Annotated in this window: 49 protein-coding genes and 3 tRNA genes (2 of these 52 only partly in view); 34 read left to right on the top strand and 18 right to left on the bottom strand. The window is 36.1% G+C overall.

The genetic code is table 11. The features are described 5' to 3' along the window. Together bshA and J7604_RS15550 are read left to right on the top strand one after the other, a co-directional pair. Positions 1-1,006 carry the 3' portion of an N-acetyl-alpha-D-glucosaminyl L-malate synthase BshA gene (gene bshA / locus J7604_RS15545; RefSeq protein ID WP_293897300.1) on the top strand. It extends 137 nt beyond the left edge of the window, so only the last 1,006 of its 1,143 coding nucleotides appear in the window; its start codon lies beyond the left edge, outside the window; the stop codon is at positions 1,004-1,006. A gap of 52 nt (positions 1,007-1,058) precedes the next feature. Beyond that, a complete protein-coding gene (locus J7604_RS15550; protein ID WP_293897302.1) occupies positions 1,059-1,697 on the top strand; it encodes a sterol desaturase family protein in 639 nt (212 codons plus the stop codon). Between the two features lie 6 nt (positions 1,698-1,703). Here J7604_RS15550 and J7604_RS15555 read toward each other — a convergent pair whose 3' ends face one another. From J7604_RS15555 to J7604_RS15575, 5 genes are all read right to left on the bottom strand, one after another. Continuing rightward, the gene (locus J7604_RS15555; protein WP_293897304.1) at positions 1,704-2,453 is read right to left on the bottom strand and encodes a response regulator; all 750 of its coding nucleotides are present in this window, start codon (positions 2,451-2,453) and stop codon (positions 1,704-1,706) included. 4 nt (positions 2,454-2,457) lie between these two features. Beyond that, positions 2,458-2,955 (bottom strand): response regulator, encoded by a 498-nt coding sequence (locus J7604_RS15560; protein WP_045459400.1) that lies wholly within the window; start codon positions 2,953-2,955, stop codon positions 2,458-2,460. A 334-nt stretch (positions 2,956-3,289) separates the two neighbouring features. Continuing rightward, positions 3,290-5,920 (bottom strand): cation-translocating P-type ATPase, encoded by a 2,631-nt coding sequence (locus J7604_RS15565; RefSeq protein WP_293897309.1) that lies wholly within the window; start codon positions 5,918-5,920, stop codon positions 3,290-3,292. 224 nt (positions 5,921-6,144) lie between these two features. Continuing rightward, positions 6,145-6,221, bottom strand: a tRNA-Asn gene (locus J7604_RS15570). Between the two features lie 141 nt (positions 6,222-6,362). Further along, positions 6,363-6,439: transfer RNA gene (locus J7604_RS15575), tRNA-Asn, on the bottom strand. Between the two features lie 267 nt (positions 6,440-6,706). Here J7604_RS15575 and J7604_RS15580 point away from each other — a divergent pair. From J7604_RS15580 to J7604_RS15595, 4 genes are all read left to right on the top strand, one after another. Further along, positions 6,707-7,147, top strand: coding sequence for an Hsp20/alpha crystallin family protein (locus J7604_RS15580; RefSeq protein WP_293897311.1), 441 nt, complete (start codon positions 6,707-6,709; stop codon positions 7,145-7,147). A gap of 110 nt (positions 7,148-7,257) precedes the next feature. Next, complete coding sequence (locus tag J7604_RS15585; protein ID WP_293897313.1) at positions 7,258-8,769, top strand: Do family serine endopeptidase; 1,512 nt, start codon at positions 7,258-7,260, stop codon at positions 8,767-8,769. A 129-nt stretch (positions 8,770-8,898) separates the two neighbouring features. Next, positions 8,899-10,467, top strand: coding sequence for an aldehyde dehydrogenase family protein (locus J7604_RS15590; protein WP_293897315.1), 1,569 nt, complete (start codon positions 8,899-8,901; stop codon positions 10,465-10,467). An 80-nt stretch (positions 10,468-10,547) separates the two neighbouring features. Next, on the top strand, positions 10,548-10,961 hold the full coding sequence (locus J7604_RS15595) for a response regulator (RefSeq protein WP_028981213.1): 414 nt from the start codon (positions 10,548-10,550) through the stop codon (positions 10,959-10,961). A gap of 6 nt (positions 10,962-10,967) precedes the next feature. On the opposite strand, the gene J7604_RS15600 is transcribed toward J7604_RS15595, so the two are convergent. The 3 genes from J7604_RS15600 to J7604_RS15610 form a co-directional block, all read right to left on the bottom strand. Beyond that, positions 10,968-12,407: a hypothetical protein gene (locus tag J7604_RS15600; RefSeq protein WP_293897318.1), complete on the bottom strand. Its 1,440-nt coding sequence runs from the start codon at positions 12,405-12,407 to the stop codon at positions 10,968-10,970. Between the two features lie 473 nt (positions 12,408-12,880). After that, positions 12,881-12,954: transfer RNA gene (locus J7604_RS15605), tRNA-Ala, on the bottom strand. Between the two features lie 46 nt (positions 12,955-13,000). Continuing rightward, positions 13,001-13,546 (bottom strand): C40 family peptidase, encoded by a 546-nt coding sequence (locus J7604_RS15610; RefSeq protein ID WP_293897320.1) that lies wholly within the window; start codon positions 13,544-13,546, stop codon positions 13,001-13,003. A gap of 44 nt (positions 13,547-13,590) precedes the next feature. On the opposite strand from J7604_RS15610, the gene J7604_RS15615 reads away from it, so the two are divergent. The 5 genes from J7604_RS15615 to J7604_RS15635 all read left to right on the top strand — a co-directional run bounded on the left by J7604_RS15615 (position 13,591) and on the right by J7604_RS15635 (position 20,282). After that, positions 13,591-14,988, top strand: coding sequence for an FAD-linked oxidase C-terminal domain-containing protein (locus J7604_RS15615; protein WP_293897322.1), 1,398 nt, complete (start codon positions 13,591-13,593; stop codon positions 14,986-14,988). A gap of 19 nt (positions 14,989-15,007) precedes the next feature. Then, positions 15,008-16,909 (top strand): asparagine synthase (glutamine-hydrolyzing), encoded by a 1,902-nt coding sequence (gene asnB / locus J7604_RS15620; RefSeq protein ID WP_293897324.1) that lies wholly within the window; start codon positions 15,008-15,010, stop codon positions 16,907-16,909. 130 nt (positions 16,910-17,039) lie between these two features. After that, positions 17,040-18,152 (top strand): GDP-mannose 4,6-dehydratase, encoded by a 1,113-nt coding sequence (gmd, locus tag J7604_RS15625; RefSeq protein WP_028981218.1) that lies wholly within the window; start codon positions 17,040-17,042, stop codon positions 18,150-18,152. A 1-nt stretch (position 18,153) separates the two neighbouring features. Further along, positions 18,154-19,080 carry a GDP-L-fucose synthase gene (locus J7604_RS15630; RefSeq protein ID WP_293897328.1) on the top strand — a complete coding sequence of 309 codons (927 nt, stop codon included), beginning with the start codon at positions 18,154-18,156 and terminating at the stop codon, positions 19,078-19,080. A 104-nt stretch (positions 19,081-19,184) separates the two neighbouring features. Next, on the top strand, positions 19,185-20,282 hold the full coding sequence (locus tag J7604_RS15635; protein ID WP_293897330.1) for a DegT/DnrJ/EryC1/StrS aminotransferase family protein: 1,098 nt from the start codon (positions 19,185-19,187) through the stop codon (positions 20,280-20,282). 10 nt (positions 20,283-20,292) lie between these two features. Here the strand turns inward: J7604_RS15635 and J7604_RS15640 are convergent, their stop codons facing one another. The 3 genes from J7604_RS15640 to J7604_RS15650 are packed head-to-tail and all read right to left on the bottom strand — an operon-like array spanning position 20,293 to position 23,043. Continuing rightward, complete coding sequence (locus tag J7604_RS15640; RefSeq protein WP_293897332.1) at positions 20,293-21,330, bottom strand: Gfo/Idh/MocA family oxidoreductase; 1,038 nt, start codon at positions 21,328-21,330, stop codon at positions 20,293-20,295. Between the two features lie 7 nt (positions 21,331-21,337). Further along, a complete protein-coding gene (locus J7604_RS15645; protein ID WP_293897334.1) occupies positions 21,338-21,916 on the bottom strand; it encodes an acyltransferase in 579 nt (192 codons plus the stop codon). Between the two features lie 5 nt (positions 21,917-21,921). Next, the gene (locus J7604_RS15650) at positions 21,922-23,043 is read right to left on the bottom strand and encodes a DegT/DnrJ/EryC1/StrS aminotransferase family protein (protein WP_293897336.1); all 1,122 of its coding nucleotides are present in this window, start codon (positions 23,041-23,043) and stop codon (positions 21,922-21,924) included. A 238-nt stretch (positions 23,044-23,281) separates the two neighbouring features. Between J7604_RS15650 and J7604_RS15655 the strand changes: the two genes are divergently transcribed. From J7604_RS15655 to J7604_RS15705, 11 genes are all read left to right on the top strand, one after another. Beyond that, positions 23,282-24,124, top strand: a complete 843-nt coding sequence (locus J7604_RS15655; RefSeq protein WP_293897338.1) for an ABC transporter permease — start codon at positions 23,282-23,284, stop codon at positions 24,122-24,124. Positions 24,125-24,129: 5 nt separating this feature from the next. Continuing rightward, complete coding sequence (locus J7604_RS15660; protein ID WP_293897340.1) at positions 24,130-25,335, top strand: ABC transporter ATP-binding protein; 1,206 nt, start codon at positions 24,130-24,132, stop codon at positions 25,333-25,335. 65 nt (positions 25,336-25,400) lie between these two features. Continuing rightward, a complete protein-coding gene (locus tag J7604_RS15665) occupies positions 25,401-25,946 on the top strand; it encodes a DapH/DapD/GlmU-related protein (protein WP_293897342.1) in 546 nt (181 codons plus the stop codon). A gap of 9 nt (positions 25,947-25,955) precedes the next feature. Continuing rightward, positions 25,956-26,762 carry a TylF/MycF/NovP-related O-methyltransferase gene (locus J7604_RS15670; RefSeq protein ID WP_293897344.1) on the top strand — a complete coding sequence of 269 codons (807 nt, stop codon included), beginning with the start codon at positions 25,956-25,958 and terminating at the stop codon, positions 26,760-26,762. 5 nt (positions 26,763-26,767) lie between these two features. Beyond that, entirely contained in the window at positions 26,768-27,664 is an 897-nt protein-coding gene (locus J7604_RS15675) for an NAD(P)-dependent oxidoreductase (RefSeq protein WP_293897346.1), read from the top strand. Further along, complete coding sequence (locus J7604_RS15680; protein WP_293897348.1) at positions 27,643-28,797, top strand: glycosyltransferase; 1,155 nt, start codon at positions 27,643-27,645, stop codon at positions 28,795-28,797. Before J7604_RS15675 ends, J7604_RS15680 begins: the two co-directional genes overlap by 22 nt. Further along, on the top strand, positions 28,794-29,735 hold the full coding sequence (locus J7604_RS15685; protein WP_293897350.1) for a glycosyltransferase family 2 protein: 942 nt from the start codon (positions 28,794-28,796) through the stop codon (positions 29,733-29,735). The genes J7604_RS15680 and J7604_RS15685 overlap by 4 nt, the downstream gene beginning before the upstream one ends. A 21-nt stretch (positions 29,736-29,756) precedes the next feature. Next, positions 29,757-30,638 (top strand): alpha-1,2-fucosyltransferase, encoded by an 882-nt coding sequence (locus J7604_RS15690; protein WP_293897352.1) that lies wholly within the window; start codon positions 29,757-29,759, stop codon positions 30,636-30,638. After that, the gene (locus tag J7604_RS15695) at positions 30,628-31,626 is read left to right on the top strand and encodes a glycosyltransferase family 2 protein (RefSeq protein WP_293897354.1); all 999 of its coding nucleotides are present in this window, start codon (positions 30,628-30,630) and stop codon (positions 31,624-31,626) included. Before J7604_RS15690 ends, J7604_RS15695 begins: the two co-directional genes overlap by 11 nt. Then, a complete protein-coding gene (locus J7604_RS15700) occupies positions 31,626-32,504 on the top strand; it encodes a glycosyltransferase family 2 protein (RefSeq protein WP_293897356.1) in 879 nt (292 codons plus the stop codon). The genes J7604_RS15695 and J7604_RS15700 overlap by 1 nt, the downstream gene beginning before the upstream one ends. After that, a complete protein-coding gene (locus tag J7604_RS15705; RefSeq protein ID WP_293897358.1) occupies positions 32,504-33,724 on the top strand; it encodes a glycosyltransferase in 1,221 nt (406 codons plus the stop codon). The genes J7604_RS15700 and J7604_RS15705 overlap by 1 nt, the downstream gene beginning before the upstream one ends. A gap of 11 nt (positions 33,725-33,735) precedes the next feature. On the opposite strand, the gene J7604_RS15710 is transcribed toward J7604_RS15705, so the two are convergent. Together J7604_RS15710 and J7604_RS15715 are read right to left on the bottom strand one after the other, a co-directional pair. Beyond that, positions 33,736-35,106, bottom strand: a complete 1,371-nt coding sequence (locus J7604_RS15710) for a hypothetical protein (RefSeq protein ID WP_293897360.1) — start codon at positions 35,104-35,106, stop codon at positions 33,736-33,738. Positions 35,107-35,261: 155 nt separating this feature from the next. Then, entirely contained in the window at positions 35,262-36,449 is a 1,188-nt protein-coding gene (locus J7604_RS15715; protein ID WP_293897362.1) for an acyltransferase, read from the bottom strand. A gap of 394 nt (positions 36,450-36,843) precedes the next feature. On the opposite strand from J7604_RS15715, the gene J7604_RS15720 reads away from it, so the two are divergent. From J7604_RS15720 to J7604_RS15735, 4 genes are all read left to right on the top strand, one after another. Beyond that, positions 36,844-37,782 (top strand): glycosyltransferase family 4 protein, encoded by a 939-nt coding sequence (locus J7604_RS15720; protein WP_293897364.1) that lies wholly within the window; start codon positions 36,844-36,846, stop codon positions 37,780-37,782. A 9-nt stretch (positions 37,783-37,791) separates the two neighbouring features. Then, positions 37,792-38,778, top strand: a complete 987-nt coding sequence (locus J7604_RS15725; protein ID WP_293897366.1) for a polysaccharide deacetylase — start codon at positions 37,792-37,794, stop codon at positions 38,776-38,778. Beyond that, on the top strand, positions 38,775-39,548 hold the full coding sequence (locus tag J7604_RS15730; RefSeq protein ID WP_293897368.1) for a formyl transferase: 774 nt from the start codon (positions 38,775-38,777) through the stop codon (positions 39,546-39,548). The genes J7604_RS15725 and J7604_RS15730 overlap by 4 nt, the downstream gene beginning before the upstream one ends. Before the next feature lie 161 nt (positions 39,549-39,709). Further along, entirely contained in the window at positions 39,710-40,183 is a 474-nt protein-coding gene (locus J7604_RS15735) for an Lrp/AsnC family transcriptional regulator (RefSeq protein ID WP_028981240.1), read from the top strand. Between the two features lie 49 nt (positions 40,184-40,232). On the opposite strand, the gene J7604_RS15740 is transcribed toward J7604_RS15735, so the two are convergent. Beyond that, positions 40,233-41,426: a hypothetical protein gene (locus tag J7604_RS15740; protein WP_293897371.1), complete on the bottom strand. Its 1,194-nt coding sequence runs from the start codon at positions 41,424-41,426 to the stop codon at positions 40,233-40,235. Positions 41,427-41,606: 180 nt separating this feature from the next. On the opposite strand from J7604_RS15740, the gene J7604_RS15745 reads away from it, so the two are divergent. From J7604_RS15745 to dnaJ, 6 genes are all read left to right on the top strand, one after another. Further along, positions 41,607-42,524: an aminopeptidase gene (locus J7604_RS15745; protein ID WP_293897373.1), complete on the top strand. Its 918-nt coding sequence runs from the start codon at positions 41,607-41,609 to the stop codon at positions 42,522-42,524. Between the two features lie 110 nt (positions 42,525-42,634). Continuing rightward, positions 42,635-43,162 carry a hypoxanthine phosphoribosyltransferase gene (gene hpt, locus J7604_RS15750; protein WP_293897375.1) on the top strand — a complete coding sequence of 176 codons (528 nt, stop codon included), beginning with the start codon at positions 42,635-42,637 and terminating at the stop codon, positions 43,160-43,162. A gap of 49 nt (positions 43,163-43,211) precedes the next feature. Beyond that, entirely contained in the window at positions 43,212-43,790 is a 579-nt protein-coding gene (locus J7604_RS15755; RefSeq protein WP_293897377.1) for an adenylate kinase, read from the top strand. Between the two features lie 48 nt (positions 43,791-43,838). Beyond that, complete coding sequence (obgE, locus tag J7604_RS15760) at positions 43,839-44,828, top strand: GTPase ObgE (RefSeq protein ID WP_293897379.1); 990 nt, start codon at positions 43,839-43,841, stop codon at positions 44,826-44,828. Between the two features lie 122 nt (positions 44,829-44,950). Then, positions 44,951-45,514, top strand: coding sequence for a nucleotide exchange factor GrpE (locus tag J7604_RS15765; protein ID WP_293897381.1), 564 nt, complete (start codon positions 44,951-44,953; stop codon positions 45,512-45,514). Between the two features lie 3 nt (positions 45,515-45,517). Beyond that, positions 45,518-46,660: a molecular chaperone DnaJ gene (gene dnaJ, locus J7604_RS15770; protein WP_293897383.1), complete on the top strand. Its 1,143-nt coding sequence runs from the start codon at positions 45,518-45,520 to the stop codon at positions 46,658-46,660. Positions 46,661-46,783: 123 nt separating this feature from the next. Here the strand turns inward: dnaJ and msrB are convergent, their stop codons facing one another. Further along, positions 46,784-47,182, bottom strand: a complete 399-nt coding sequence (gene msrB / locus J7604_RS15775) for a peptide-methionine (R)-S-oxide reductase MsrB (RefSeq protein WP_367113575.1) — start codon at positions 47,180-47,182, stop codon at positions 46,784-46,786. Between the two features lie 332 nt (positions 47,183-47,514). On the opposite strand from msrB, the gene J7604_RS15780 reads away from it, so the two are divergent. Beyond that, positions 47,515-54,627 carry a gliding motility-associated C-terminal domain-containing protein gene (locus J7604_RS15780; RefSeq protein WP_293897387.1) on the top strand — a complete coding sequence of 2,371 codons (7,113 nt, stop codon included), beginning with the start codon at positions 47,515-47,517 and terminating at the stop codon, positions 54,625-54,627. A 95-nt stretch (positions 54,628-54,722) separates the two neighbouring features. Here the strand turns inward: J7604_RS15780 and J7604_RS15785 are convergent, their stop codons facing one another. Together J7604_RS15785 and J7604_RS15790 are read right to left on the bottom strand one after the other, a co-directional pair. Continuing rightward, positions 54,723-54,944, bottom strand: a complete 222-nt coding sequence (locus tag J7604_RS15785; protein WP_293897389.1) for a hypothetical protein — start codon at positions 54,942-54,944, stop codon at positions 54,723-54,725. Between the two features lie 165 nt (positions 54,945-55,109). Then, positions 55,110-55,658 (bottom strand): sigma-70 family RNA polymerase sigma factor, encoded by a 549-nt coding sequence (locus J7604_RS15790; protein ID WP_293897391.1) that lies wholly within the window; start codon positions 55,656-55,658, stop codon positions 55,110-55,112. Between the two features lie 377 nt (positions 55,659-56,035). Here J7604_RS15790 and J7604_RS15795 point away from each other — a divergent pair, with 377 nt between their 5' ends. Then, complete coding sequence (locus J7604_RS15795; RefSeq protein WP_293897393.1) at positions 56,036-57,424, top strand: PQQ-dependent sugar dehydrogenase; 1,389 nt, start codon at positions 56,036-56,038, stop codon at positions 57,422-57,424. A gap of 196 nt (positions 57,425-57,620) precedes the next feature. On the opposite strand, the gene J7604_RS15800 is transcribed toward J7604_RS15795, so the two are convergent. Continuing rightward, positions 57,621-57,671, bottom strand: partial view of a hypothetical protein gene (locus J7604_RS15800; RefSeq protein WP_293897395.1) — the end only. The gene runs 783 nt beyond the window's last position; only the last 51 of its 834 coding nucleotides appear in the window; its start codon lies beyond the right edge, outside the window; the stop codon is at positions 57,621-57,623.

A 57,671-nucleotide genomic window follows, 5' to 3' on the forward strand; every position in this document is an offset into this window, starting at 1 on the left:
CAATGAAAATCTTTTCTATCATGAAGTAGCAATTTCTTCTTATCCGCTGTTTCAATACCCTCCATATGAGCTTGCACTGGCCAGCAAAATGGTGGATGTTGTTCTGCATGAAAAGCTTGACTTACTGCATGTTCATTATGCAATACCTCATGCCTCTGCTGCATACATGGCAAAACAGATATTGAAAACCAAGGGGATAATCATTCCTGTCGTTACTACCCTTCATGGTACGGATATTACCTTAGTAGGAAAAGATGCCTCTTATGAACCTGTAGTTACCTTTAGTATCAATGAATCTGATGGTGTTACAGCTGTGAGTGCAGATCTGAAGAAAGATACTTACAAACATTTTGAAGTTACTAAAGACATTGAGGTAATTCCAAACTTCATTGACCTTAACAGATTTAAAAAGCAAAAGAAAGAGCATTTTAAATTAGCCATCTGCCCGCACGGGGAGCAGCTTCTAGTGCATACTTCTAACTTTAGAGCGGTTAAGAGAGTTGATGATGTAGTGAGGGTCTTTGACAAATTACGTAAGCTGATTCCGGTAAAACTCCTCCTTGTAGGTGATGGTCCTGAAAGAATTAAGATTGAAAACCTTTGCAGGGAATTGAAGACATGTTCCGATATAAGGTTTTTAGGAAAGCTGGATGCGGTAGAAGAAGTACTTTCTGTGGCTGATTTATTTATAATGCCTTCAGAAAAGGAAAGCTTCGGACTTGCAGCCCTTGAAGCAATGGCCTGTGAAGTGCCAGTGTTAAGCTCTGATACAGGTGGTATTCCGGAGTTGAATATCAATGGAAAAACAGGATTTATGTCTAAGGTTGGTGATATAGATGACATGGTGGAAAAAGCCATGATTATTTTAAGCCCCGAGAATCATCAGAAATTCAGACAAAACGCTCTGGAAAGAGCTAAGGAATTTGACGTAGTAAATATTCTGCCGTTGTATGAAAGTTTCTACCAAAGAATTCTTACAAATGTTCGTGAAACTTTAAAAGTGTAATTAAAAAAAGTAAAATAGAATCAATTTGTTTCTAGTAAATAAGATAAGAGATATGGAAGATAAAGGATTTACTACAAATAAGCCGAAGAATAGTGGTACTAAGCAATTATTCGACAACCCAATATTAGAAAGACTGAGCAGGACGCATATATCAATACCGATTTCAATTTTTATCGTGATATCATCAGTCCTTTTATTTTACGCATTCAGATATACCACCCTTCCGGGAATCCTTATCCCATTCCTGTTTCTTGGTGGATTTCTGTTTTTTACTCTTATAGAATACTTAGTTCATCGTTTTGTATTCCATATGGAGCCAACAAGCAATTTTAAGAAGAAGATTCAATACAACATGCATGGAGTGCATCATGAATTTCCCAAAGATAAAGACAGATTGGCGATGCCCCCTCTTCTAAGTATTACCTTGGCCCTGGTTTTATTTGCGATTTTTTATTCGTTAATGGATACCAAAGTATTCGGTTTTTTGCCTGGGTTACTTACAGGATATGCGTCATACCTTTTCGTACACTTTATCGTACATGCTTATGCTCCCCCAAAAAATATCTTTAAAGAACTTTGGGTGAATCATGCAATACATCATTATAAGGATAATTCTACAGTATTTGGGGTGTCTTCGCCACTGTGGGATTATGTGTTTGGGACAATGCCTCCCAAAAAGAAAAAATTGTAGGTTGAATTAATTAAACTGCTCAAGAGCTTTTTCTGAAACGATGAAAAGCTCTTGAGCTTTTTTATAAGCTTGTTCCATTTGTACTCTGTCCTGCGCTTGTGCAGATTTCTCCAGCTTATGTAAGGCGTCTTTAAGTTCTGGCATTCCAATTACATCTGCAGTTGATTTCATTTTATGTGCTGTATTGGAAATTGCTTCAAAATTAGATTCTCCCATGTAAAATGTCACTTGTTCAAAAAACTCTTTCTTATGCTTCTTGAATAGAGAAATCATTTTAGCCAAGACATCTTTGTTGGTAATGTTCCCGAATGTAAAGGGAGCAATAACTGGTTCATTGATTGTAGCTTTAGAATTATTTCCAAGGTGTTTTGCAAGAATTTCTTTTAGCTCAGTTACTTCAAATGGCTTGTTGATATAACCGTTCATACCCGCATCCATAAACGCCTTCATATTGCTGTTCTCTGCAGCAGTCATAGCAATGATGGGCAACTGATTACCTGAAAGGTTAAAATCATTTCGGATCATCTGAGTGGCTTTGATACCATTAAGCTTTGGAAGATTAATATCCATGAAAACGATATCGTAGTGGTTTTTCCTGATTTTTTCTATGGCATCATAACCTGATTCAGCAAATTCCACCTTGTCTTTATAATTAGATAGCAACTTTGATATAAGGAATTGATTCAGCTCATTATCCTCCGTAAATAAAATGGAAATGGGCTGTTCCTGAAACAGATATTCGCTTGAAATACTCATAATTTTATCTCAGGAAAAGGATTATTGTAAAAAAGATAATGAAGATTATTGCTACGATAGTGCTTACGCTTTTATACTTATTGATTTTAAGTTTTAGGGTAATATTTTCTGAACGCAGGAAACGGAATTCTTGAGCTTTGCTGATGGCATTTAAAATACGCTCTACTGAATCATTGTTTTTTATAACATAATCAAACGCACCGGATTTTATCAGATCTATTGCAACCTGAATATCGGACTGATTAGAAAGAATTATTATTTCTGCGTCTGGCAATCTATCTCTCAATATCCTCAAGGTATCCAAACCTTTTAATCCTGGTAGGTTATAGTCAAGAATAAAAATATCGGTGTTTTTTTCAAATTCCAGATTATTAATGAGTTCTTCTGAATTATTGTATATTTTAAAATTACAATTAAGAAGGTCTTTTATCTTATGTTCAAGGAATAAAGCATATAGTTCGTTGTCCTCAACTAAAGTTATATTGATTTTTATCTCCTCCATTCTAAAGCTTAATTTAAAGTCCTATACGCAAGCTTTTGCTAAATGATTCTTAAAAAATTATTAAAAAGACCCAGCCTCGGAATGATTCCTCTTAAGGTAAATATATTTAAAAGAGCTGAAAATTAATAAGATTTGAAAATATTGTAGGGGGAAAAGAAAAATAGAAAAGTGCAAAAAAAAGAGATCCGATTTGACTTCTTTTTTGGCTGTTCCCATATCCTTTTTAAAATATCTGACTGATAACCAACGAAAGTCGGGACTTAACTGTATTTAAATCGAGAATTTGATTATTGAAGAATCACAGCATTTAGCACAATTATGTACTTTTTTATATCTATTCAATTTTATATTTAGACTCTATAAATTTTTGGATCTCATTTACTAGTATAGGGCTGATTCCGAGTATTATTACAATCAACCATTGCAGGCCATTTAAAGGAATTACTTCAAATGTTTGTCTTAATATCGGAATAAATATTATTAAAACAGTAAGAAAGACGGATGTTAATGTGCCCAGAAATAATTTCCTATTTTCAAGTAAACCAGTTACCAGAATAGAATCTTTACTTCTGATATTGAAGATGTTTAAAGCGGAAGATAGAGACATGACAATAAAAGCCATAGAGACTCCTAACTCTCTGGAACCGATTTCAAAAGCATTTGCCCCTAAGAAAAATGCTAGGAGAACTATGATAACAAAATTTAATGAACGTTGGAAAATTTTCAATCCTAACCCATCAGAGAAGACACCCGAATCTTTCCTTAAAGGTAGTCGCTTCATGACTCCTCTTTCTGATTTCTCAAATGATAGGAAAAATCCTGGAATACCGTCTGCGATTACATTAACCATCAGGATTTGGACTGCGGTCAGAGGCGCGCCCCAACCTAATGTTACTCCGGCCAACATAATGAAGATTTGAGCGAAATTTACGGACAATAAGAAATAAATGGTTTTCCTGATATTGTCAAATGATGTACGCCCCTCTTTTATTGCGCTTACGATAGTAGCAAAATTGTCATCTGTAATAATCATATCTGAAGCATTTTTAGAAACTTCAGTCCCTGTTATACCCATTGCAATACCAACATCAGCAGCTTTCAAAGCTGGCGCATCATTTACTCCATCCCCCGTCATCGCTACTACTTCACCTTTTGACTGCCAAGCCTGGACTATGCGAATTTTATCCTGAGGAGATACTCGGGCATAAACTGATATATTCTTAATTTTTTCTTTCAATTCATCGTCGCTCATTTTAGATAGTTCTTGACCTGTGACTACTAATTGTAATTTCTCATCTTCTAAAATTCCGATTTCCTTTGCGATTGCCAGAGCGGTTAGCTTATGGTCACCAGTAATCATGATTGTCTTAATTCCGGCTTCTTTGGCTTGTTTTACCGCTTCTTTAGATTCTTCTCTAGGTGGGTCAATCATGCCGATTAAACCGAGGAATTCTAAATTGCTTTCCAAAGCTTCTTCGTTAATTACTTCAGGGCGTTTAGTTATTTTTTTTGTTGCAATAGCAATTACTCTTAAAGCTTTTGAAGCGAACTCATCATGGATTTTTTGAGCTTTAAGTCTTTGTTCTGCATTCTGCCAGCTCACTGGGATTCTGTCAAAGGCTCCTTTTGTTACCACTAAATAATCACCATCCTCTAAATGATGTAAAGTAGTCATCAATTTTCTTTTTGAATCGAAAGGGAGTTCTTCAGCTTTAGGAAATTCCCGTTCAGCGTCTACTCTCGTTAACCCTTTTTTATGTAGTAATCTGATAATGGCTAATTCGGTTGGGTCACCCATTACTTTCTCATTCCCTTCATCATCTACCTCTATGGTGGCGTTCGAGCAGACGGTCAGCAAAACTAACGTCTTCATTTCTTCTTTTGAAAATTCTTCTGTTGCATGGGTTGCTTCACTTGATCCTATCCAAATCTGTTGAATCTTCATTTTATTTTGTGTCAGAGTCCCTGTTTTATCAGAGCAAATGACAGATGTATTTCCTATGGTTTCGATCGCAGGAATTTTTCTTATGATAGTATTCTTCTTCACCATATTGAAGACTCCGCGAGAGAGGATCATTGTAACAATAATGGGAAGAGTCTCTGGTACTGCAGCTACACCTAAAGATATGCCTATTAGCAACATATCTGGAGTGGAGTGGTTGTGAATGAATATACCAATCAAGAATACTGCTATAGCTGCTAATAAAGCAATGAAAGATAATCTCTTAGATAATTGTGCTAATTTGATTTGAAGAGGAGTTTTTAATTTCTCTGTCTCATTCAAGAGCTTAGCAATTTTACCCATTTCTGTGTTCATTGCAGTTTTTACTACTACAGCTCTTCCTTTTCCATTCGTTACGAGCGTTCCAGAGAATACCCAATCAAATCTATCCCCAATGGGTGAATTATCTTGAGAACGAAAATTTTCATTTTTAAGGATGGGTTCGGATTCCCCAGTTAAAGAAGCTTCATCAACTTGAAGGGAATTAGTTTCCAGAAGCTGACAATCTGCTGTTATAATATCTCCACTGTTAAACTCTACTAAATCACCTGGTACCAGCTCATTTGCTTTAATCCTAAATTTCTTTCCATCTCTGATTACTGTCGTGGTATTTGTGTTAAGTCGTTTGAGAGCCTCAAGAGCAGCCTCTGATTTACTCTCTTGGTATACTGCAACAACCACATTAATGATAACTATGGAAAGAATGACGAATACTTTGGCCCAGCCGCTGCCTTGAGTTACAGCTACGTATCCTGCGATAGCAGCCGCTATCATCAAAATGATTGAAGTGATTTCAGTTAAATGATGAAGAGATTTCTGGAGAAGAGTTTCTTTCTTCTGTTCTTCAAATTCATTGTATCCATTCTGATCTAATCTTCTTTTAGCTTCTTGTTGAGCTAATCCATTAAGAGAATTAGTTTTCAATCGCTCTAGCACTTCTTCTTTTGATTCTTTAAATGTCATAGAATTTCCTATCATTTAGCTGAAGCTCATTTTGAAGCATCTAAAAGGATTAACCCTTATAAATTAGATAGGTTATTGAAAAAATTAAGAGTACAGATCTTTTTCAGGAGAATATTCGGAGATCGTATAACCTTTATGGCAGGATCATTCCTTGAAGAAGATGGCAACAATACTTAACTGAAGAGATAAAAAATAAAAAAGCCCTCAGAAATTTCTGAGGGCTTTGGCTCCCCCTGCTGGACTTGAACCAGCGACCCTCTGATTAACAGTCAGATGCTCTAACCAGCTGAGCTAAGGAGGAATGTTGTTCGATAACGGGGTATATTTTTCGAGAAAACTTATCGAAACACCCTAATAAGTTGTAAAGCAGTTGCTTCAGTAGTCAATTCTTTATCAAAAGAAGTGAACAATAAAAAAGCCTTCAGAAATTCTGAAGGCCTTTTGGCTCCCCCTGCTGGACTTGAACCAGCGACCCTCTGATTAACAGTCAGATGCTCTAACCAGCTGAGCTAAGGAGGAATGTTATTCGCTAACGGAGTGCAATATTAGCCGATTGAATTTAATTATGCAATAGCTGTCTAAATATTTTTTTAAATAATTTTTAACTCACTGATAATGGGATGATTTAAAATGAGGAAATATGATAAAAATGAGGGTGGTGCCATTTTGTCTTTTATGTGTAGTTGAAAATAACCCTTAAAAGACAAATTGACATTGTGTTTAGTGAAAAAATTTGAGTGGCATATTTTTTTCTCATAGCCAATTAAATCAAAAATGGAAAATTTTATGACACTACATGTTAAAGAAAACAGAGAAAAAGATTTCAGATCAAAATCAATCTCAGAAATTATAGACAACTTTTTTATTGAGGCTTCTGCTCATCAAGGTAACCAGGCGAGATATTTTTCTCCCAAAGCAGACATCTTAGAGGCCGAGAAGGAGTTTCAGATTCAGTTAGCTTTGGCCGGACTTAAAAGAGAAGACATCAAAGTAGATTTTCAAGACAAAAAATTAACCGTTAGCGGAGAGAGAAAAGCTGCATTTAGGGAACAGGGGCAAAAAGTGCATGCTTTAGGCACTGCTTATGGACAGTTCCACAGATCATTCTTCCTGCCCGAAGATATTGCCCATGAAAATATCCAGGCAGAGTTTAAAGATGGAATTCTATTTATTACAATCCCAAAAGCCGAAAAAGTTGAAAAGAAATCTGTGATTGAAGTGAAATAATTTTGTCAAAATCCGGAGAAAAATTTTAAAACTCCGGATTTTTTTAATTAAAATACTTGTTTCATTTTTTCGTTAACGAGATAACAACTCTCAATTTTCTAAAAGTAAATATGAAAGCAAAACACATTGTTCTTTTGGCTCTTATCACGTCTTTGCTTGGTGGAGCCGTTTCCATATTCGGATATAAATATCTGGTTGGAGAAAAGTATATCTATTCTGTACAAAGCAGACCCCCTGCTGTTCTATCCAATTACTCTGCGGATACAGCTTCTGTGGTAGTTCCGGAAGGGCTTAATTTTATTAATGCTGCTGATGCTGCTAGGCCAGCAGTAGTTCACATCAAAACATCTTATGAGCCTAAAAATCAGGGGCAGCAGAAAGTCTACCCTGGAGGACCAATGGATGAAATGTTGAAGGATTTCTTTGGAGAAGGATTCTCCATGCCTGAAGGAAACTATCAAAACAGCGGTCCTCAGGAAGCATCAGGATCGGGAGTTATCATTTCTTCCGATGGTTATATCATTACCAATAATCACGTTGTAGAAAATGCAGATAAGATCGAAGTTGTTCTTAATGACAAAAGAAGCTTCACAGGAAAGCTTCTAGGAACAGACCCTTCGACTGATCTGGCTCTTGTGAAAATCGAAGAGAAAGATCTACCAACTGTGACGTATGGTAATTCAGATAATGTAAAGATCGGCGAGTGGGTGCTGGCTGTAGGTAATCCGTTCAATCTTACTTCAACTGTTACAGCAGGTATTGTAAGTGCAAAAGCCAGAAACATCAATATTCTGAAAAGCAAAGATAATCTCGCCATAGAGTCTTTTATTCAGACGGATGCTGTGGTAAATCCAGGAAACAGTGGAGGTGCCCTTGTTAACCTTAGAGGTGAGCTGATAGGTATAAATACAGCCATTGCTTCTCCCACTGGTTCATATGCTGGTTATTCTTTTGCCGTGCCTGTAGCACTAGTAAAGAAAGTTATAAAAGACCTTGCTGAGTACGGAACCGTTCAAAGAGCGTTACTTGGGGTTAGTATTATGGAAATTAACTCAACTCTTGCAAAAGAAAAGGGACTTAAAGATGTTACTGGCGTTTATATTGCCTCTGTAAATCAGTCTAGCGCTGCTGATAAAGCTGGGTTAAAAGAAGGTGATGTAATTACTCATGTCAACCAGGTTCCTGTAAACTCTTCAGCTTCATTGCAGGAGAATGTTGCAAGGTTCCGCCCAGGAGATAAAATTAAAGTGAAGTTTGTTCGTGATGGAAAAGAACAAGAGGTTGATGCTGTACTTATGAATACTAAAGGTAATACTCAGCTTGTGAAGAAAGAAGATATCAGTACTTCAACAAAATCTGTAGGTGCTAGTCTGATTGATCTTTCAAAAGAAGAAATGAAGAAATTAGGTATAGATGGAGGTGCAAAGGTAACTAAGATAATGCCTGGTAAATTCAGAGAAGCAGGCATTAAAGAAGGTTTCATCATTACTTCCATAGACAAGCAAAAGGTTAAAAATGCTGAAGATCTGATGCACTATCTTGATAGCAATAAATCAGAAGGTACGCTTCTTGGAGGTGTTTATCCGAATGGACAAAAAGCCTATTACGCAGTTGCGTGGTAAGGGTTTGGATAATCAATAAATAATTTGAAAGGCGTCGAATAGGCGCCTTTCTTTTTTTGTTTTACTTTAAAATCAAAACAATTTTTTACAGATTAGCATTTATATTGATCAATCGAAAATTCTTCATCAATGAAACTGAATTTAAAAGGAGCAGAAAAAATAGACTTTGCAGGAATTCTGACAGAGCTGGGTTTAAAAAATATCAATCCAGCCTTTAGTACAGGAAAGCTGGATGCTGGGAAAGGTAAAAGGAATATAAAGGAGATATTTTCACCTGTAGATGGTGGCGCAATTTCCAAAGTATATTTCGCAAATGATGAAGATTATGATCACGTAATTGTAACAGCACAAAAGGCTTTTGAAGAATGGAGACAGTGGCCTGCTCCGAAAAGAGGCGAGATTGTAAGACAGATAGGAAACAGACTTCGTGAACATAAAGATGCTTTGGGCAAGCTTGTTACCTGGGAAACCGGTAAAATAATGCAGGAAGGTTGGGGAGAAGTGCAGGAGATGATTGATATCTGTGACCTGGCAGTAGGTTTATCCAGACAACTTCAAGGATTTACAATGCATTCGGAACGTCCGGAACACAGAATGTATGATCAGTACCATCCTCTTGGATTGGTAGGAATTATTTCAGCATTTAATTTTCCAGTAGCTGTTTGGTCCTGGAATGCTATGCTGGCAGCAGTCTGTGGAGACGTATGCATTTGGAAACCTTCCGAAAAGACTCCACTCACAGCAGTAGCCTGTCAGAACATTATAAAACAGGTACTTAAAGAAAATCAGGTTCCTGAAGGTGTGTTTAGTTATATCATAGGTGGTGCAGAGATTGGAGTGAAACTATCTGAAGATACAAGGATTCCTCTTATTTCAGCTACCGGCTCTACTAGAATGGGTAAAAAGGTTGGAGAAAAGGTTGGGGCAAGACTTGGTAAATCATTGCTGGAGCTTGGTGGAAATAATGCGATCATTGTTACTGAGAAAGCAGACCTGGATCTGGCAATCAGAGCAATTGTATTTGGAGCAGTTGGAACTTGTGGCCAGAGATGTACAACAACAAGAAGAATAATCGTACATGAGAATGTATATGATGTTGTTAAAAAGAGATTGAAAAAGATTTATAATGACCTGCCAATTGGTAATCCTTTTAAGCAGGGAATTTTAGTAGGGCCGCTGATTGATAAGGCAGCAACAGAAAATTACCTTGCAGCACTTAAAAGAGCAGTAAAAGAAGGCGGGAAGCTCGTAACAGGAGGAACTGTTATTGAGAGCAAGGAATTCCATACTGGCACTTATGTAAATCCTGCGTTGGTAGAGGCGAAGAATGAATTTTCAACTGTTCAGGAAGAAACGTTTGCCCCTATACTATATATGATTAAATATTCAGGGCCAGTAACAGAAGCGATAAGAATCCAGAATGATGTGAAGCAAGGATTGTCTTCATCAATTTTTTCAAATGATATCAGAGAAACTGAAACATTTCTTTCACATTTTGGTTCTGACTGTGGTATCGCCAACGTGAATATAGGAACCTCCGGCGCAGAAATTGGCGGAGCATTTGGAGGAGAGAAGGAGACAGGAGGAGGGAGAGAATCAGGTTCAGATGCGTGGAAAGTTTATATGCGAAGACAAACCAATACAATCAATTTTAGCTCAAAACTACCTCTGGCTCAAGGGATCAAGTTTGATTTATAGGTATCTGAGTAAAATTATTCTTTTGAAGTGTCCATTTTGTTTTTAATTTAGCGAGATATTTAAAAAAGTTAAGATTTTTTATGGCTTCCAATGGAAAGAAGTATTACGCTGTAATGCTTGTTGATGACAACGAAATCGATAATCTAATCAATCAGAAGATGATTGAAGCCGCTAATATCTGCGAGCACATTTTCGTACATTCGGGAGCAAAAAGCGCAATAGAGTTTTTGAAGAATATTGAAAAGCTCGCAAAAGGCCCGCTGGATCTTTACCTTCCTGAAATCATTTTTCTGGATATTGACATGCCTTTGATGGATGGTTTTCAATTTCTGGATGAATTCGAAAAATTGAGCGACAGTATTAAGGCTCACAGCAAGGTGATCATGCTAACTTCCTCTCTGAATCCACAGGATATGAATAAGGCGAAGAAAAATCAATATGTCTTAAAATATATCAATAAACCTTTAACTCAGGAGAATCTAAAAAAACTTTAGATTCTCTTAAGTTAATCTGTTTATAAAGTCCTCGTCCAGCTTCAGATATTTCAATGGTGAGAAATACGGAGGGTTGATGGCTTTGATTTTTTGTATGTATCCCTGGATCTTTCCTGATTTGCTCTTCTTTACATCATTCAATGATGTCTTTAATATTTTTGTAAATAACAGGATATGTACACAGTTCCCTTTACCCAATAATCTTACTTGGCGCTGTATACTGTTTACTAGCTGATTAAATAAATCATAATCTTTCATCAGGCAATATTGTAAAGCAAGGAAAAGCTTTATCTCTAGTTGCGTATATGGATACCTTTTCAGACTCAGGTCATTCAGCATGTTATTTACATACTTCGCCGCTTCATCATATTTGTCTCCATAGTAACAAGAAATAGCACGGTATAGCACATAGATGATATACTGAGGAACATTGTTCTTGTCGATATCAAAATCTTCGAAAATGGATTTATTTTCTTCATATAATAAATTCTCATTTTCCAGACGCATATGTCTTTCCAGTTTTGTCAGAAGAAACTGGGGAGTAAAAGTATACAGGTTGTAATTAGAAATAAAGATAGCCGCAGTCTCATTTACCTCTTCGTAATATTTTTCCGCTTTTCTATAAACCGCAACATTGGTATAGTATTCAAGCTTCAAATATTCAAAAACCAGTTTTAAATGATAATAAATCGGATCAAGGTAATAAGAATCAAAGATCGTCTGAACCTTGTCAAAAATATCTTCAATTGGGTCTTGCTGGCCTTCAGAATTTATGCTCTTTTCTACAAATAACCAATGGTAGATGTTCAGGCAAGACATGTAAATATAAAGACGGTGGGACTGATAAAGATTGGAAACATTCTCCAGTTCTTTTTTCAATAGTGTTAGTCCCAGTTTTTCAGTCTCGTCGTAAGTAAGGAAATATATCCCTAGTTTCTTAAAATACTCAGCAAGCAGATCTTCGGCCTTGTCAACCGCAAGCATGTAGGCAACGTGCCTGTTGTACAGCTGAGAATAGTTAAATTGGTCAGGGCTATTGATCTGAAGTTTCTTCAGAGTCTTGTAAATGATCGTCAACTCGTTTGAAAGGTCATAATCGAGCAATTCTTTTTCGAGCTTTCTTAATGTCGCAAGCGCAATCGCCTTCTTTTTGGTAAAAACTATTTCATTGATTGTGGCTACTTTTTTCAAAAGGGTAGTCCTTGGACTTTCCATCTGATGAAGCAGGTATTCCTCAATTTTCTGATTAAGTCTGGAGCGTAAAGTGTAATATGCATTGGTATTAACATCCAACTCCTCCATAATTTTTGTGTCAGATAATTGCTTTTCCCTCATAAATTTGAGGAGATAAGCAGACTTTTCTGCATTACTTTCAATCAAGGAATCATAAATAGAATTATAATCCTTGGGTGAAAGTTGTTTTATAATATTCTTGAGCTTTGACATTTGATTTTCCTGGGGAATAAGGATGTTATCACGCTTAAACTTGTCAAATCTACTAAAAAAAACATCGACTGGAAAGAGAAAAACCTTTAAAAGTTACATTTTTAAGGTTGAAGCAGAAAGTTCCGCGAAGAATGTAATTTTTAGAAAATGAAATAATGGAAATTAAAGTAAGAAAACACGGTGAAAATGAGTTATGTAAGATTGGTGTAATGGACCTTTTATCAAATAATCTCATAAAAATATTAACGTACAATAATTTAGATATTATTTTTTTATACGCTTAAAAATGGAAAAAGGTAAACAACGTCTGAAATTTTAATTTCAAATTTATCCTAAAATGTCACTTTTTTTAAAGCCGGAAAAGGGAAATTTAATTGGGCAATTATAAAAATAGTAATAATTCAGTGTGCAAAAATATCTAAGTTTGAGGTTATAGTAAAAAACAAAAGCCCTTGAAGTTCAAGGGCTTTTTGTGGAGAATACCGGATTCGAACCGGTGGCCTCTTGCATGCCATGCAAGCGCTCTAGCCAGCTGAGCTAATCCCCCGTTGGCGATGCAAATATATTAAAAAGGCAGAATAAAAAAGAAATCTTTAGTTTAATATCCTGACCGCTTTCACAAACCGTGGATGATAATAATCGGAATAAAGATCATCTTCAATAACTCCCATTTTGGTTGTTGAATGAATGAATTTAACACTGTTGCACTTTACCTCTGTAACAAGGCCGACATGGTTTATTTTATTTCCACCTTTATTATCGCTAAAGAATAGAAGATCGCCTTCTTTGACTTCTCCTATTTTTACAGGCTTACCATATTCACTTTGGGCAGTTGAGGTTCTGGGCAGGGTAATCTCAATTGTTTTGTAGGAATTGCAAACCAGACCTGAGCAATCAATACCTGATTTTGTGGTTCCTCCATACTTATAGTGAGTGCCAAGATATGATCTGGCCGAAGTGATTACCTGTTGAGCCTTGTCTTCACTGACCTTATCTGTTTTTATTACCTTAGTATTCGGATGACTACTTTTCCCGGATGTATTTTGCTTCGATGACTTACAGGAAACCATCGCAGCAACAAAAATCGTTGAGAATAAGATTGGGTTAACTACTGATTTGATAACTTTGAAGAAATGCATACCAAAGTTTTTGTAAATTTAATATATTAAAATAAAGGGCTACAATGAATACGCAAACGATTACGGAAAATTTTATTGATGAGTTGATAAAAATAGCTGGTGCTGAGTTTGTGTTCACAGATACTGAATCTTTGGAAAAGTATGGTCAGGATGAGACAGAAGATCTTGTTTTTCTTCCTCATGTAGTTGTGAAGCCGGCAAATCCGCAGGAAATCAGCTTGGTAATCAAACTGGCCAATCAGTATAAAATACCTGTTACACCCAGAGGTGCAGGTACGGGCCTGAGTGGTGGTGCATTGCCAGTTGAAAAGGGTATTCTCCTTTCTACGGAAAGACTTAATAAAATTATTTCCATAGATGAGAAAAATTTTCAGGCTACTGTAGAAACTGGTGTAGTGACTCAGCTTTTCCAGGAAGCAGTAATTGCTAAAGGATTGTTTTATCCTCCTGATCCATCAAGCAGAGGAAGTTGTTTCATTGGTGGCAACCTTGCAGAGTCTTCTGGTGGGCCGAAAGCAGTAAAATATGGCGTTACTAAAGATTATGTATTGAACCTTGAAGTTGTTTTGCCTACTGGGGAAATTATCTGGACCGGCGCTAACGTGTTGAAAAATGCAACCGGATATAACCTCACTCAACTCATGATTGGAAGTGAAGGTACTCTTGGTATTATCACTAAAGTTGTATTCAGACTTATTCCTCATCCTCCTAAAGATATTGTAATGCTTATTCCTTTCAAATCTGCCGAGCAGGCTTGTGAAGCTGTCAACACAATATTGCATACTGGTGTGAGACCTTCCGCACTTGAGTTCATGGAAAGAGATGCTATTGAATGGAGTGCCGGATATCTTAATTTAGACTTTGATCTTCCAAAAGATGTCGAAGCACATCTTCTTGTGGAGGTGGATGGAAATGATCTTGATTTGCTTTCTCGTGATGCTGAAAAAATTTATGAGGCTGTAAGTGGCTTTGACATTTATGAGCCGTTGTTTGCGGATTCTGCACAACAAAAGGAAGACTTATGGAAAATCAGAAGAAATGTTGGTCATGCAGTAAAGTCAAATTCAATATATAAAGAAGAAGATACTGTTGTTCCCAGAGCTGAGTTGCCTGCGCTTATTAAAGAAATTAAAAGGATTTCCAATAAATATAATTTTAAGTCTGTTTGCTACGGGCATGCCGGTGACGGCAATCTTCATGTAAACATTGTAAGAGGAAATCTGAGTGAAAAAGAATGGAATGAAAATATTCAGGAAGGTATTAAAGAATTATTCAGATATACAGTTGCGGTCGGTGGTACAATCTCTGGAGAACATGGCATTGGCTATGTTCAGCGTCCTTATATTGAAATAGCAATCGGAGAAAAGCAGCTGGAGCTGATGAGACAGATCAAAAAAGCTTTTGATCCTAATGGAATTTTAAATCCGAATAAAATTTTTTAAGTCAAAGGAAATACCTTAAATGTGCGGAATAACAGGAATATTTGCCTATAACCAGATCGGAAGCCTTTACATGATCAATCTTGTAAAGGCAATGAACAAGCTTGAAAACAGAGGTCCTGACTGGAGAGGCAGTTATATAGATGATAATTTTGGTCTTGGCCACAGAAGGTTATCTATTATAGATACTAGCAGAAACGGCGATCAGCCTATGAAAGATGAATCCGGAAGATATATCTTAGTTTATAATGGAGAGATTTTTAATTATCAGGAGTTGAAGACAGGACTTATAAATAAAGGTGTTTCTTTTAATTCCAATTCCGATACTGAAGTTTTACTGAAGCTTTTGATTCATGAAGGGCCTGGTTGTCTGCAAAAGCTTATCGGTTTTTTCTCTTTTGCGCTGCTTGATTTAGAAGAAAATTCAATACTGTTGGCAAGAGACAGGTTTGGAGTCAAGCCTTTATACTACTATGAGGATGATGATAAATTTCTGTTTGCTTCGGAGTTAAAGTCCTTACTGGCCTATAACATTGAACGACATGTAGATAATACTGCTGTGCTGCAATATCTGCAATTCGGTTTTATTTCAGCACCTCATTCAATTATTAAAGGTGTTAAAAAGCTTGAGCCCGGGACTTATTTGAATGTAAAGAAGAGAGATGTAAAGCTTACCAGATATTATGACCTATCTGAAAAATCAATACCAATTACAGATTCTTATGATACAGCAAAGCAAAAGATTATCGAATTGCTTGATGATTCTGTGAAGAAAAGGATGATCTCTGATGTGCCTCTGGGAGCATTTCTGAGTGGAGGGATAGACTCTTCCGTCATAGTAGCATTGGCAAGCAATCATAACAAATATCTGAATACCTTCTCAATTGGCTTTAAGGATGAGCCATTTTTTGACGAAACGAAGTATGCAAAACTTGTCGCAGATAAATTCCAGACAAACCATACCGTATTTACATTATCCAATGAAGACCTGTTAGAAGAGGTTTATAATGTATTGGATTATATAGATGAGCCATTCTCTGATTCATCGGTGCTCCCATTTTATATTTTGAGCAAACGTACATCCAAGAAAATGAAAGTTGCTTTGTCAGGAGATGGTGGGGATGAGGTGTTTGGTGGATATAATAAACATCTTGCTGACTATAAAATTAGGCAAGGAGGTTTTCTCATGAATGCTGCTACTGCTTTATTGCCATTGCTTAAGCAACTACCATCTTCCAGGAATTCTCCATTTTATAATAAAGTTCGTCAGGCCATTAAGCTTGCAGAAGGGGCAAGGCTGAAAGACGCAGACAGATATTTACTTTGGTGTTCACTAAACAATGCCAAGACATTGCACGAAATATTTACTGAAAACTTTTGGACCCAGGCAGGAGTTGGGGAGTTGGAGCAGAGAAATAAATATTATCAGAGGTTTTTCAAAGGAAAGCCAGATATCAACCAGGTCCTTTTATCAGATATAAATTTTGTACTTCCAAACGATATGCTGTTCAAAGCAGATATGATGTCTATGGCCAATAGTCTGGAAGTCAGAACTCCATTTCTGGATCATCGTTTGGTTGAATATGTGAATGGTTTACCCTCATCCTTTAAGATCGGCGAATCTATGCAAAAAAGAATTTTGCAGGATGCCTTCAAGGATGTTTTACCTAAAGAGCTTTATCGCAGACCAAAGCAAGGTTTTGATGTTCCGATGATGAAGTGGTTCAGATTTGAGTTGCGCCCATTGATCAAAGAACAACTGCTTGAAGACGAATTTATTAGAGAGCAAGGAATTTTTTCTCCTGAGTATATCAATGGAATAAAAGAGCAGCTGTTTGGAGGGAAAGCCATAGATCAGGACAAAGTCTGGAATTTACTGGTTTTCCAGTACTGGTATAGAAAATACATTTTCAGAAATAATTAATTAATTTACTATTTTTGACGATAGTTTAATTTAAATAGTAGCTTTTGGTATTACCAAAGGTCAGAATATAAATATTTTAAAACAGGAGAGGGACTTTTGGCGTAAGGTTGAAAGTTTCGATATTTTAAAAATGAAAAAAGCTTTAATTACTGGAATTACAGGTCAGGATGGTGCATATCTGGCAGAACTTCTTCTTAAAAAAGGTTATGAAGTTCATGGAATAAAGAGAAGGACATCTCTTTTTAATACAGACAGAATAGATCACCTTTACATGGATCCCCATGAAAAGAATGTTAATCTGAAGCTTCATTACGGTGATTTAACAGATTCCACTAATATTATCAGAATTATCCAGGAAGTACAACCTGACGAGATTTACAATCTTGGTGCGATGTCACACGTGAAAGTCAGTTTTGAAACCCCTGAATATACTGCAAATGTTGATGGTTTGGGCACGTTGAGAATACTGGAAGCAGTTCGTTTGCTTGGTCTTACAGAGAAAACTAAAATATATCAGGCTTCTACTTCTGAGCTTTACGGTTTGGTACAAGAAGTTCCTCAAAGTGAAAAAACTCCTTTCTATCCAAGATCTCCATATGCTGTTGCTAAAATGTATGGTTACTGGATCACTGTAAACTACAGAGAAGCTTATAATATGTTCGCGGTAAACGGTATACTGTTTAACCACGAATCGCCGCTAAGAGGTGAAACTTTTGTAACAAGAAAAATTACTAGAGGTGTTGCGCGTATAGCGCTTGGCCTTCAGGATAAACTTTATCTTGGTAACCTGGATGCTAAAAGAGACTGGGGACATGCAAAAGACTATGTAGAGGCAATGTGGCTGATGCTTCAGCAAACTAAACCTGAAGACTTTGTAATTGCTACCGGTATTACAACTACAGTAAGAGACTTTGTAATCCTTGCATTTAAAGAAGTGGGTATAGAACTTGAGTTCAAAGGCAAAGGAGTTAAAGAAGTTGCGAAGGTAAAATCCTGCTCTAATAAAGCGTTTCAGTTGAAAAAGGGAACAGAGGTTTTAGCAGTTGATCCAATGTATTTCAGACCTACTGAAGTTGAGTTATTAATTGGAAATCCAACCAAAGCTAAGAAAAAGCTTAAATGGAAACCGCAATATAATTTGAAGTCCCTGGTAAAAGAAATGGTAAAGTCAGATGTTGAACTATTCAAGAGAGACGAGTATCTAAAACAAGGCGGACACAAGATTCTGAATTATTTCGAATAGTATGCAAAAGGACAGTAAAATTTTTGTTGCGGGGTCCAGGGGAATGGTAGGTTCTGCCATTGTGAGGAAATTGCAAAAGGAGGGATTTACCAATCTGATCCTTAAAACCTCAAAGGAGTTGGATCTGAGAGATCAGAAACAGGTTCAGGATTTCTTTGAAAAGGAAAAGCCGGAATATGTATTTCTTGCTGCAGCCAAAGTAGGAGGAATATTGGCTAACAATACTTACCGTGCAGATTTTATTTATGAAAACCTGATGATACAGAATAATGTAATTCATCAGGCTTATGTGAATAAGGTGAAAAAGCTGATGTTCCTGGGTTCTTCATGTATTTATCCAAAACTGGCGCCGCAGCCTTTAAAGGAAGAGAGTCTTTTAACAGGCTTGCTTGAATACACCAACGAACCATATGCAATTGCCAAAATTGCAGGTATCAAGATGTGCGAAGCATACAGAGACCAGTATGGATGCAATTTCATTTCTGTAATGCCAACAAACCTTTATGGTCCTAATGACAATTATGACCTTAAGAATTCTCACGTATTGCCTGCACTGATCAGAAAGTTTCACACTGCAAAAAAAGAAGCTCAAAAGACAGTTGAGATATGGGGAACCGGTTCTCCGAAGAGAGAGTTCCTGCATGTAGATGATCTTGCAGATGCATGCTTTTTCTTGATGCAGAACTATAATGAGAAAGGATTTCTTAATGTTGGTGTAGGAGATGACATCACAATAAAAGATCTTGCGCTACTTGTGAAAAAGATTGTTGGTTTCGAGGGAGAGTTGGTTTTTGATACTTCTAAGCCAGATGGAACACCAAGAAAATTAATGGATGTTGGTTGCCTCAACGGTTTGGGTTGGAAGGCGAGAATTCCTCTTGAAGAAGGAATTGCTTCTGTATACAGTGAGGTCAAATCAATATTGTAAATAATAGGAACGCTGTCTGTGGCTTATGATTAATGAACGCAGACAGCGTTTATCTTTTATTATTTTTTTGTGTAATAAAATAAATCCACCTCAGAGTTATAAAAATGGACTTCATCCCTTTCCTTGATTTAAGCAGGCAATATCAAAAAATAAAGCAAGAGCTGCTTAAGGCAAGTGAAGAGGTTTTTGAAGCTTCAACATTCTCACTAGGTCCAAGTGTTGAAAAATTCGAGGAACAATTTGCTTCTTTTTGTCATGTAAAACATGCTGTCGGCGTCGATAACGGAACTTCAGCAATCGTTCTAGCTTTGAAAGCCTCTGGAATCAAAGAAAAGGATGAAGTCATAGTTCCGGCTAATTCATTTATTGCTACTGCCGCTGCTGTTTCTCACATTGGGGCATTACCTGTATTTGCTGACTGCACAACTGATACCTGGCAGATAAGTCCGGAGGATGTGATGAGAAAAGTTACTTCAAAGACAAAAGCTATTATCGGCGTACATCTTTATGGAATGCCATTCGATATTGAATGCATTCGAAAAATTGCAGAAGAAAACAAACTGGTGCTTATAGAAGATTGTGCTCAGGCTCAAGGTGCAACATACAACGGAATTTCTGTAGGAAACTTTGGTAAAGCAGGTACCTTTAGTTTTTATCCGGTAAAAAATCTTGGAGCATATGGTGAAGCCGGGGCTATAGTCACGAACGATGATGAGGTTTCTGAAAGAATGAAGAGACTAAGAAATCATGGCAGTATAGAAAAATATGTCCATGATGAAATAGGCTTTAACATGAGGATAGATGCACTTCAGGCAGCATTTTTATCAGTAAAATTAAAGCACCTGAATGAATGGAATCTAAGAAGAAGAGAGATTGCTGAATTTTATAAAGTTGCAATCATTAATCCTAAGCTTTCGTTTCAACATGTTCCTGAGAAGTGCCATTCAGTATATCATTTGTTTGTAGCGACTACTGAGGATAGAGATGGTTTTCGGGATTACCTAAATCATCATAAAATAGGGAGTGGCCTTCACTATCCAATACCTTGTCACCTTCAAAAAGCATATGCATCATTGAACTACTCAAAAGGAGATCTTCCAAATTCCGAATATCTTTCAGAGCATTGTCTTTCATTGCCAATGTTCCCTGAGTTAAGGCAGTCTGAGATGGAATATATTGTTGAGGTAATAAATAAATATTGAGATTCTTTTCTCAGAAAGGCAGTAGATGCTTCTTTCCTGCCTTAATCATTCTTTCGATCATATCAACAACCTGCATTCCTTCTTCTGCTGTCGTGGTAGCGCGGCTTCTGCCTTTTAAAGTATCCACCACATTTTCTATAATGAAATGATGGTTCGCAGCAGAACCTTTGTAATACCCATAATCATTTGGTGGATTGGATGGGGCAAGCTCAGGCATTGTATAATCTTTAATATTGCAGTAAACGACTTCATTCATATATTGTCCACCTACCTTTATGGTTCCTTTTTCACCGATTATGGTAATACTGCTTTCAAGGTTTTTGTCATAAACAGAAGTGGTAAAATTGAAAGAACCTGTTCCTTCTTCTACAAAGTCAAAGTTGATATATCCTGAGTCTTCGAATTCTGTAAGGCCGTTGTGAGAAAAATTGTGAAAAGTTGAACGGATATTTTTGATGTCTCCGAAAAGCCAGAACATCATATCTATAAAATGAGAAAACTGTGTGAATAGTGTACCCCCGTCAAGCTTCTTGGTGCCTTTCCAGGTATGTTTATGGTAATAGCGTTCATCCCTGTTCCAGAAGCAATTGATCTGCACCATGTATATTTTACCAAGGCGTTTTTCTTCCATGATATTTTTCAACCATACAGACGGCGGGCTATATCTATTCTGCATAACACAGAATACCTGCTTGTTCATTCTCCTGCTTTCTTCAATCACTTCACGGCACTTTTCTGAAGAAATGTCCATAGGCTTTTCTATGACTACAGATTTATTTGCCTGCAGTGCGATTATTGCCTGATCTGCGTGAAGAGCATTGGGAGTGCAGATATTAATTACGCGGGATTCCGGATGATTTTTTAAAAGGGTATTGATAGAATTATAAAAAGGAAGGTGGATAAAGCCGGCCAGATCTAAATTTTCTTTAGGTTTTATATCACAAAGTGCGACAACTTCAGCCTCAGGATGTTGCTTAATCATTGCAGCATGTCTTTTACCAATATGACCGCAACCTATGATTGCAAATTTTATCGTTTCTTCCTTCACTATAATATTAACTAATTCTCTTTACTGTACTGTTTTTTAACTCGTATTGTTGTCCACTCTCTTTGCAAACAGCAATTCCGGCTTCATTAAACTGTAATTTATGCCCGTATTCGCTCATCCAGCCCTTATGTCTGCCAGGGTTTCCTGTAATTAGGGCAAATGGTTGAACTGATTTTGTCACAACCGTGCCTGCTCCAATAAAGGCAAATTCTCCGATGGTGATTCCGCAAATAATTGTAGCGTTGGCGCCAATTGTAGCCCCCTTTTTAACGAGTGTTTTTTTATACTCACTTTTTCTGACAATCGCACTTCTCGGATTTATTACGTTGGTAAAAACCATTGAAGGACCGAGAAAGACATCATCTTCACATTCGACACCTGTATATACGGAGACGTTATTCTGAATTTTAACATTATTACCCAGAATGGTCCCTGGTGATATAACAACGTTTTGTCCCAGTGAACAATTGTCCCCGATTTTGGAATTAGGCATAATATGACAGAAATGCCAGATTTTGGTGCCTTCTCCTATGGTACAACCAGGATCTACTACTGCGGTTTCATGTACAAAATAATTCTCAGGCATAAAAATTAGGCTTTGAAGAAAGCCAGTAATTTATTCGCAATATAAGATAATTCTTCGGGATTAAGATCCGGATGCATGGGGAGAGAAAGTACCTCTTCTGCCAGCAGTTCGGCTACCGGAAAATCTCCTTTTTTATATCCTAAATATTCATAAGCTTTCTGAAGGTGAAGTGGGACTGGATAATAAATCATTGAAGGAATGCCATTTTCTTCAAGAAATTTCTTGAGGTCGTTTCTTTTTTTCTTAATTCTAAGGGTATATTGATGAAAAACATGGCTATTCCCTGAAGAAATAACTGGAGTGACAATTTCTTCAATGACAGCAAATTTTTCATTATAAAATTCCGCGACTTTTTGTCTTTTTGAAATATCTTCAACAAGATATTTTAATTTGACAGATAAAACTGCCGCCTGAATTGTATCCAACCTGGAATTTACCCCGACTATTTCGTGCTGATATTTCTGCGCCTGACCATGATTGGCTATCATTTTAATTTTTTGAGCCAGAGTATTGTCAGAAGTGAAAATAGCTCCACCATCACCGAAGCATCCTAAAACTTTGGATGGAAAAAAAGAAGTCGTACTTATATCACCAACTGAACCGGCATTGACTTTTTGTTGCTTTAAAATGTGCTCAGATCCAAGGGACTGGGCATTGTCTTCAATAATTTTGATTCCTGTTTTTTCAGTAAGTTTTTTAATAGATTCCATGTCACAGGCTTGACCAAATAAATGGACAGGAATAACAGCCTTGGTTTGTGCAGTGATTAAGGGTGGAATTTTTAGCGGATCTATGTTAAAGGAAGTTGGATCAGAATCTATCAATACCGGCTTTAATTTTAATAATGCTGCTGCTTCAAGAGGTGCGACATAGCTGAAGGCCGGGATAATAATTTCAGCGTTTTCCTGTAAGTCGCAAGCCATTAAAGCGATCTGAAGTGCATCAGTTCCATTTCCACAACTGATGCAGAAAGGAATATTTATAAATTTGGAAAGTTCAGATTCAAAAGATCTTACCTGAGGTCCTTGAATAAAATGAGTAGAAGAAATGACTCGTCCCAGTTCATTATCTATTTCAGTTTTATATCGGAAATATTGTTTTTCCAGATCAACCAGCTTTATTTGCATTCCTTGTTTTTTTACTCAATAATTTAAAAAGTTCTTCCTTCCTTTGAAGGAGAGATTATTAAAATGTAAATTTAAATAAAAGACTTAAAACCGCGTCTTTTAGAATGAAGGTCCCCAAAAATATTAAAATATAAATATCCTTAAAATAGCGTTTTTATAGCGGAATGATTAAAAAGGGACGTAGAAATAAACTGAAAATCATTTCTAAGCGTAAAAATCCATTATTTGAATAGATTTCATGAGTGAAATAGAAAATTTAGAAAGAATTGAATATGAAATAAAACCCGCCGGAAATCTTTCGTTAAACCTTAGTGAACTTTGGCAATATAAAGAACTCTTTTATTTTTTTACCTGGAGGGATATTAAAGTAAAGTATAAACAGACTTACCTGGGAGTAGCCTGGGTTGTGTTGCAACCTTTTATTACAATGGTGGTATTTTCAGTTTTCTTTGGAAAATTGCTTAAAGTACCTTCAATGGGGTTGCCATATCCTGTATTTGTATTTTCCGGACTGATGTTCTGGAATATTTTCTCCAGCGGACTTACCAATTCAGGTGATAGTATGGTTTCAAATGCGAATATTATTAAGAAGATTTATTTCCCAAGACTCATAATTCCTGTATCTGCATTGCTTGTATCCGTGTTTGATTTTGTTTTTACATTTATTCTTTTTATAGGGCTAGCGTTGATTGTAGGATTCTCAATTCCATTAAGGTTTTTTGTTTTTCTTCCATTAGGACTTTCGTTAACTATTTTAACCACTTTTGGATTAGGTACTTTGCTTTCAGCCTTGAATGTAAAATATAGAGATTTTCGCTATACCATACCATTTATAATTCAGCTTACATTATTTCTCACACCAGTGATATACCCTGTTTCTATTATTAAGTCAAATTGGGCTAAATATTTTTTCGCCTTAAATCCAATGACAGGAGCGATAAATTTGAGCAGAGCAGGTCTTACAAGTACTTCAGTAGATATCATACCTCTTTTGATAAGCGGAGGCTCTGCCTTAATTATAGCGGTCCTGGGTATTTTGATTTTCAAAAAAACAGAAGCTTACTTTGCTGATTTGGCCTGATAATTATGAAACCAATACTTGAAGTAAAAAATATTTCGAAAAAATACCGGATTAATAAGGAAGGAGCAGGGTACCTATCGTTGCGAGATACTATAACGGACTTATTTACCGGTAAGAAGACAAGTAAAAAAGAGGACTTCTGGGCATTGAAGGATCTTTCATTTGATATATATCCAGGCGATAGTATAGGAATTATCGGAAGAAATGGAGCCGGGAAGTCTACATTATTAAAGATCCTATCTAAGATCACATCTCCCACGGAAGGAAAAATTATATCCAGAGGAAGAATTTCAAGTCTGTTAGAAGTCGGTACAGGCTTTCATCCAGAATTGACAGGTAGAGAGAATATTTTTTTAAACGGATCTATTCTCGGACTAAAGAAGAGTGAGATAGTCAAGCAAATTGATTCGATAATAGATTTCAGTGGAGTAGAAAAGTTTCTTGAAACTCAGCTTAAACACTATAGCAGCGGAATGCAGTTAAGACTGGCATTTGCTGTCGCTGCGCATCTTGAACCGGAAATATTAATAATAGATGAGGTGCTGGCAGTGGGCGATGCAGAGTTTCAGAAAAAATGCATAGGAAAGATGGGGGAGATAAGTAAAAGTGGAAGAACTATTTTATTTGTCAGTCATCAATTGGGGATAGTTTCTCAACTATGCAAGAGAGCCATATTGCTTAATAATGGCGCATTGGTTCAGGATAATACCCCTGCTTCTGTTATTGATTTTTATATTAATAATCATCAAAGTAAAGAGGATCAATACATCAGTGAAAATTCCTCGAAAGAAATTTATATAAGGTCAGCCAGAACATTGAATGAAAAAAACGAGCAGACCAACTCATTCGTTTTCGACCAGAAAATTCTGATTGAAATTATTATCAAAAATTCATCAGTTGCAAGAGGTGTTAAACTTTCCTGTACAATTCAAAGCAAGACCGGAGAATATTTAACAACATTGATTGAAGATTTGGAAAAATTTGAAAATCTTGGTGAAGATATTTATAAAATAAAAATTGAATATCCGGCAAAAATAATTGCACCAAATAGTTATGCATTCAGAATTGCTTTGTTTTTTCCACATGGCAAAGTCTATGACCTGGTTGAAATGATATGCCCGATTAAAATTCAGGATAACGGATCAAATATGGCTCTGTTTGAAGGCGTCGATTACGGAAATTTTATTCTCGACTATAAAGTGGTGAATTAATGGAATTGTATCTGAAGAAGCTTTATTATCGATTTAGATATTTTTTTGACAGCAAATTGCTTAAGATGAAGAATTATTTCTTGAATGGGAATATCAATGTAGAGGATGGGGCGAATGTAAATTTTATGGACATAATGATTTACGATGCAAGGAAGAGAAATTTAAATGTTCAAATAGGAAAGGATTCTATAATTCATTGCGACATCGTTTTATATAAGCATGATTCTAAGGTTACAATTGGTGATAGAGTATTTATAGGAGAGGGGACAAAAATTTATTGTTACGATTCTGTTGAAATCAAAGATGATGTCATGATATCTTGGGGCTGCACAATAATTGATACGAATGCACATTCAATATCTTTTGAAGAAAGAAAAAATGATGTGGTAGCCTGGAAAAAAGGATATCAGTTTAAAGACTGGTCAAATGTGAAGTTTGGTAAAATAGTAATAGAGAGAAATTGTTGGATTGGTTTCAATTCAATAGTAATGAAAGGAGTGCACTTAGATGAGAATGTTATAGTTGGAGCTGGAAGTGTGGTAACAAAGAGCTTTAGCAAAAACTTGATTGTTGGAGGCAATCCAGCGCAGGTGGTAAAACAGGTTGAGTAAAAGAAAAATATGGAACTTAGAAAGTTTATTCCTTCTTTTTTGAGGACGCTTAGAATTCGGACGAAATGGTTTATAAAAAATTATAATTCCATATTTTATAATAGCTTGTTATTTACCCCTGAGCAACTTCAGGGAAATGTCACATTCTTTGCAGATGGATTAATTACTAGTAATAATTGTGACTTTATTAATGAAGAAAAATTTGCTAAGGCATATCAACACGCAAAAGCTACCAATCCATGGCCAAATTTCACCTTGCAATGGAGGGTTTACGTAGTTTGTTGGTTTGCTAGTTTAGCAAAAAATCTCGAAGGAGATTTTGTGGAATGTGGGGTAAATACTGGAGCATATGCTCGAGCAATTGTAGATTATTTGAATTTTGAAGAATTGGATAAAAAGTTTTACCTTTTTGATACGTATGAAGGTTTGGTAGAGTCAATGGTGTCGGAGGAGGAAAAGAATGCAGGAATAGCTTCTTATATAGGACAGTATGATAATGTTTATGAAAGGGTGTTAAAGACCTTTGCCCCGTTTAAAAATGTTGAGATAATTAAGGGAATTGTTCCTCATAGTTTATCAAAAGTTGAAACAGGAACTATCTGTTATCTGAGCATTGACATGAATTGCGCTGAGCCGGAAATTGCTGCGGCAAGATTTTATTGGGATAAAATTGTAAGAGGTGGAGTTGTTATTCTTGATGATTATGGCTTTCCGAAACATATTGAACAAAAGAAAGCCTTTGACAAATTTGCAAAGGAGAAAGATGTACAAATTCTATCTCTGCCTACTGGACAGGGTATAATCATAAAGAAGTAAGTAATATGAAGGTCTTAATTATTGGTAGTTGTGGATTTATAGGAAGGCATTTAACTGAGCACTATTTGAAGAGAGACTATGAGGTTTTTGGCATTGATTTAATTGATAATGTTAATCCTTCATATAAATATTTTAAGGTACTTCCAAATGCCATTCCCTATGAAAAGATACTAAAGTCTGTTCAACCGGATTACTGCTTTTTTGCTGCGGGAAATGCTAACATCAATTTCTCATTAGAAAATCCACAGGCAGATTTAGAAGCAAATACACTAAAGGTTTCGATAATTCTTAATGCAATAAAAAATGTAGGACTCAAAACGGTGTTTGTGAATTTTTCCAGTGCAGCAGTTTACGGCAATCCAGCTTCATTACCAGTTTCGGAAAAGACTGAAATTGCTCCATTGTCTCCTTACGGATGGCATAAATATATGGGAGAGCTTGTTTGCAAGGAGTACTCACAAATATTTGGAATTTCTACTTTCAGTATAAGGCCCTTCTCTGTTTATGGACCTGGGCAGGCAAAATTACTTCTTTGGGACATATATCAAAAGAGTCGAACTGGAAGAGTGCATCTTTATGGAACGGGCAAGGAGTCGAGGGATTTTATATTTATAGAAGACCTGTTGGATGCTGTGGATCTTATTATAGCAAAAGGAAACAAGAATGGTGAAGCTTATAACATAGCTAATGGTAAAGAATATACCATAGATTGGATTGCTTCCTATTTTCTTGGGTTGGCTGATTATAAAGGTGAAATTTTATTTACCCAACAGGTCAGGGAAGGCGATCCATTAAACTGGAGGGCGGATATTAATAAAATTAAAGAACTTGGCTATTTTCAGAAAATAAGCATAGAAAGTGGTTTATCAATTTATTTGCAATGGTTAAAAGAAAACATGTAGGCTTATTTTTAGAAAGCTACAACAACCTTCCGGCCATGGTTATTTATATATTAAACATAGTCAGGACCTTCACTCTGATAGAAGACAGTAGAAAGCCAGTGTTGATAATTCTGCATAGGGCGGACAGCCCTATTGAGGAATTGAAGCAAATAGGATATCCCTATATTGAATTTTATCAGTCAAAAAATACCATACCAAATTTGTTTCAACGCGGAATTAATAAGATTTCAAGAGAGCTTGTCAAAAGAAATTTAATTAATCTCTCCGATAAAAAATTTCCGAATAACCTCGATTGTATTTTTCCCTATTCAGAAAAGACTGAATGTGATTATATAAAACATAAAATTATTTGGAAACCGGATTTTCAAGAATTCCATTACCCAATATATTTTTCTCCCAGAGACCTTGAATATGATACGTTGTATCTAAATAGAATTTCTAAACTCAGGATCGATATGGTTCTGAGTAGTTATGATTCAAAGAGAGATTATGAAAGGTTTTATCCTTCTCATCTTAATAATTTAAAGGTCTTAAATTTTACGTCTTTTTTGCCCGCTTTTCATCATATTGATATTAAGTTTTTACTTAATACTTACAATCTAAAAAAGCCATATTACCTAGTTGCGAATCAGTTTTGGCCTCATAAAAACCATATTAATGTCCTTAAAGCTATGGCCATTCTGAAAAGGCAACGACAGAATTTACCTTTTCAAATGGTCTTTACTGGAAAGACTTCCAGTACAAGAGATAAGGACTTGAAGTTAAAACTAGATTATTTTATTAAATTAAATAATCTAGAAGAGGATATTGTATATACAGGTTTTATAAAGAGAGAGGAGCAGCTTTGTTTAATGAAGAATTCAATTTCGGTAGTACAACCATCTTTGTTCGAAGGGTGGAGCACTGTTATAGAAGATGTCAAGGCGCTAAATCACAGAGTTATTGCCACGAATATAAGTGTGAATAAAGAGCAAATATCAGAGAATGTGTATTTCTTTGATCCATTTAATTATGAAGTTCTTGCTTCAATTTTGCTTGATGTGTATAATAATCCAAAACCAATTGAAGTAAGGGATTATTCTGCAGAGATATTTAAATTTAAAGAAGCCCTTGAGAAAGTGTTTGAAGTATGATTTTATTTTCAATTGTTATATGTAGTTATAATCCTGATGCACGTCTTCTGGAAAAATGTGTTAATGCTTGTTTAAATCAATTAGCCTCTGATGTCGAATATGAGATTATATTGGTGGATAACAATTCTACCGAGAGCTTAAAAAAAAATCTGGTTGTGAAGAATTTTTTGGAGAAAGACCAAAGATTTAAAGTAATTGAAGAGAAGCGTCAAGGTCTTATTTATGCACGCATAGCCGGATTTAATGAAAGTAAAGGATCATTCATAATTTTCGCCGACGACGACAATGTTCTGGCTTTAGATTACATACAGAATTTGAAAGTTATAAGTAAGAATATCCCATGGGTGGGAATATGGGGGGCAGGGGATATTGAAGTTAATTTTATAGATGGTGTCCCGACCTGGATTGAAAAATATTTTCAAGATATGTTCCAATACAGGAAACTAAAATATTTGCAATATGGATGTGTAAAAGGGTGGCCTGATTATTATCCCGTTGGATCTGGGATCTCTGTGAGAAAAGATATATTTGAAGAATATTTAAAAAGATTTGAATTGGGAATGGTTACGGCAATAGGACGAAGTAAAGATAGCTTGTCAAGTGCTGAGGATTCTCAAATAGTTTGGGCTGCGATGCTTTCTGGTATTGCCTCAGGAACCTCTCCGGATCTTCGTTTGACACACATTATTCCTAAGAAAAGAACATCACGGAAATATTTAACTGACTTAAATTTCAATATATCAAGATCCTATTACAAGGCTTTATTTGAGATGTTTCCAGGAGAAATAAAATCGTATGCGCAACATACTATTTCATTTAGATTAGGATTTGTTTTGAAGCAATTAATTAAAGCAGGTTTTAAACCATTGTTGTTTTATAGGTTTTTCACAATTAGAAATAGCTGGAACAAGGGGCTGAGAGAAACTTTAGCCAAATAGAACCTATCACGTGACAATGTTATGATTGTTGTATGTAATAAACCCGGACAACTTGGAAATCGATTAATAGTTTTCGCATCTTTAATTGCGATAGCCAAGGAATATAGCCTAACTATAATAAATCCATCATTCGATGAGTATGCAGATTATTTTGAAGGAAGCCAGAATCTTATTGTAAAATATCCCAGAACAGAATCAATAGCAAGAGGTAAATTTGGAAAGACATTTAGGAGACTCTTATTCAACTTTTCTTATTATGCATTTGCAGTTATAATAAGAATTGGAGTAAAGGGACGGTTTCTTAAAACAATTGCGCTTGAAGGAGAAGAGGAACTTGATATAGAAGAAAGCTATATTCTGATGAAAAGCCAAAAGAAGCTAGTACTGCTCAACGGCTGGAAGTTCCGGGGAAACAATTTGCTGAAAAAAAACAAATCTGAAATTATAAAATATTTTACCCCAGAAAAATTTTATTCTCAAAGGATAGATGCCTATGTTCAAAAATTGGAGAAAGTTGATTACTCTATTCTAGTAGGAATTCACATTCGTCGGGGAGATTATTTTACTTTTGAAAACGGAATCTATTATTATTCCGATAATCAATACCTGGATCAGATGAAACGAATTCAACACCTTTTTAAGAATGAGAAAATTCATTTTATCTTATTCTCAAATGAAAGCCTAAATCTCGATTTTTTTAATAAGGAGGATATCTCTGCTCAATTGGGGCCGGGATTTGAATTAGATGATATGTATATACTAAGCAAGTGCCATTTCATAGCAGGGCCACCGAGTACATATACAATGTGGGCGTCATTTTATGGTGAGAAACCCCTTTACATGATAAAAAATCTTGATAATTTATTTGAACTAAAAGATTTCAGAATTATCGATGAGTTTTAATCAGAATAAAATATCTGTTATTACTCCCTCATTTAACCAGGGACAATATCTTGAAGAGACGATCGTATCTGTTATTAATCAGGGCTATGATAATCTTGAATTAATAATTATTGATGGGAACAGCAGTGATAACTCTGTAGAAATAATTCATAAGTATGAATCACATTTAACTTATTGGATAAGCGAGCCTGATAAGGGTCAAAGCGAAGCTATTAATAAAGGACTAAAAAAGGCTAATGGAGATATAATAATGTGGCTTAACAGTGATGATATGCTGTTGCCGGGAACATTAGCTAGAGTAAACGAATATTTTAATAACCATCCTAATGCAGATATAATTCATGGAGAAGCATTGTTATTTGGAGAAAAGATAAATGAAAAGGTTATCGGAAAAGACAAAGAGGACCTTAAGTTTAAATACCTTGCATATATCCCGTTTCCGCAACCTTCATCCTTTGTAAGAAAAAAGGTTTGGGATAAAATTGGTGGAGTTAATCAGAGTTTGCATTACGGAATGGACTTTGAGTTTTATGCCAAAGCTTTTCTGGCTGGCTTCGTATTTATGAAAGTAGACGATTTGTTTTCAAAATATAGAATCCATAAGTACAGCAAATCCAATGACGATTTAAATTTTGCCAAAGATTGGGCAAAGGTATTTAGCAAAATTTTAAGATCAGTGAGTCGTGGATCTCAAATGATTCAGTGGCTTTCAAAAGTTGGTATTTACCAAGAGGAAGAGAGCGTTTTCGAGCTTTCCGAGAGAATCGACGTGGATCATTTAAGAAAATCTTTATTATATCATCTGTTTATTCAGGCACATTATCACTACAATGCTTTGTCTCTGGAAAAGGCGCATAACATAAGTGAGCTAGTAAAAACAATAGATTATGAGTTTTATATAGAAAAGGATCTAGGTAAGCTTAATTTTAGGTCAAAATATTTTCCCGCACTTTTAATATCAAGTTTAAGAAGGTTAACACGAAGGTAATGCTGCTATCAGTTATCATACCAGCTTATAATAGGGCGCATATTATTAAGGATACCTTAAATTCAGTATTGAACCAGAGGTACACGAATTTTGAGCTGATATTTGTTGATGATGCAAGCACAGATCATACAGAGGAAATAATAAAAGCATTTAACGATCAAAGAATTACTTTTATTAAAAAAACTGTTAATTATGAACGAGGTGCGGCAAGAAATACGGGAACAATGATTGCGCAAGGTGATTATATTACTTTCATAGATTCTGATGATATATTTTATGAGGATCACCTTTTGAAAGCTGTTGAACATATCAAAAGGTTCAATCTGCCTGAGGTCTTTTGTCAAAGATATGAAGTAAAGAACGAAGGCGGACGAGTCTTATGGGAAGCACCTGTCATGGACGAAGGCATAAATGAAAAGCTAATCGAAGGGAATTTTTTAAGCTGTAATGGAGTCTTTTTAAGAAGGGATATAGCTCAAAGAAATCTTTTCTGTGAAGAGCGAAAGCTTTCAGGACTTGAAGATTGGGAATTGTGGCTCAGACTTGCGCCGAAGTATAGGTTTCTTTTTTCCAATGAAATTACCTCATCTATTATTAATCATAGCCAGAGGAGCGTTTATGAGATAAATTATCAAAGATTGATTGAGCGATTTGACATTTTTATGGATATTATCTTATCAAACAAAGACATAGTGAATTTTTATCGCGGAAAGATCCACAAACTTAAAGCCAGTTGTGATACTTATATTTCTCTTCATCTGGCCATTTCAAAAAAGCAGATGATGAGAAGTCTGTTTTTTCTATTAAAAGGCTTCTTTAAAGATCCAGCCATAATGTTTAAAAGGAGATTTTACGCAATAGTTAAACATTTATTCTGATGAAGGAAGATAAGAATATTATGATTTTAACTTATTGGAGCTTTGGTGATGCACTGGTCCAAACTTATACTTTACCTTATGTAAAGATCATAAAAGAAAAATGCCTTCCCAATTCAAATCTCTTTGTAGTAACATTTGAACAGAAGAAGTATAGGGTTCAGCCTAAAAGGAATGTGCTTAATAAAGTAGATTATTTCAAATGGGTCCCTTTAACCTATAATAGATTTGGACTTCGGGGTATTTTAAGACAACTATTCAATTTAATATATCTGCTGTTTTTTTGTAAGATTAAAAGAATAAATACCATTCACTCATTTTGCACACCAGCAGGGTCAATAGCTTATGTCCTCTCAAAAATTTTAAATATCAAGCTTATAATCGATAGTTTTGAGCCTCATGCTGAAACAATGGTAGAGACAGGGACTTGGAAGAAAAATAGTTTAGCGTATAAAATGTTATTTAAATTTGAGACACTTCAGGCTAACCGTGCGGCATTTGTTATCGCCGCTGCGGAAGGTATGAAGGAGTATGCTGCAACTAAATATGGTTTGCTAAAAACGTCTGACTTTCTTGTAAAACCAGCATGTGTAGATCTGGAATTATTTCAAAGATTTGAAAAGAAAAATGGAGAGCTACTCGATTCCCTAAACTTAAGGGATAAAATTGTTTGCGTATATGCAGGTAAGTTTGGTAGTATGTACTTGGAAAAAGAGATATTTGATTTGTTTAAAGTAGCCTACGACTATTGGAAACAGGACTTTAGGGTATTGCTTTTAACAAGTCACAAAGAAGAAGAGATTTTAAATTATTGTAAAGCTTCAGATTTGAATCCTGCAATTATAACAATAAAGTTTGTTCCTCATAATGAAGTTCCTATTTATATGGGGTTAGGAGATTTTGGACTTACGCCGTTTAAACCGGTACCTTCAAAAAGGTATGGTTCTCCAATCAAAACAGGAGAATATTGGGCTATGGGTTTACCTGTAGTAATAACAGAGAACATCTCGGACAATTCCGATATAATTGAAAAGAATGGAATTGGAGCTATAATTAAAACCTTTAACCAGGAGGGGTATTTGTCTGTAATAAAGCAAATCAATACTTTGCTAAAAGAAGATAGAGAAGCACTTTATAAAAGGATCCGTAATATAGCAAGCGAAGAAAGAACATTTAAAATTGCAGAAGAAGTTTACCAAAAGGTATACTGCAATGATAAATAAGATACCCTAATTTAAATTTTGTTTGACCTTAAAAATGGTAAGCGTTTTTTCTTCTTAATTTTCTTTATTTCAGACGCATTATAGCTCTTATTAATAATAAATAAAAAGGATAAATAAAAAGACATCATAGGGATTTTATAACGCATAAGACTTCCGAAATTATAAGTAGATACCCCTACTGCAAAAGCAAAGGTGATCGAAAAAAGAAAAGCAAACTGAAGGTAAGGATCATTGCTTGTTTTCTGATAAAATTTGACAGGGCTTTGCCTAAATAATACATAAAAAGTAAAGATTAAAAAGAAAAAGCTCTCCAGTGACGACAATATCATTACAATGTTTTTGGATTCCCAAGGATAAGGTCTGAATAAACTTACCCAGACTGCCTGTGGAAATTTCATCAGCAAACCGGACAATGTAGCATCATATTCCCCTAATGAATAGTAGGAGCCTCCCTCTTTTAAACTCACATAAGATATCCACCCTGAAGTAACTTTGGCTGTTTGAAGGAAGTTGGTAAGGCTGTAGCGTGAATCTGTTTCTGAAACTTTTGTAATAGCAAAATACGCAAGCACACATCCTATAATAAGAAATATAGGCTTAACAAAGAATCTTAAAGACTTCGATTTGATCTTGGAATTTAAATATACAAAAAGGTAGATAAGGATAGATGGAATAAGACACATTGCTATATATATTTTCACCGACTTTAAGACATATAGCATTAGGAGAATTATGAATAGATATAATATTTTCCTTTCTTTTAAAATGAAATATTTTAGGAAATAGCAAAAACCAAGGGACAATGCTGCAAGTGTTAAACTGTCTTTCATCAATCCTGAACCCCAGAATGCAACCGATGGAATGAAAAATATGCTGATGGCAATCTCTTTTTGGTGGTCAGGATATAATCTATTTAAAGCCAAATATAATTTCCAGGCACTTAAGAAGCTGATAAGGGCAAAGAATATTGCTATAATGGTATAGGTTCCAAATGAAATAAGGGAAATAAGAACTCCAAGTCTTATTAGAAAATAACTGGAAGGATCTTGAGTAAAGTAGAGGTTACTTGTGTGGATCAGCAAATCGTAATTTGGAGAACTGTTATCTATTGTAAGCAGCTTTAAAGCCGAGAGCGGATCAGAGTAAAATAAATTGTGGATGTAGTTGATATGATAGAAATAATTAAATGTATCCCCTCCTTTGTAGTAGTAATTATAAATCAGACCGAGGCATACGGCACCTATGATTTTTACAATTAAAGCAGGTAAAAAATATTTCCTGTCCTCCTTGTCCTTAACATATTTTGCCCTATATATCAAGGCAAGAATATAAATAACAAATAAGTATATGGGAGTTAACAGTAAATCTTTTATTTCCAGCATTTGTCAGCCCTAGAAAATATGAAGTTGTTTTTAATATTTATGAATCCGGCAATTTATCAAAAAAGAAGAAATACCTGGTTATTTTAAATTTGCTACTTCACCCAAAAACGAACCTTTTTTTCCTATAGTATACCCCCTTTGAGGTATGAATCACCCTATCTTTCAGGCGTTGCTAATCGGTTTAAATCCCCTTTATTGACGTATCCCTCTTTTAATTTTAAAAATGGACTTTCAAAATAATTATAGCTTAAATTGCTTATTATAATTGATATGGAAAATGTAAGCACTATGCCAAGTAAGAAATATATTGAAGTATCTGAAGCTTCGATTTTAAGGATTAATAACAGTTTTTGAAAAAACATGATACTTAGTAAGTGAAGAGCATAGAAACCATAACTTATAATTCCCCAATTTTCCAGATATCTGATTTGCCCCACCTTGAATCCGGTTTTAGAATATGCCTGATGTAGAATAATGGATATGCAAAAAAGTGAAAAAATTAGTCGGTCAAAGTAATCAAGCAAAGGTATAACCATGTACAACTCTTTTTGAAATAATAGGAAAGAGAAGAAACTCAAATAGAAAAATCGGATAGTATTGTTGCTTAAATTTTCGATTTTGAACTTTAGTGTCGGATATTCATTAATTGCAAATGCAGCAAAACAACCTACCAACAGGTCACTCATCACGGAAAATGTATGGAAATAAATAAAACGGTAATCAGTAAAGTTGTAAATTCTGAAAGCAAGCGAAAAGCAAATCAATAAAAATACTAAAACCATAAGTTTTCTGGAAGAAAAGCAAAAAAACAACAATGGCCAGAAAAGGTAAAATTGCTCTTCTACCGATACCGTCCACATAATGCCTAATAAGTCACATCCAATACCGGTAAAATCGGTGTAAGATCTGTCGATATTGCCCAGAAATGCCGCAAACCACGTAGCATGCTCAGATAATGCTGGAAGCGAGAATTTACTAGTTAATAATGGATATATAAAAAAACCCAAGAAGAATATAAAATAGTATATTGGCCAGATTCTGAGAATTCTTCGTAAATAGAAATTTTTTACAGAAATGCTTCCTGTTAAATTTTTTTCAGCAATAAGCAAATGAGTAATAAGAAAACCACTTAGGACAAAGAAGAAATTAACTCCCAGGTTTCCTTTTGAAATAAGGTAGTGATACAGACATTGTGTTATCTGGCTTTTATAAACTTGACTTGGATTAATATAGTTGAAATAGTGTACTAGAAAAACGAAGAAGGCTGAGATAAATCTCAATGCGTTGAGATTGGGGATAATTTGCTTTTCGCGGTTTTCTTTAAGCATGGTCTGGAATAGCATTCATGAATGGTACAAATATATTTGATTTTTATAATTTGATAGGAGAAAGATAATGTCCTGACAGATAAAATAATTCTTCATAGTACGGTTATGAATACAGTTGAGGTAAGATGTTATTACGAGTAGAAACTACTATCTAATGACGTTTTATTGTTAAATAATAGAAGTATAAATTTTAAGAAAGATTTACGTTTAAATAAAAATCGGGAAATGGATTTTAATTTTTTCTTACTTTTCCGAATGTATATTTAGGAATCGTTTACATATGCCGAAAGTCCTCTTCTTAATCCCTTATCCCTTAAATTCCGCACCTTCTCAAAGATTCCGATTTGAACAGTACATAAATTTATTAAAAATAAATGACATAGAGCCTGTTTTCCAATCTTTTATTGGTATGAATACTTGGAATATTCTGTATTCCAAAGGAAATTTATCCTTAAAAATTGCAGGTTTACTTTCAGGTTTTTTCAGACGATTTTGCATATTATTTACTGCTTACAGGTACGAATACGTTTTCATTCACAGGGAAGCTTCTCCTGTCGGGCCACCTGTCTTTGAATGGGTTCTTGGTAAAGTGTTAAGAAAAAAAATTATTTACGATTTCGACGATGCTATTTGGATGGCTCAGACAGGCAAGGAAAACTTTTTTACTAAAGTGGCTAAGAATCCTGCCAAGGTTAATAAAATTATCAAATGGTCATATAAAGTTAGTTGTGGGAATTCTCACTTGAGAAATCATACCTTGAAGTTCAATAAGAATGTTGTAGTTAATCCTACAACCATAGATACAGCACAACTTCATTTCAAACTAAAAGAGCAAAATACAGACGAGGTCGTAATCGGCTGGACTGGCACGCATTCCACGATGATTTATCTCGAACAGGCGATTCCTTTTCTGAGAAAATTACATCAGATCAAAGAATTTATATTGTTAGTCATATCTAATCAAAAACCTGATTTTGAATTCCCTCAGATGAAGTTCGTAAAATGGAACGAACAGACTGAGCAGGAGGACCTTCTTGGAATGAATATAGGAATTATGCCCCTTGCCGATAACGAATGGACAAGAGGCAAATGTGGGTTTAAAGCCTTGCAGTATATGGCCCTGGGAATTCCTGCTGTAGTGTCTCCTGTTGGAGTAAATACAGAAATCGTAGATCAGGGAATTAATGGATTTGTTTGCGATTCTGAAGCTGATTGGCTGAAGCATCTTACAGATCTTATAAATGATGCTCCGCTGCGTTCTGAAATGGGTAAAAAAGCCAGAGAAAAAATTGTAAATAATTATTCCGTAAAATCTAATGAGGAGAAATTTTTAAGTTTATTTTCTTAATAACAAATTATGCCTGGTTACTTTGTCATATCGTTGGATTTTGAATTACTATGGGGTGTTAAAGATCATCGCACGAAGGCAGATTATGGTGAAAATATTTTAGGAGCTCGTAAGGCTATTCCATTAATGCTTGATCTTTTTGAAAGAAAAGAAGTTCATGTATCCTGGGCTACTGTTGGTTTTCTGTTTTATGATAATAAGAAAGATCTGTTAAATTCCTTTCCTCAAGTAAAGCCAGAATACCAGAATACGAAGTTGTCTAACTATAACCAGTTGGCGGATCTTGGTGAAGACGAACAAAGTGATCCATTCCACTATGGGAAATCATTGATACGTCTCATTCAAACAAAGAAGCATCAGGACATAGAAACACATACATTTTCCCATTACTATTGCCAGGAAACAAATAAGGAAGAAAGAGCATTTGAAACAGATATCAAAGCTGCTGTCCATGCTGCAGAAGGATTGGGGGCTAAAGTTAAATCGATTGTGTTCCCGAGAAATCAAGTGAATAAGAAATATCTAAAAGTACTTGCAAATAATGGTATTATAGCTTATCGAGGTAACCCTTCATCGTACTATTATGACGCAAAGAGTCAGCGAGAAAATACAATGTTCAAAAGAATTGTAAGAATGCTGGATACATATTTCCCTTTAATAAAAAAATCCTCCACTTCATTAAAGCAAATCAATCCGGAAGTGCCTGTAAATATTGCTTCAAGCAGATTCCTCAGACCATATTCTTCTAAGCTCTTCTTTCTGGAAAGTTTGAAAATAAAAAGGATAAAATCAGAAATGTATAAGGCTGCAGTAGCAAATGAAATTTATCACCTGTGGTGGCATCCTCACAATTTTGGAAAATCTACAAATCAGAACATGGAACAACTGGAAGAGCTGCTCGATTGGTATATATATCTGAACAAACAGTTTGGAATGGCATCAGCAAGCATGACAGAGTTGGCTACATATGTTTTAAACAAGGATAAGCAAATATGATGGAACAAAAGATCATATTGCTCGCGGTTGATTGCGACTTCACTAATATGATTTATCATGCTTTGAAAGAGTCATATTCCAACATTGAAGTGATCATTGAAGAGCCTGTATCCAAAGGAAAATTGATCAAAGGCAGAATCCGAAAATTAGGATTGTTTAAAGTATTGGGTCAGCTTGTTTTTCAGGTTGGAGTTTATCCTTTTTTAAAGAGAAAATCTGATGCAAGAATTAAAGCGATACTTTATAAAGCAGGTATGTCATCAGAACCAATTCCTCCTGGGATAGTGGAAAAGATTGGGTCGGCGAACGATAATAAGTCAATTGACCGGATAAAAGACAAAGCACCGGACCTCATTATTATCAATGGAACCAGGATTTTGTCAAAGGAATTTGTCAAGACCTTTCAGGGGAAAATAATGAATATTCATGCCGGGATTACACCTGCGTACAGGGGCGTTCATGGTGCATATTGGGCACTTGTCAATAACGATTTGGAGAACTGTGGCACTACTGTACATTTTGTAGATTCAGGGATCGATACGGGAAGTATTCTGGTTCAAGGCAAAGTTAAGGTTGAAAAGGACGATAACTTTGCAACCTATCCATATTTGCAGTTTGTTCAAGGAATTAATCTTTTACAGAGCTCAATACAAAAATTTTTTGAAGGTAATTTAAAAATTATTCAGGCAACGTCAGACAAATCTGCATTATGGTACCACCCGACATTCATTGAATACTTTTATTATTGGAAAACAAAAAAAGTTAAATAGTTTTAAGAAAAGTTTTAGCTTTAACTCAAAATAATCATTAACCGTTAAAAAATCTTGTTAATCATCATACTCAATTACTTTATTATAAATTTTAATGAAATGACTAACAATGATAAAATTTTTAAAGCTTAATCCCGGTTTAACTTCAGCTGATATTCAATATGCAAAATATTTCTAAACTGGATCCAATTGACAGGCAGATACTAGAGAAGCTGCAGGCGAATGCCAAAATTACCAATTCTCAGCTTGCTCAGGAAATCGGACTTTCCCCTGCACCCACTTTGGAGAGGGTTAGAAAATTAGAGAATGCAGGACTGATTAAAAGTTATCATGCCCAGGTAGATACTGAAAAACTTGGACTTGGAGTAGGTATATTTATTCTCATTTCCCTTTCCAGCCATAAAAAAAATCAGATCAAATCTTTTGTTGATAAAATAAATAAAATCCCTGAAGTTATTGAGTGCCATCATATTACTGGTTCGGGAGATTTTCTGTTAAAGGTATTGACCCATAATATATCCAGTTACCAGGAGTTGATTTTAGAAAAGCTTGTAGATATAGAAGAAATAGGGAATATGCAGTCAATGGTAATTCTCTCTACATACAAGGATTCTAAAGTAATGCCTATTCTTTAAATGCTTGAAAATAAAAAACACGCATTGTGTGAATGCGTGTTTGTAAAATTTATTTTTTCTTTTTGTCTTTCTTCTTTGGAGGGTCTAGATATTCTTTCGCTTCTTTATATAGAGGATCTTTCTTTTCAGCCCGTTTCATTAGTGTTTTATAATACCTCTTTGCGGTTTCATAGTCCTTTTCTTCATGAGCTATCTGTGCTAAATTGGACAGCGAACTGAGATAGTAATAGGAGTCTGTAAGGTTTGTTTTCTCAGAAAAGACAAGCATCTTCTGAAAATAATCTTTAGCCTTTTTGTTATCTCTGTAGTTGTATTTGTTTATATATCCTAGAAAATAAGCAGCATATCTCCCAGCCCTTTCTTCATAGCCTGGATATTGTTGATCGAGCTTATCAAGAATTGATTGTGACGCAACTTCGGCTTCATTTCGCTGGCCGTTTACGAAAGCCAGCATTGCATACATTCTTTGAAAATAAGGATTGTCAGGGAAAGTTGTTGACAGGTACCTGGCAATAGGAAATGCTTTGGCATAGTTTTCTTCTTCCAGGTAATGTATTCTCATTAAGAAATACTGGGCCTCAATCCTTGTATAAAAAGCGTTGTATGAAACTTCTTTGAGTTGCTTCATTCCTAGTTCTTTATTTCCGTCTGGGAAAAATGCCAGAATAGGGCGCAGTAGCGGATACTCTTCTTTAATCCATACTTCGTAGTAGTTGAAAAGTGCTTTACCGAATAAGAATTCGGCAGTAAGAGTATTGTTGTCAGAGTATTTGCTTAGGTAATAGAGAGCTTCTTTTCCTGCAAAAGCAGCTTTACTGTATTTTTTTCTTTCTCCATAAAGCCTGCCTTTAAACCCATAAGCACCGGATAGAAAGAAGGCAGCTTCGTAATTCTCTTCATTTTGTTCGAAAAGCTCTTTGGCAACTGTTATTGAAGAATCCATATATGCCTCAAATGTTGCATCATAACTTTCATTATCAATATTCGGCATTATTTTCCACCAGGTGCTTAATCCCATAAGAAAATAAGGCATAGGGTGCCAAGGCCATTTCTCTTTAAATTCCCTGAATTTTTTTTCAGCAAAATCAAACTTGAAATTGTACATGGCATTCACTGCATCTGTTGCTTCAAGTTGCAGTACTTCGTCAGACAATAGCATATTTGAATTCTGCTTTGGCTGAGCTATGAGCCCAGTTCCCGTAAAGGAAATTATAAATAAAAAGAATAAAAGTGCTTTACGCATTATCAAAAGGTCCCTTCAAATATTTTACAAAATGACTTATAAGGATTTAACCAATCCCTCATTTAAACGAGGAAGGCATGCAATTTAACGCTTTAAATTATGAATATTTTTACTGAAACAATAACTATTCATCAAACGTGCCATTTTTTGGTATATATTTAGACTCATTCAATTCTTTTTATGGATTTTAATTTACTTAAAGAACTATGCGCTGTTCATGCACCCTCTGGAAATGAGATTGCAATGAAGGAATTTCTTATCAAATATATCAAGTCTAATCAGAACAGCTGGAAAGTTAAACCTTTGATTATAGAAGGAAATGAGTTTCAGGATAGTTTTTTATTAGTCTTTGGAAAACCCGTTGCAGCTGTATTTGCGCATATGGATTCAATAGGCTTTACTGTGAGGTATGGTCATCAACTTGTTCCTATTGGTGGTCCGGAACAGAAATCAGGATATAAACTTAGGGGCAGTGACAGTCACGGAGAGATTCTTTGCGAAATGGAAGTAAGTAAAGAGGAAGAAATAACCTATAAATTTTCGCGACAGATAGAACGAGGCACTGAGCTAGTATTTGATTGTAATTTCAGAGAGGATCAACACTATGTTCAATCATGCTATCTGGACAACAGGCTTGGTGTTTTCAATGCCTTGAAGCTCGCAGAAACGCTTGAAAATGGTATAATAGCATTTTCATGCTGGGAAGAACATGGAGGAGGATCTGTCTCAGTACTTGCGAAATATATTTACGAAAACTACAAAGTTCGTCAGGCACTGATTTCTGATATTACCTGGATTACAGAAGGTGTGAGGCATGGACTGGGTGTAGTTATTTCCATGCGTGACAGAAGTATTCCCCGAAGGAGTTTTTTAAATAAGATAATAAATCTGGCTAAAACATCCGGAATACCATTTCAGCTGGAAGTGGAAGCATACGGAGGAAGTGATGGAAAAGAATTGCAGGTATCGCCATACCCTTTCGATTGGGTATTCATCGGTGCTGCAGAAGATAATGTCCATTCACCGGATGAAAAGGTTCATAAAGAGGACATCACCTCTATGATTGAAATGTATAAATTTTTAATGGGAAATCTCTAAACTACCGGGAAAGGTTTCCTTATGTATCATTTATCACTAAATGGCGTGTGGAAATTTTTGTACCTTTAGGATAATTGAGATTTTAAAGTTATAGCTTTTGGCCAGGGCCAATGAAAATATTAGATAAGGAATTTGAAATTTTTATCCCTAAGGAAAAAATTCAACAGAGAATTCATGAATTGGCAAACGACCTTTCATACAAATTGGAAGGAAAAGACCCTCTTTTTGTTGCCATTTTAAACGGAGCATTTATGTTCGCTTCAGATTTGTTCAAGGAAATTTCCATTCCTGCCAGAATAACTTTTATAAAAACTGCCTCCTATGCAGGTACGGAAACTACAGGAAGTGTACAAAAGCTGATCGGTCTTAAGGAAAATATCAAAGGTCAGCATTTGGTCCTCGTAGATGATATTTTTGATACTGGCCTGACAATGCAGGCTGTTTGTGAAGAAATGAGGAAACAAAATCCTGCTTCTATTTCAATTTTAACTTTACTTGACAAGGTATCTAAACATAAAACGGATTTAAAGATTGATTTTAAAGGATTCGAGATTCCTGATAAATTTGTATTGGGTTACGGCCTGGATTACAATGGCTATGGAAGAAATTTAAAGGATATTTATGCTTTAGCCGACTGAATAAAGATTTAAATCATTAATTTTAGCCCCTCAAAAAGAAAACGAAACTATGTTGAACATCATTCTATTTGGACCTCCTTACGCAGGTAAAGGCACTCAAAGCCAGAATATCATTGAAAAGTATGGTTTGATTCATCTTTCTACAGGCGATTTGTTAAGAGCAGAAATGAAAGAAGGTACTGAATTAGGTAAAAGCGCTCAGAAACTTATTAATGATGGTTTGCTTGTTCCTGATGAGGTAGTTATCGGGATGATCAACAACAAAATAAAAAGCAACAAATCGGCAAAAGGCTTCATTTTCGACGGATTTCCAAGAACTGTTCCTCAGGCTGGCGCTCTAGACCACCTTTGTGTTGAAAATGGAATCACGATTGATGCTGTGATCGGACTTACTGTTGAAAAAGATGAGCTTACCAAAAGAGCTGTGCTCAGAGGCCAGACATCTAACAGGGCTGATGATAAAGATCCAGTAGTAATCAGCAAAAGAATCGTTGTTTATCAAGAAGAAACAGCTCCAGTTGCAGATTATTACCGCAAAAAAGGTATTTACAAAGAGGTAGATGGAATGAATTCTATTGAACAAGTGTTCAAAGATATTTCCAAGATATTGGATTTGGTAAAACAGTAATTAAAAGAGGAATTTCCTCTTTACTTTATATTCTTAAAGCTATTTCATTTGGCTTCTTCAAATTTTATTGATTACGTAAAAATCTGCTGCAGATCGGGGGCAGGTGGTGCTGGTGCTGTTCATTTCAGACATGAAAAATATGTTGAGATGGGTGGGCCAGATGGTGGAAACGGCGGCCATGGAGGTCACATTATCCTTAGGGGAAATGCTCAGCTTTGGACATTACTCCATCTAAAATACAGAAAACATGTCATTGCAGAGCCTGGTCAGAAGGGTGAAGGCGGAAGACGCACTGGTGCAAGTGGGGAAGATATCATACTTGACGTTCCTCTTGGTACAGTCGCCAGAGATGCTGAAACCGATGAATTCATGGTGGAAATCAGCGAGGATGGCCAGGAAGTAATACTCGTTCCGGGCGGAAGAGGAGGATTGGGCAATGAACATTTCAAAACGCCGACTAATCAGGCACCGAGAACAGCACAGCCTGGTGAACCAAGTATTGAACAATGGGTGATTCTTGAGCTAAAACTCCTGGCAGACGTTGGCCTTGTCGGTTTTCCTAATGCTGGAAAATCTACACTTTTGTCAAAAGTTTCTGCTGCTAAACCGGAAATCGCAGATTATCCTTTCACTACATTGACTCCCAATCTTGGAGTGGTAAGCTATAGAGATGACAAGTCATTTGTTATGGCAGACATACCAGGAATTATCGAAGGTGCGTCCGAAGGGAAAGGTCTGGGACTGCGTTTTTTAAGACACATTGAAAGAAATTCTATTTTACTTTTTCTTGTTCCTTCAGATAGTAAGGACATAAAAGCAGATTACAATATTCTTTTGAACGAATTGAAAGAATTTAACCCGGAATTACTTGATAAAAAAAGGATTTTGGGAATTTCCAAAACGGATCTGCTTGATGAGGAACTCCAAAATCTGATAGAAAAGGAGCTTCCTGATGTTCCTTTCGTCATGTTTTCATCCTACACAGGCTTTGGTCTGATGCAGTTGAAGGACCTGATATGGCGTACATTAAATGATTAATGTCATCTTGTCAGTGAAAATTCTTTTGGCAAAATAATTGAATCTTCACTTGCCAAGTCATATTTGTCATTTTTCCATAGAGGGAAATATAGTTTATAATAGAAAACCTAGCGATATAAGTAATGATACCGGAAGAAAAGAACGAACAAAAAGATTTTCAAGCAGAAAATGCGGATCAGGAGACTGTAACTTCAGAAGGAAAAGAAAATACTGAAGGAACTTCTCAGGGGGCAAATGAGGTTGAAAACTTGAAAAAGGAAAACGAGGAATTGAAAGATAAATACTTGAGACTATATTCCGAGTTTGACAATTTCAGAAGAAGAACCTCAAAAGAACGTGTTGAGCTTTTGAAAACTGCGGGGGAGGATGTTCTTGTAAGCTTACTACCTATATTGGATGATTTTGAAAGAGCATCTGTGTCAATGGAAAAAGCTACTGAAGTTTCTGCGATCAAAGAAGGAGTTTCCCTTATTCATAATAAAATATATAAAACCCTTGAGCAAAAAGGTCTTAAAGTAATGGAAGATCAAAGGGGAAAAGAGTTTAATAGTGAAATTCATGAAGCTATTACTCAGATTCCCGCTCCCACACCTGACCTTAAGGGCAAAATTGTTGACGTTGTAGAAAACGGATATTATCTAAATGAAAAGGTGATTCGTTTTGCAAAAGTTGTTATCGGAGCATAAAAAATGGCTAAAAGAGATTACTACGAAATTCTTGGTGTTTCTAAATCTTCAAGTGCTGAAGAGATAAAGAAGGCTTACAGAAAAATCGCAATTAAGTACCATCCTGACAAAAATCCTGATGATCCTTCCGCTGAAGAAAAATTCAAGGAAGCTGCAGAAGCATATGAGGTATTAAGCAGCCCTGAGAAAAAGCAAAGGTATGACCAGTTTGGTCATCAGGGAGTTGGCGGCGGCTTTGGCGGTGGCGGTGGCATGAATATGGACGATATCTTCTCTCAATTCGGAGATATTTTCGGGGGCGGAAGTCCTTTCGAAAGTTTCTTCGGCGGAGGCGGTGGTAGAGGTGGACGTGCGCAGCGTAGAGGAAGTAATCTCAGAATAAAGCTTAAGCTTACCCTTCAGGAAATTGCACAGGGTGCCGAAAAGAAAATAAAAGTAAAGCGCTACGTAGCTTGTGATGATTGTGGCGGAAATGGATCCAAAAATGGCGCGGCACTGCAGAATTGCCCTGTTTGTCAAGGAACAGGCCAGACGAGAAAGGTAGTAAATACCATGCTCGGGCAAATGGTGAGTACGTCGACCTGTCATGCTTGTCATGGAGAAGGAACAACGATCTCTCAAAAATGTCCGACATGCGAAGGGGAAGGAAGAGTGCTGAAGGAAGAAGTGATCAACATAAAAGTACCGGCAGGTGTTGCAGAAGGAATGCAATTAAGCATGTCAGGAAAAGGGAATGCTCCAAATCGTGGAGGAATACCTGGTGATCTACTTATATTGATTGAAGAGGTTGAAGACGAGCTACTGAAGAGGGACGGGCAAAATATTATTTATGAGTTGTATATCAGCTTCATAGATGCTGTTTTGGGAACGTCGATAGAAGTGCCGACAATTGAAGGTAAAGTGAAGATTAAAATAGATGCGGGAACACAGAGCGGTAAGATATTAAGATTGAAAGAAAAAGGATTACGCGAAGTGAACGGATATTCTAAAGGAGATCAGCTTATTTATGTAAATGTCTGGACACCACAGACTTTATCTAAAGAAGAAAAAAATATCCTAACATCTCTAAAAGATTCAGAAAGCTTCAAGCCTAATCCTGGCAAGCATGATAAAGGGTTCTTTGAGAAAATGAAAGAGTTTTTTTAGAAGCTAAAAGCGGAAAGCTGAATGCATAAAGTTAAAAAGGTTGAAATTGTCCAAATGGTCAAGTTCAACCTTTTTTGTTTATTAAGTCAGAAGTAATGGCTCTTTTCTTTAAGCTTTCAGCCTTTAGCTTTTCGCATTTTTCTTCCTCTTTACAAAATCCAAAGAAGCAGAGTTCATACAATACCTCAAACCTGTTGGTTTCGGTCCATCATCAAATACATGTCCGAGGTGAGCATCACAGCGGTTGCATCTGACTTCTACTCTATCACCATCTTCCAGATATTTTACATGGGTTTTGTCAATTGGTTGCCAGAAACTTGGCCATCCAGTTCCTGAATCAAATTTTTGGTATGAGCTAAAAAGGCTATTTCCGCAACAGATACATTTGTAAATACCTTTTTCTTTATTTTTATCATACTTATTATTAAATGGTGGTTCTGTACCTTGTTCACGTGTAACAGTGTACTGTTCAGGTGTTAACTGTCTTTTCCATTCCTCATTTGACTTCGTAACGGTATCTATTTGATTGAAATTCTGGAACTTCGGAAATTGACCTGTGTGAGAGCATGCGGTAAATAGACGAAGTACGATGGTTACCAAAACAAGGTTTTTCATATTAATAGAGCGATCTGTGCAAGATCAACCACCCATAAATGCTTAGGTTTGAATTGTGAACGAGAATAAAAAAGCCGATGATTTTAACAAAAGCATGTCTTTTTTGGTTTGGTCCGTCTAAAATAGTAGAACTTTCCAATAAAAATTTGTATATTTCTGACTGGTATAAATGATTAAATAAGAATAGTCATATTTTACAACTAAAAAATCCCATTTGAATTAACTTTAACCTATCTAATATGAAAAAAGTTATACTTTTTCTCCTGTTCCTGACTGTCGCAATTACAGGTTCTATGGCTGGAACTGTATTTGAGGTGGATAATGCTGGAGATGGAGATGATTTCCAAAACTATAATGCCGGAACAAATACTCTGAGAAAATGTATTCGTCTCGCCAATAATACAGCGAACGGAGGAACTCCGCATCAGATTGTATTTAAACTGCCTGCATTAACAGTAATCACGGTAAATTCAGATTTACCTACGATCAATAATAATGGTAACGCTGGTGGTTTAATTATAGATGCGACTATTGCACCTATGGCTGGTTACGGTGGAGCACCCCTGATAGGAATTTTCAGAGGCAATGGTCAGAATGGAAATGGTTTTAATATTGATGGAGCGAATAATGTAACAATCAGAGGTCTGGCAATTCAAAATTTTGTTGTAGGTATAAGAGTAAACAATTCAACAGGATCTACTCTAGATAAAAATTTCATAGGAACTAACCTTGCCGGTACCTCAATTGCCGGAACTACAATAAAAACAAATGGTATATTTCTTGATGCAAATGCATCTAATACAAATATTACGAGCAATGTAATATCAGGTTGTATGTCGGTGGGAGATGGCAATTTTTATGGTGCAATCAATATTAGACCAGGTTCTCACGGAGTTAAAATTACCTCAAATTTTATAGGTACAGATGCAACCGGTTCAAATTTACTTGGAAATGGAACAAATCAGCCTTACAGACAACAAGGTATTTATATTGATGGATCGTCAACTGTAGCAAACCCGATAGTGATCAGTGGTAACGTAATATCAGGTAACGTTGGTAATGGTATCTGGGCTACTAATACAGCAGGACTGAAAATTGTAGGCAATCACATTGGTACCGACATTGGAGGCACAAAAGCAATTGGTAATAAAGCAGCTGGTATCAGGGTTGACAGATCTAACAACGTAACGATTGGTGGATCAACAGTTGCAGATAGAAATATAATTTCCGGAAACGGAGGTGCAATTGATAGCAGACCTTGTGGACCTGATTATTGCGGTGAGCCTTGTAATTTTAATGCTTGTCCTACAGGATATGATGCAACATTACAGACTGGTATTTATTTTTCAGAAGTTACATCTTCTAAAATTTCAGGTAACTATGTTGGTACAAATGAAACAGGAACATCTACTGGAACAAGTAATTCTCTTGGAAACTTTTATGCAGGTATAAAGCTGGAAACAAGTTCTTCAAATGTAACTATAGGTGGAAATACAGCTGCCGAAGGTAACGTAATCGGAGGTAATGGTTTTGGTATATATCCTAATAATGGAAAGGGCTATAGAGGTCATGGTATCCAGCTAAATGGAGGATCAGTAAGCAATATATTTGTTTATAACAACAGAGTGGGAGTGGGTCCGAACAATGAGGAGATTGGAAACCGTCAGGATGGTATATCACTGTTAGGTGCTCACGATTGTAAAATCGGAGATGCGGCTTCAATAGCAGATCCAGCGGGAAAAGGAAATATTGTTGGAAACAACTCATGGGGTATTTTCCTTCAGTCAGATTTTAGCAATAATGATAATAGCAATCAGGCTAGAAACAACTCAATTAAAGGAAATTACCTAGGAAATGATGGAAGTGTTGCATTAGGCAATGGTACAAGAGCATTAGATGATGAGGGTGCAGGAATCGGTATTCAGCACGGAAGTAATAATAACGTTGTAGAGTTTAACGTCATTTCAGGTAATAGAGATGGGGTAACTTTCAGAGGGCAAGGCTTTGGTGCCGGAGTCGCTAATAATTCAGAGACTACTTCAAATATCATCAGATCAAATTATATTGGTACTGATAAAACTGGTAAAACTGCCATGGCTAATAGAAACAATGGTATCCTTGTTACAGAGGGTGCACAATATATTACCATTGGTGGAACAGTCGCAGGACAGGGAAATATTATTGCAGGTAATACTACAGATGGTATTCACATGGAAGATGGGGACAGAGTAAAAATATTCAATAATAAAATTGGGGTTGAAAAAGACGGACTGGCTTTAGCAAACGGTGGAGATGGTATTGAGTTGAAGCAAAGTACGGGAACATCTGGCGGAAGCACCAATAACATCATAGGTGGAGTTAATGCTGGTGAGTCTAACACAATTGCAAACAACGGCGGCAATGGAGTCGTTGTAGATGGAGCTACTTCAATCAATAACTCAATTCATCATAATTCTTTCTCTTGTAATGCTTTAAGAGGTATTGTTCTATCAAATGGAGGTAATAATAATTATGCAAAACCGACATTTTCAGGAACTCCTACAAACTTCAAAGTTACGGGTCCGACAACAACTTCCTACATTGAAATATATGAAATTGATGAATGTCACAATTGTGGTTTAGATCCTGATAAAGTACAGGGTAAAACCTTAGTACAATCAGGACTTTCACCTCAGGCATTTGTGCCAGCAGCAGGTAAAACAAATAAAGACTATACAGCTATTGTTTCAGTGAATGGGACAACTGCAGCGCATAATACTTCTGAATTTACTTCATGTATAGCACTATGCGTAGAGCCAAAGCCAGATATTACAGGAAGTGCTTATGCATTTTGTGATAATACCCAAAATGTAACATTCTCTACACCAAACGTTTCAGGTAATACTTATAGCTGGACAGTTACTGATGGATTAACTATAGTCGGCTCATCTACAGGAAATAGCATTACAATTAATGTAGGAGCAACGGGAGGAACACTTTCCGTTAAAGAGCTAGCTGGGGCTTGTGAAGGTATTCATAGTAGAGTAATTACAGTTAACCAAAGACCTGAAACTCCAGGAATCGTTGGAAATATAAGCCCATGTGAGAATTCAACAGGAGTTAAATATAGCATTCCTTCGACTGCAGGAACGACATATACCTGGACTGTTCCGACAGGAGTGACATTGGTTTCTGGCCAGGGCACAAATGAAATCACTGTTAATATTGGTGCAGCAGCAACCACTTCTGGGAAAATTACTGTTACTGCTAAAACCAGCAGTACAACTTGTGAGGATTTAACACCAAGCGAAATTACACTTGATGTGAAACCTCGCCCTGAAACTCCGGGAATTGTTGGAAATGCCACCCCTTGCGAAAACACACCAGGTTTAAAATATAGTGTCCCTGCAACAGCTGGTACAACTTACACTTGGACTGTACCTACCGGCGTAACTATTGTTTCTGGTCAAGGTACTAATGAAATTACAGTAAACATAGGATCTGCTACAGCCGCTTCAGGAGATATTACAGTTACTGCTAAAACTAACAGTACAACATGTGAAGATTTATCTCCAAGTAAAATTACGCTTGACGTAAAACCAAGGCCAGAAACTCCTGGAATCGTTGGAAATGATGCTCCATGTGAAAATACACCAGGGTTAAAATACAGTGTAACTGCAACAGCAGGAACGACATATACCTGGACTGTTCCTGCGGGCGTAACTATTGTTACAGGTCAAGGTACTAATGAGATTACAGTCAATATAGGATCTGCGGCAACAGCTTCAGGAGAAATAACAGTAACTGCTAAAACAACAAGTACAACTTGTGAAGATTTATCTCCAAGCAAAATTACTCTTGATGTAAAGCCAAGACCAGAAACTCCTGGTATAGTTGGAAATTCTACCCCTTGCGAAAATACTCCTGGCTTAAAATATAGTGTTCCATCAACAGCCGGTACAACTTATACATGGAATGTACCAGGAGGTGTAACTATTGTTACAGGTCAAGGTACTAATGAGATTACAGTCAATATAGGATCTGCAGCAACAGCTTCAGGAGAAATAACAGTAACTGCTAAAACAACAAGTACAACTTGTGAGGATTTATCTCCAAGCAAAATTACTCTTGATGTAAAGCCAAGACCAGAAACCCCTGGTATAGTAGGAAATTCTACTCCTTGCGAAAATACTCCTGGCTTAAAATATAGTGTTCCATCAACGGCCGGCACAACTTATATATGGAATGTACCAGCAGGTGTAACTATAGTTTCCGGCCAGGGAACAAATGAAATAACTGTCAATATAGGATCCGCATCGACGGCCTCAGGTGATATAACTGTTGCAGCGAAAACAACAAGTACTACTTGTGAAGACTTGAGCCCAAGCAAGTTTACCCTTGATGTGAAACCAAGACCTGAGACCCCAGGTATTGTAGGAGAAGCTAATCCTTGCGAAAATAGTCCAGGGTTAAAATATAGTGTCCCGTCAACAGCAGGTACAACTTATACCTGGGTAGTACCAACTGGTGTAACAATTATATCAGGTCAAGGAACAAATGAAATAACTGTTGATATAGGAACTTCTGCTACAGCTTCAGGAGATATCACAGTTTTTGCGACTACTACCTCAACTACTTGTGAGGATTTATCTCCAAGCAAAATTACACTTAATGTAAATCCAAGACCAGAAACTCCGGGAATCGTTGGAAATGACGCTCCATGCGAAAATACACCTGGATTAAAATATAGTGTCACTGCAACAGCTGGCTTAACTTACAACTGGAATGTCCCTGCTGGAGTAACAATTGTTTCTGGCCAGGGGACCAACGAGATAACTGTTAATATTGGCCCGGAAGCAACAGCGTCTGGAGATATCACAGTTTATGCATCTACCGGATCTTCTGCAACAGCTTGCTCCGATCTTTCACCTAGCACTATAACACTTGATGTACAACCAAGGCCTGAAACACCAACAGTTGATGGTGATGATGAAGTTTGTGAAAATAGCAGTGGACATATATACACTATACCTTCAGAGACAGGTGTGGAATATAAATGGACTGTCCCTGCAGGATTTACAATTACAGCAGGCGATAATACAAATAGCATCACAGTAAGTGTTGCCGAGGGAGCTTCGGATGGAATAATTAAAGTATATCTGATAAATTCTACAACTAAGTGCGAGGATTTATCCCCAAGTGAATTTGCAGTAAAAGTAAATCCAAGACCAGTAACTCCTGGAATAACAGGAAGTGCTGAAGTATGTGAAGATACCAAAGATCATATTTATTCAGTCCCTGCTGTAAGCGGAGTTGACTATAAGTGGTCTGTTCCTGCTGGGTTTACAATTACCTCTGGTGATAATACAAACAGCATTACAGTAAGTGTTGCAGCGGGAGCGGCAGATGGCGTGATAAAAGTGTATTTAGTGAATCAGCAAAGTAATTGCGAAGATTTAACCCCAAGCGAAGTTAATATTAAGGTTAATACTCTTCCAGTTTTAACTTTGACTCCTGATGCTAATGAAATATGTGAAGGTTCTTCTACAGTATTAAAAACTTTTGTGACGGGAGGAAACGGTGCAGTTACTTATAATTGGACAGCAACTCCAGGTCCGAATCCTTCCGGAGAAAGCCCAACAGTGAGTCCTGCGGATACTACAATCTATACTTTAATAGTAACTGATACTAAAGGATGTTCTGCAGATACACAATCTGTTCAGATTGATGTAAACGAAAATCCTGTTCTTGTAATCTCTACTACAGTTAATGACACCATCTGTAAAGGGACGTCAGCAATATTGTCTACCAATATTACTAAGGGAAATAAGCCTTATGTATCTTTAGTCTGGACAGCAAGTCCAGCACCTGTGCCAAATCAGGATGATTTTAACCCTACTGTTAGTCCGACAGTAACAACTGATTATACTGCTACTGTTACTGATTCTAAAAATTGTAAGGCAACAGATGCAATAAAGATTACTGTTATTGATGTTCCGGAAGGACCTCTTTCAGCAAGTGTTGACAGATCCGTTATCTGTAATACTGATACCAGGAATATTGAGTTATCCGCAACTCTAGGCACTGACCCAAAAGTAATACCTATATGGTATAAAAACGGATGCGGACTTGATTCTGTAACATCTGGTAACCCTGCTCCTGTAGCTCCTCCTGATACAACAACTACATATTACATAGCTCTGAAAAATGTTTGCGGAATATCTGAGTGTAAATCTGTAAATGTTAAAGTAAACAAAGATCCTAAAGATGATCTGATAGATGCAATTGTTTCAGATACTTCAATTTGTAGCGCATATGCTGGAGTGATTGAGCTGAGCGTTGATACCATTTATAATCCGGATGCTGTTATTAACTGGTATATGAAGGACAAAGATCTTAAGGATAGTTTGATCGGTCACGGAACTCCTTATGCTTTACCTAAAAATCCAAAGGATACGACTTATTACTATGTAAACCTGTTTGTTGAAGCATGTTTGCCTTCACCGACTGATTCAGTACCTGTAAATGTAATTGATCCTAAAGTGGATGCAGGTGGTGTTAAGGGCGATGAATATATTTATTGTAAGAATAACGACCTGGCATTGGTTATGGGAAGAGTAAAACCAATAAATGTAGATTGGAAATGGATTCCTGAAAATTCAAATGCTCCATTATTGTTCGATACTACAAGATTGGTTTCGAATGTGAATACTAAATCACCTGCTGAAAAGCAAAAATGGTATCTGATCGCTGATAACGGAATATGTAAGCCTGTTGTAGATTCAATGTATCTGACAGTTCACGACCTTCCTGTCGTAACACTTGATATTCCTCAGGATACGCTTTGCTCTAAAGTAGAATTTGATGCAACTGCAACAGTAGTTAAAGGTGTTCCTAATGCTTATGTATGGTTAACTCCAAACTCAAGTATTCCTGATACAAGTTATGTAACGGTGGATCACACTAATCCATTAACGAAGAGGTTTACAGCCGAAGTGGTTGGCAGAAACTACTTCCTGGTTACTGTGGTAGATACTAACAATTGTTGGGCTGAATTGCCAGCAATAGATTCTGTAGAGATCTTTGATCACCAGGAGCTGGTTATTCCAAACCTTATGACGCCTAACCATGATGGTAAAAATGAAACATACATCATAAGGGATGTAAACAACTATGACATTCTGCCTGGTGCTAAACTTGAAGTTTATAACCGTTGGGGTGAAAGAGTTTACAAAAACTCAAGCTATGATAATAGTTGGAATGCAGCGAATATTAGTGATGGTATGTATTACTATTATCTGAAGACAGGTTGCGCTAAGGACGAATACAAAGGCTGGCTGCATATTATAAGTAATAATAACAGAAGCGAGTAATTAAAAAATAATTTAAAAATAGAGGCCGATCATTTCTGATCGGCCTCTATTTTTTTATCTCGGCAGGTAATGAAAGACTGCAGTAATGAAAGTATTCAAGAAGGTTTGTTAACTACTTTTATTTGTGAAGCTATCTTGCTTCGAGCACCCTTTAAACTATAAGCAATACTCATTGTCATACAGGCAGGACAAACTCCAAACCGGAAGAAGAAAAGCAGTACTTTTTTATACCAAGGTAATTTAGCTGGGATATATGGGCAACTTGCACCAATGTCTTCATATTCTTTAATTCCCCAAATGTTAATTGACTCTTTCATCTTCTGTATTCTTTAGTGTCCGAATAAATAATAAACACACATTCCTGTTAGGCCGATTGAGATAATGCAAAGAAGAATTTTAGTAGATTTATTCATAAAGATTTTTTCTACTTAATACCAGAAAAGACTGCCTATCACCCAACTGAATAAATTAAAAAAGGAATCTTAAGTTCCTTCTTCTATTGCCCTTTGTTTTTTCAATTGTTGGATGCATTTATATTGCTGGTTGGCAGCTGTATGTTTATTTTTCCAACCCATTTTTTTTATTAGGTTATCCATGGGCTCTTTATAAAAAAATATTGCCATAAGGATCTTTTGGCAGTTTTCAGTAATTTTTTTCAACCATCCAGCAAGCTTTTGGTCTCTGCTTTTCTCAGATTCTTCAAATGGTAACTCAACATCATTTTGGCATATCTCTAGGTTGTCATAGGTTGATAGCTTGTTGGCTCGAAGTTTTTTCAACCAAAGGTTTTTTGAAATAGCAAACAAATAGGTCTTTAATGCAGATGTCAGAATAAAGTCAGGCTGCCTTATTTTTTGTATAAGAACAAGCACAGCTTCCTGAAAGATATCTTCAGCATCGGCTTCGTTTCCTTTATTACGTTTTATAAAAGATAAGATTGCAGGAAAATAATAATGATATAGTCTTTCGAAAGCCTCATTATCTTCCGATCTTAATTGCTCGACGATATTATTGTCAGTTAAATTTCCCATTACATGAATATAATTGGTGATTTAATTAATACCTAAAGACTTAAAAAATCACCCATAGATATCTTTTTTATAAAAAAACTATTTCCCTTATCAAATTCCAGCTGGATATGGTTCACAATCTTATGTTTACTTTTTTAAGTTTCAGTGTATATATTTACATCGTTGATAATTGAGGGATTATCAACTAGCCAAGTTTTCCTTGGTCTCCACATAATAATAGCATCAAGTACTTTAAAATTCGAATGATTTTAGTCCTAAAATTGAGGCACTTTAATCTTGCGGCCGTATTGTGCATCTTTTAAAAACAGATGCTGTATGGCCTTTAGTCTTGTTTATACTATTACCTTATTCTTACTAGAACCATTATTTAACTCAATATGAAAAAACAGCTCTACTTTACATTAAGCATTTTAATGTCTGTTTCTGTGTTAAAATGTTTGGCACAGGCTCCCACACTGGAACTAGATAAGGTTCTTCTGTCTTCTAATGAAATGGCACAACCCTGGGGGATGTGTTTTATTTCTTCAAATGAAATACTGTTTACAGAGAAAAGCGGAAAACTGTTCAGATATGTCATCTCTACTGATACCAAGACACAAATCAGTGGAGTTCCTTCAGTCTCTACAGCGGGGCAAGGCGGACTACTGGATGTCGCCATTCATCCTGATTTTTCGTCTAATAAGTATGTTTATCTTTCGTATTCCATTTCAGGATCTGGAGGAACAACACTTGCAATTGGCAGAGGTGTATTAAATAACAATCAGCTAACAGGCTTTTCTGAAATATTCAGAGCCTTGCCTTTTAAAAGCGGTACTAATCATTATGGCAGCCGTATAGCTTTTGATAAAGACAATCACCTTATTTTTACCTCAAGTGAAAGGCAGGAGCAGGATAATGCTCAGTTATTAGAAAATCATTTGGGTAAAATTATTCGTCTGAATGACGATGGGTCTGTTCCAGTTGACAATCCATTTGTAGGTGTAAATGGAGCAAAGCCAGAAATTTTTAGTTATGGCCATAGAAATATGCAAGGATTGGTTATTCACCCTGAAACAAATAAGATCTATGCGCATGAACATGGGCCAATGGGTGGAGATGAGCTCAACTTAATTGAGGCTGCGAATAACTACGGCTGGCCTAAAATAACTTTCGGTAAGAATTATGACGGAAGCACTATTACCATGGATACTGCAAAAGCAGGAATGGAACAACCTATCAGGTATTGGGTTCCTTCTATTGCCCCTTGTGGGTTGGCAATTGCAAATGTGCAGAATCAGCAAGTCAATGAGGTGAATTTTATTTTAGGAGCTCTTGCCGGAAAACAAATTCAGTGGGTGAAAATAAAGGATGATAAACATGTTGCTACTTATTCATTCATGCAGAATTATGCGAGATTCAGAGATGTTGAGGTCTCACCTGATGGAAAAATTTATGCTTTGACAGAAAGTCCGAATAGTCTGATTCTATTAAGAACAAATCAAGTAGTAACCGGGCTGGTTGAAAGGCCTTCAAACAATAGCAACATACGTTTATATCCGAATCCGGTCACTGATATTTTTACTATTGATGCGGCTGATATTGCTGGAAAAAATGAAATAGTAATTTGCAACAGTCAGGGCAAAGTGCTTCGTTCACTACTGGTGTCAGATAATTTATTCGATGCCGGGAAAATGAAAATAGACATTAACGATCTTCCTTCTGGCATGTATCTGATCATTCTTAAATCAGGAGAAAGCAGCACAACGATAAAGTGTCGTAAATTATAATAAATTCAATTTAAAGCTCTTGACTTTGATGTTCATCTAAGTCAAGAGTCTTATAGATGTTTAAAAGCCAGTTTATAATGAACTGGCTTTTTATTTAATTTCTTAATTGGAGTTCTAGAATAGATAGCTGTGTATGCATTACCCAAAGCCAACGACTGAATCCAGCTGCTTATAATAAATCAGAAGATTTTCTTCGTTATAATTTATGTCCGATCGGAATATTAATACCGGCTGCATAAGTATATTG

The organism is Sporocytophaga sp., from assembly GCF_017745095.1.
GTDB lineage: Bacteria > Bacteroidota > Bacteroidia > Cytophagales > Cytophagaceae > Sporocytophaga.

What these genes read in the sequence shown, in the direction of transcription:
- J7604_RS15550 (WP_293897302.1), top strand. Translation starts at nt 1,059, where the DNA reads ATGGAAGATAAAGGATTTACTACAAATAAGCCGAAGAATAGTGGTACT.
- J7604_RS15555 (WP_293897304.1), bottom strand. Translation starts at nt 2,453, where the DNA reads ATGAGTATTTCAAGCGAATATCTGTTTCAGGAACAGCCCATTTCCATT.
- J7604_RS15560 (WP_045459400.1), bottom strand. Translation starts at nt 2,955, where the DNA reads ATGGAGGAGATAAAAATCAATATAACTTTAGTTGAGGACAACGAACTA.
- J7604_RS15565 (WP_293897309.1), bottom strand. Translation starts at nt 5,920, where the DNA reads ATGACATTTAAAGAATCAAAAGAAGAAGTGCTAGAGCGATTGAAAACT.
- J7604_RS15580 (WP_293897311.1), top strand. Translation starts at nt 6,707, where the DNA reads ATGACACTACATGTTAAAGAAAACAGAGAAAAAGATTTCAGATCAAAA.
- J7604_RS15585 (WP_293897313.1), top strand. Translation starts at nt 7,258, where the DNA reads ATGAAAGCAAAACACATTGTTCTTTTGGCTCTTATCACGTCTTTGCTT.
- J7604_RS15590 (WP_293897315.1), top strand. Translation starts at nt 8,899, where the DNA reads ATGAAACTGAATTTAAAAGGAGCAGAAAAAATAGACTTTGCAGGAATT.
- J7604_RS15595 (WP_028981213.1), top strand. Translation starts at nt 10,548, where the DNA reads ATGGCTTCCAATGGAAAGAAGTATTACGCTGTAATGCTTGTTGATGAC.
- J7604_RS15600 (WP_293897318.1), bottom strand. Translation starts at nt 12,407, where the DNA reads ATGTCAAAGCTCAAGAATATTATAAAACAACTTTCACCCAAGGATTAT.
- J7604_RS15610 (WP_293897320.1), bottom strand. Translation starts at nt 13,546, where the DNA reads ATGCATTTCTTCAAAGTTATCAAATCAGTAGTTAACCCAATCTTATTC.
- J7604_RS15615 (WP_293897322.1), top strand. Translation starts at nt 13,591, where the DNA reads ATGAATACGCAAACGATTACGGAAAATTTTATTGATGAGTTGATAAAA.
- asnB (WP_293897324.1), top strand. Translation starts at nt 15,008, where the DNA reads ATGTGCGGAATAACAGGAATATTTGCCTATAACCAGATCGGAAGCCTT.
- gmd (WP_028981218.1), top strand. Translation starts at nt 17,040, where the DNA reads ATGAAAAAAGCTTTAATTACTGGAATTACAGGTCAGGATGGTGCATAT.
- J7604_RS15630 (WP_293897328.1), top strand. Translation starts at nt 18,154, where the DNA reads ATGCAAAAGGACAGTAAAATTTTTGTTGCGGGGTCCAGGGGAATGGTA.
- J7604_RS15635 (WP_293897330.1), top strand. Translation starts at nt 19,185, where the DNA reads ATGGACTTCATCCCTTTCCTTGATTTAAGCAGGCAATATCAAAAAATA.
- J7604_RS15645 (WP_293897334.1), bottom strand. Translation starts at nt 21,916, where the DNA reads ATGCCTGAGAATTATTTTGTACATGAAACCGCAGTAGTAGATCCTGGT.
- J7604_RS15650 (WP_293897336.1), bottom strand. Translation starts at nt 23,043, where the DNA reads ATGCAAATAAAGCTGGTTGATCTGGAAAAACAATATTTCCGATATAAA.
- J7604_RS15655 (WP_293897338.1), top strand. Translation starts at nt 23,282, where the DNA reads ATGAGTGAAATAGAAAATTTAGAAAGAATTGAATATGAAATAAAACCC.
- J7604_RS15660 (WP_293897340.1), top strand. Translation starts at nt 24,130, where the DNA reads ATGAAACCAATACTTGAAGTAAAAAATATTTCGAAAAAATACCGGATT.
- J7604_RS15665 (WP_293897342.1), top strand. Translation starts at nt 25,401, where the DNA reads ATGAAGAATTATTTCTTGAATGGGAATATCAATGTAGAGGATGGGGCG.
- J7604_RS15670 (WP_293897344.1), top strand. Translation starts at nt 25,956, where the DNA reads ATGGAACTTAGAAAGTTTATTCCTTCTTTTTTGAGGACGCTTAGAATT.
- J7604_RS15675 (WP_293897346.1), top strand. Translation starts at nt 26,768, where the DNA reads ATGAAGGTCTTAATTATTGGTAGTTGTGGATTTATAGGAAGGCATTTA.
- J7604_RS15680 (WP_293897348.1), top strand. Translation starts at nt 27,643, where the DNA reads ATGGTTAAAAGAAAACATGTAGGCTTATTTTTAGAAAGCTACAACAAC.
- J7604_RS15685 (WP_293897350.1), top strand. Translation starts at nt 28,794, where the DNA reads ATGATTTTATTTTCAATTGTTATATGTAGTTATAATCCTGATGCACGT.
- J7604_RS15690 (WP_293897352.1), top strand. Translation starts at nt 29,757, where the DNA reads ATGATTGTTGTATGTAATAAACCCGGACAACTTGGAAATCGATTAATA.
- J7604_RS15695 (WP_293897354.1), top strand. Translation starts at nt 30,628, where the DNA reads ATGAGTTTTAATCAGAATAAAATATCTGTTATTACTCCCTCATTTAAC.
- J7604_RS15700 (WP_293897356.1), top strand. Translation starts at nt 31,626, where the DNA reads ATGCTGCTATCAGTTATCATACCAGCTTATAATAGGGCGCATATTATT.
- J7604_RS15705 (WP_293897358.1), top strand. Translation starts at nt 32,504, where the DNA reads ATGAAGGAAGATAAGAATATTATGATTTTAACTTATTGGAGCTTTGGT.
- J7604_RS15710 (WP_293897360.1), bottom strand. Translation starts at nt 35,106, where the DNA reads ATGCTGGAAATAAAAGATTTACTGTTAACTCCCATATACTTATTTGTT.
- J7604_RS15715 (WP_293897362.1), bottom strand. Translation starts at nt 36,449, where the DNA reads ATGCTATTCCAGACCATGCTTAAAGAAAACCGCGAAAAGCAAATTATC.
- J7604_RS15720 (WP_293897364.1), top strand. Translation starts at nt 36,844, where the DNA reads ATGAATACTTGGAATATTCTGTATTCCAAAGGAAATTTATCCTTAAAA.
- J7604_RS15725 (WP_293897366.1), top strand. Translation starts at nt 37,792, where the DNA reads ATGCCTGGTTACTTTGTCATATCGTTGGATTTTGAATTACTATGGGGT.
- J7604_RS15730 (WP_293897368.1), top strand. Translation starts at nt 38,775, where the DNA reads ATGATGGAACAAAAGATCATATTGCTCGCGGTTGATTGCGACTTCACT.
- J7604_RS15735 (WP_028981240.1), top strand. Translation starts at nt 39,710, where the DNA reads ATGCAAAATATTTCTAAACTGGATCCAATTGACAGGCAGATACTAGAG.
- J7604_RS15740 (WP_293897371.1), bottom strand. Translation starts at nt 41,426, where the DNA reads ATGCGTAAAGCACTTTTATTCTTTTTATTTATAATTTCCTTTACGGGA.
- J7604_RS15745 (WP_293897373.1), top strand. Translation starts at nt 41,607, where the DNA reads ATGGATTTTAATTTACTTAAAGAACTATGCGCTGTTCATGCACCCTCT.
- hpt (WP_293897375.1), top strand. Translation starts at nt 42,635, where the DNA reads ATGAAAATATTAGATAAGGAATTTGAAATTTTTATCCCTAAGGAAAAA.
- J7604_RS15755 (WP_293897377.1), top strand. Translation starts at nt 43,212, where the DNA reads ATGTTGAACATCATTCTATTTGGACCTCCTTACGCAGGTAAAGGCACT.
- J7604_RS15765 (WP_293897381.1), top strand. Translation starts at nt 44,951, where the DNA reads ATGATACCGGAAGAAAAGAACGAACAAAAAGATTTTCAAGCAGAAAAT.
- dnaJ (WP_293897383.1), top strand. Translation starts at nt 45,518, where the DNA reads ATGGCTAAAAGAGATTACTACGAAATTCTTGGTGTTTCTAAATCTTCA.
- J7604_RS15780 (WP_293897387.1), top strand. Translation starts at nt 47,515, where the DNA reads ATGAAAAAAGTTATACTTTTTCTCCTGTTCCTGACTGTCGCAATTACA.
- J7604_RS15785 (WP_293897389.1), bottom strand. Translation starts at nt 54,944, where the DNA reads ATGAAAGAGTCAATTAACATTTGGGGAATTAAAGAATATGAAGACATT.
- J7604_RS15790 (WP_293897391.1), bottom strand. Translation starts at nt 55,658, where the DNA reads ATGGGAAATTTAACTGACAATAATATCGTCGAGCAATTAAGATCGGAA.
- J7604_RS15795 (WP_293897393.1), top strand. Translation starts at nt 56,036, where the DNA reads ATGAAAAAACAGCTCTACTTTACATTAAGCATTTTAATGTCTGTTTCT.